The organism is Xanthomonas nasturtii, from assembly GCF_001660815.1.
Classification (GTDB): Bacteria; Pseudomonadota; Gammaproteobacteria; order Xanthomonadales; family Xanthomonadaceae; genus Xanthomonas; species Xanthomonas nasturtii.
The window spans coordinates 1-57,671 of record NZ_LYMI01000004.1 but is presented as its reverse complement, the minus strand read 5'-3'; the positions used below and the strand labels follow the sequence as shown (position 1 = coordinate 57,671).

The window sequence follows — 57,671 nt, the reverse complement described above, 5'->3', positions numbered from 1 at the left end:
ACGAACGAATCGCCGCCCTTCAGCCGTACCACGCGGCGCCCGGCGCGGGCGTGTTCGAGCATCAGTGCGTGAATCTGCTCCTGCCGGGTGCTGTGGCCTTGTGCGGACTTGCCCACTTCGATGAACCGCGCGCCGTGCCGCGCCAGGCGCAGGATCTGCGGGCTGACCAGGCGGTCGTGCAATACCACCTCGGCCTGACGCAGTGCCCGCAGCGCGTGCCGGGTGAGCAGGCCGGGATCGCCGGGGCCGGCGCCGACCAGACTCACACTGCCAGGCGCCAGCGCGCCGATTGCGCTGCGTGGCGCGGTGGAGCGCACAGGAATCGTGGTGGAAGCGGCAGGCGCCGCATCATGTGTGAGCAGCCGGTGGGCGCTCGCTGCATGGCGCAAGGCATCGTTGAGGGTTGCCGAGTCGCTGGCGGCGATGGCGAGCCACACCGGCTGATCGGGCAAGGCCAGCCATGCCGGGTCGAACCGCCCGGTCAACCAGCGCAGTTGCCCGGCCTGCGCCCAGCGCAGCAACTGCGGAGTCAACTCGGGCGCGCCAATCAGCGGCAGTGCGCCGGCCTGCAGCAGCTGGGCGGTGGCGCGTTCGGCATCGGCACCGCCGCCGACCACCAGGACGGCACGGCCATGCAGGTCGGCAAGGAGCGGGAACGCAGAGGTCACGGATCGGGGAGCATCAGGGGGCAGGGCCAGACCGTAACGCCGGCTTATAGCCGTCGGAAATGACTTCATACACCCTAAAAATAGCGTTCGGTTATAAGCTGGCCTACAGAACTCATCTACAGTCGAAGCCCTTGTAGCGCCTCGCGCTTTTTTGGATATAAGCCCATGACGCTGACCCAACTTCGCTATCTGGTGGCGATCGCCGATGCCGAGCTGAACATCACGCTGGCGGCGGCGCGCGTGCACGCAACCCAGCCCGGTCTGTCCAAGCAGCTCAAGCAGCTGGAGGACGAACTGGGCTTTCTGTTGTTCGTGCGCAAGGGGCGCAGCCTGGATGCGGTGACGCCGGCCGGGGTGGAGGTGATCGAGCGCGCGCGCGCGGTGCTGTCGGAGGCCAACAACATCCGTACGTATGCGGCCAACCAGCGCCGCGAAAGCCAGGGCCAGCTGACCCTGACCACCACCCACACCCAGGCGCGCTTCGTGTTGCCGCCAGCGGTAGCGCAGATCAAGCACGCCTACCCGCAGGTGAGCGTGCATCTGCAGCAGGCGGCCGAAAGCGCGGCGCTGGATCTGCTCAGCCAGGGCGATGCGGATATTGCGGTGGTCAGTACCGCCGGTGGCGAGCCGAGTGCCGGCATTGCGGTGCCGCTGTACCGCTGGCGGCGGCTGGTGGTGGTGCCGCGCGGGCATGCGCTGGACAACCCGCGCACGGCGCCGGACATGCAGGCGTTGTCCGAGCATCCGCTGATCAGTTACGAGTCGTCCACGCGGCCGGGCTCGTCGCTGCAGCGGGCGTTTGCGCAGGTGGGGCTGGAGCCGAGCATCGCGTTGACTGCGTTGGATGCCGACCTGATCAAGACCTATGTGCGCGCCGGGCTGGGTGTGGGCCTGGTGGCGGAAATGGCAGTCAACGCCTTCGATGAAGATCTGCGCGCCTGGCCGGCGCCTGCGCCAATTGCCGAGTGCATCGCCTGGGCGGTGCTGCCGCGCGACCGCGTGCTGCGCGACTACGCACTGGACCTGGTGCACGTGCTGGCGCCGCAGATCGACAAGCGCGATCTGCGCCGCGTGCTGGACGGCAATCAGGCGCCCAACTGGCCGCTGCCGCCGACCTGGGAATCGCTGACCCAGACGATCACGAGTTGAGCGGCGTGCGATGACCGAGCCACTGCGTCCCGCATTGAGCAGACTGTGGTCGTCCGAGCCGGACGGCGGCATGTCGCTGCAACTGTCTGCCAGCATCGAGGGACACGAGCACGCGCTGCTGACCGTGTTGGCCGACCCGCATGACGAGGCGTTATGGGTGGCGTTGCAGGTAGGCGACACGCATGTGCAGATTCCGCTGGAGATCCTGCGCAAGGCGCTGGACGTTGCCGCCGAGGATGTGCATTCGGCACAGTGGTTCGCACGCCAGGATGCAGATGCGTCCGAGTTGTGAGCGCGCACTTTAAATTTGCTGACAACCGTAGCGGGCAGTCGGTAGCTGGCTATCCAACTGTCTGCTGCGCTGATTCGTTCTTCAATGAAGCCACCAGTCAACTATCTGGTGCGGTGTCCTCACCGATAGCGGGACCGTTGGCGGCATGGATGCCGCCAACGAGCCCCCATGGACGGGTTAACGGCGTGTCCCGCGAGCGGTGAGGGCACCGCGCACTCGAGTTCTTCGCGTTTGCTGCAGGGCCCTTGCCAGCCCACCATCGCAGGACACGCCGTGAATCCGTCCCTGGAGGCGCTGGCGCGGCATCCATGCCGCTCAACGTCCCGCGACGGTGAGCGTGCAATGACCAGTCGCGATGGTCGGTGCGCACGGCTTCCAATAAAAAGCGGGCAAACACTCTGACGCGATGATTTCGTTCTTCAACGAAGTCACCAACCAACTGTCTAGCGCGGTGTCCTTACCGATTGCGGGACCGTTGGCGGCATGGATGCCGCCATCGAGCCCCCATGGATGGGTTAACGGCGTGTCCCGCGAGCGGTGAGGGCACCGCGCCCTCGACCAACTCAGCGTGTTCTGACTGTATCCACCAGGCGCGACCGACAAAACCACGCGCTCACTTTTCAAGCGAGCGCTAGATACGTCTTGTCAGCTGCTTTAAAACTTTTCCGGTCGTGTTCGCTGTGACGCATGTGCTGCACTGCAGCGCAGCGATCCCGAGAAAATCCCAACAGGATCAATGCGATGCGCTCGCGCTTGGCTGTGCCGCAGTGCGTGGTGTCGGTGATTTTCCCTACCCCTGTCAGGGACGCGCAGTTGGCGTCGGCACGGCGCATCAAGTTGCGCGCTGCGTTGTCGAAAACCCCTATAGCAATCATGAAGCGACACTCTCGGACGTCTAGGGGTGGACGGCGCAGAGCCGGCGATGCAGGTGATCGCATCGCCGGTGTGTTTCGCGGTGTCGTCGAAGGGTTGCTAGCGCTGTCGCATCACTGTTGCGCGAGGCTGCGCACAGAGCGGCTGGCGCACCCGGGTCCCTGGGGAGAGGCCTGGCGTGTTTGGCGGCGGATCCGGGTCGGGAGCCCGGGTCCGCTTTTTTTTGGGTTGTGCTCTGCGCGGCGACGCATCTTTTGAAAGCCAGCCCCTGGCCTGCAGCCGCAGATTGCCGGAACACCGTGCGCACTACAGACCGTCAGGCCAACGGAATCCGCACCGAGAAACAGGTGCCGCCTTCCGGGCGTGGGCGCACGTCCACTTCGCATCCCAATGTCTCGGCCGTGCGGTGCACGATCCACAACCCGATGCCCAGACCGTCGCTGCGCGGGTCGGCCTGACGGAATGCCTGAAACACCTGCTCGGGTTGTTCCAGATTCAGGCCGATGCCGCTGTCGATGATTTCCACCACCGCAAAACCGGGGCGACGGCGGACGCCGACCAGCACGCGGCCGCGTTCGGTGTACTTGATGGCATTGCCGACCAGGTTGCCGATCAAGGTCGTCAGCAAGGTGGGGTGGCTGCGCACACGCAGCGAGGTAGGCACATGGCGCAACGCCAGGCACTTGTCGATGGCCTGCTGCCGCCACACGCCGAGCACCGAGTGCAGCACGTCTTCCAGCTGCAGCGGCTGCAGGTCCGGCATGGCAGCCTTGCTCGCGGCCGCCAGCGTGGCCAGCTCATCCAGGCTGCGACCGACCAGGCTGATCGCATCGCGCGCAGTCACCAGGGTCGGGATGGAATCGACATTGGCGTGCCGGCGCATCTTGTCGATAGCGTAGGCGGCGGTGCGCAGTGGGGTCTTGAGATCGTGCCCGGCGATGGCCATCAGGCGGCTGCGATAACGGTCGGACTCTTCGGCGAGCAACAGCGCGCGGCGCAGTTCCAGCTGCGCCATGGTCTGGCGTGCCAGCGCACGCAATGCTTCGACCTGCTCGTCGGTCAGCTGACGCGGTTGCCGGTCGAGGACGCAGACCGTGCCCAGCGGCAGCCCATCGGGCGTCTTCAACAAGGCGCCCGCGTAGAAGTACAGCGGCGCTTCGCCGGTGACCAGCGGGTTGCGTGCAAAGCGGATATCTTCGCGCGTGTCTGGCACCACCAGCACGTCGTTGTCCAGCAGCGCATGCGCGCACATCGACTTGAACAGCGGGGTTTCGCGCTCGCCCATCCCAAGCTCGCTCTTGAACCACTGGCGGTCGGCATCGACCAGGCTGATCAGCGCGATCGGGGTCTGGCAGATGATCGAAGCGAGCCGGGTGATGTCTTCGAACGCAGCTTCACGCGGCGTGTCGAGCACGCCGTAGCTGCGTAGCGCCTGAAGACGCAGCCCTTCGCTGGACGGCTTGGGTGCGCAGGGAAGTGGTTCGGCCGCTGGATCGGACAGGACGGTGCTCATGCGCGCAGGGGAAAGAGTGGTAAGCAGCAAGCATAGGGCATGCCAGAGCCCGACACGTGTCTGCTGTCACGGACGCGCGGCGAAAGTGTGATTGCCGACCTGGACGAAGGCTTGCAGGTGATGCTGGTGTGATGGCGGTGGGCATGGCAGCGCGGAGTCGAATCGCGCGGCACTGCTGCCGTCGGGGTCTGGTACGTGTCCAGACAAGTAGTGACGGCTGCCGCACGGTCAACCAGGTGCGACATCTGGTCGCGCGCCGGGGCGGGGGCATCGCTCCCGGTCACGTGGCGGCTTACACTTCACGGCATGCTACGCTCGTTCCGCCACTATCCATTTTTGCCCCTGCTTGCCTGTCTTGCGGTGGTGCTGATGTTGGTGGCTCCGCTGATCAGCCGCTGGAGCCAGACGCACTCGACCGAGCCGATGTGCACGAGCGTCCCGGCACTGTCTGCGGATAGCTCGCTGCAGGCCGGTCATCAACTCCAGCCGCCAGGCGCGGCGGCGCATCGACACCATGGCGACCCGTTAGCGTCTCAGCAGGCCGGCACCCACGACGCGGCGACGCATGGTGAGGCCTGCGACTACTGCGTACTGGCCGCGCGTTTGCTGCCATTGCTGGTCGTGGCGTTGCTGTGCCTGCTGCAGCTGCGGGCAACGCCTGCTCCGGCGCACATGCAGGCCGGTGCAGGCTCGTCCCTGCGGTGGTCTGCGCTCGGTGCACGCGGGCCGCCGCGGCACGCATAAGGGTTGCCCCTGTGCGGGCGTCCATGCAGGTGTATTTGGTGCGCGCCAGGGTTTCGGCGTCACTGCCGGGCACTGCGGACGACTCGCTTCCGATCAAGAGCGGCTAACAAACGTAGCGAGCAGTCGTCGGGTGGGTGCGGACGGCGCGTTCAGAACAGAGGTGTACGCGTGGTACGTGCCGATTCCGAGCACCGGCCGCGCCCGCCTGGCGGCTGCGCAGCAGCGTTGTTAGTCGCATCTAAGTGATGCCGATGCGCGCCATGGATGTGGCAGCGCACGGCTGTATGGCCGTGCTGCCACGGCAAAGGGTTAGTCATGCGTCTGCGGATGTTGAAAACGATGTGGTATGCGCCGTCGTTGGCGCTGGTGTGGGGGCCTGCATGCACGGTGCAGGCGCAGGATGCGGCATTGACGCTGGGCAAGGTGCAGGTGAGCGAACACGCGCAGCGCAGCCCGAGCACCGCGCGCGTGCTGAGCTCGGTGGATGTGATCGGCGGCGAGCTGCTGCACGATCAGCATGTGGACTACAGCTGGGAACTGCTGATGCGCGCGCCCGGTGTCCAGGTCACCCAGTTCCGCATGGGCACCGATGCCGGGCGTTTTTCGTTCCGGGGATTCAATGGCGAGGGGCGGATCAATGCGGTCAAGCTGCTGATCGACGGTATCCCCAGCAACGACAACGCCGGCGGTATGCCGTATCTGGATGCGGTGTTTCCGCAGGACATCAGCGCCATCGAGATCGTGCGCGGCACCAACGACGCGCGCTACGGGTTGAACGCGATTGCCGGCAGCGTGGATGTGCTGACCCGCACCGGCGGCAACGACGGCCGCTTGAGCGTGACGGCCGGCAGCTTCGGTGCGCGCGAGGTGCAACTGGGTAAAGGATTCGAACACGGCGCCTGGAGCCAGAACTATGTGCTGGCCTGGCGCGACTCCGATGGGTATCGGGACCATGCCGATGCGCGCAAACGCAGTGTGGCCGGCAAGTGGTTCTACACCGACCCGGATGGCGCCTTCCGTGCCGGGCTCACCACGCGCTACTACGACAACCACGCGCTGGAGTCGGGGTATCTGGATGCGGCCAGCGCGCGTGCGGCGCCGCGCAGTTCGCCGGCCTACGCACAGGACGATCGCAGCGAGCGCCGTGTGCGCCAGACGGCGTTGCATGCCGATGGCACGCTGGGCGCCGATGCGCAATGGAGCGCCAAGGCCTACCAGAACGACTACCGCAATCAGCGCTGGGTACGGTTTTCCGCCGCTGGTCTGCAGCAGGAACGCGATACCGATGAAACCCATCGCGGCGTGCTGCTACGCGGAAATTGGCAGCCGGGCTGGGGCGTGTGGAACGCGGCGCTGGAAGCTGGGGTGGATGCGCAGTGGCAGGACAACCAGTCGCAGCGCTACCGGACTGTGGCACGCGTGCGCGGCGCGCAACTGCGCAACTGGAATTACGACCTGCGCACCCGCGGTGCCTATGTGCAGGCCGTGCTGAACCCGGTCGACCGTTTGCAATTGGTGCCGGGATATCGCATCGATCGGGTCGATGGCACGTTGCACGACATGCTTACCGGTATCTCCGCGCCGACCTACGACTACGGCACCATCAAGCAGCCCAAGTTCAGCGCCAGCTATCGTGTGGGCGAGCAGAGCAGCGTGTACGCCAACTGGGGACGTACCTTCCAGATCGGCAGCGGCGATGGTGCGTACCGTCGCCAGCCAGGCAACCTTGGGCCATCGACCAACGATGGCTGGGAAGCCGGTTTCAAATTCGCGCCGTCGGCGATTCTGGATGGGCGCCTGGCGTACTGGGAGCAACGCGCGTCCGGTGAGGTTGCGACCATTCTGGGTGTGAACGGGGTGGCGGGTGTCGGCGATGTGGCCAATGTCGGCCGGACGCTGCGGCGCGGCTGGGATGCACAACTGAACCTGCAGCCTGCCGAGCATTGGCGTGCGTGGATGTCGTATTCGCGGCAAAAAGCCAGCATCGCCACGCCCGACCCCAGCGCGCCGGCAACGCGCGGCAAGGAGATCGAAAACGTGCCGAACTGGCTGGCCACCGCCGGACTGGAGTGGCAGGTGAGTGCAGCGGTGCAGCTCAGCGCCTGGGGCAATGCACAGGGCGATTATTACCTGGAGCGCAGCAATACCCTGGGCCGCACCGGCGGCTATGCCTTGCTCAATTTTGGCGCGCGCTGGAACGTGGATGCGCGCAACGCGATCAACCTGCAGCTGCGCAATGTGACTGATCGTGCGTATGTGTATGCCTGGTACGACAGCGGCAGCTCGGGCTACTCGCCGGGCGATGGGCGTGCGTTGTCGCTGTCATGGGACTGGAGTTTCTGATGCAGGCAAGCAGTGCCCGGGGCGGTGTACGCAAGGCACGCCAGGACAGCCGTTGGCGCTTCTATCGCGCGGCGTGGCGCTGGCATTTTTATGCCGGGCTGCTGGTGCTGCCTTTCATCATCTGGCTGGCGGTGACCGGGGCTGCGTTCTTGTATCAGGACGCGATCGATCGCAGTGTGCACCATGATCTGAAGGTGGTTGCGGTGGGGGCTGCGCGCATGCCTGCACAGCAATTGGTTGCTGCTGCACAAGGTCGCTACGGCGGTAGCTTGTTCGTATACACCACGCCAAAACGCGCCAATGCCAGTGCCGAAGTTGGGCTGGTGGATATGCGTGGCGTGCGGCGGGTGGTGTATGTCGATCCATATCGTGCACATGTGTTGGGCGCCTTGCCGGAGCACGGTACGCTGAGTTGGACGATCCGCCGGCTGCACAGCCTGGCGTTGGTCGGGCCGTTTGCGAGTGGGTTGATCGAAATGGCCGCTGGCTGGGCGATCGTGCTGGTGCTCACCGGTGTGTATCTGTGGTGGCCGCGGGGGCGACATGGCGGCGTGGTCAGTGTGCGTGGCAAACCGAAGCAGCGGTTGTTCTGGCGTGACCTGCATGCGGTGACCGGTGCAGGGGTCGGTGCGATCCTGTTGTTTCTGGCGCTGACCGGCATGCCGTGGTCGTGGCTGTGGGGCGCGCAGGTCAATCGCTGGGCCAACGGGCATGATTTCGGCTATCCCGCCGGGCTGCGCGTGCAGCAGCCGATGTCGCAGCAGCGGCTCACCGACAGTGGTGACACTGCGTGGTCGTTGCGGCAGGCGCGTTTGCCGGAATCGGTGTTGCCTGAGCAAGGATCCGCCGGACTGGGCAAGGGGGTGCAACACGCGCACTCGACTGATGGCGAGCACGCAGCTCACGGCGGCGCGGGCAGTGTTGCCACGCCCGGGCACGGGGCGATCGGGCTGGATGCGGCGATGGCGCGCTTTGACGCACGCGGCATCGTGCCGGGTTACAGCGTGGCGCTACCACGGGGTGCCACTGGCGTGTACACCGCCTCGGTGTATCCGGCCGATCTGCAGCGGCAGCGGGTGATCCATCTGGATCAGTACAGCGGTGCGGTACTGCTGGACATGCGTTATCGCGACTACGGGCCGTTGGCCAAGCTGCTGGAGTGGGGCATCAATGTGCACCTGGGGCAGCAGTACGGCACTGCCAACCAGCTCATCCTGCTGGCTGCCTGCATCGCGATCGTGTTGTTATGCGTCAGCGCGGCGGTGATGTGGTGGAAGCGTCGCCCGAGCGGTGGGCTGGGCGTGCCGCCGTTGCCGGCCGATCCACGCACGCTGCGCGGCTTGATGGTGCTGCTGGTGCTGTGCGGGCTGATCTTCCCGTTGGTCGGGCTGTCGTTACTACTGATGTGGCTGTTCGATCGTTACTGGATGCAGCGTGTTCACACACGTTTTCCGGCGCCATGAGGAGTGCCGCGTCACTGTCTTCGTGCTGTTGATTCGCTCGGGCAGGAACGCACTCGCGTGAGGTGTCCACCGGGAAGCGTCGAGGCGTCTTCGCGCCTGCAACCTGCAGAACGAAGGTCGCAGTGCGCGGTGCTCAGATGTCTTCGTGGATGCCGCACTCGCGCTTCAGGCCGAAGAAGCGGGTGTCTTCTTCGCGCATGCCCGGTTCCCAGCGACGCGTGGTGTGGAAGTCGCCGATGGACACGTAACCCTGTTCCCACAAGGGGTGATATGGCAGGTCGTGCGCCTGCAGGTATTGCCACACGTCGCGGTCGGTCCAGTCGGCGATCGGGCTGACCTTGTAGCGCTCGCCGCGCTTCTGCACGATCGGCGTCTGCGCGCGGCCGCCGGACTGGCTACGGCGCAGGCCGGTGAACCAGGTGCCCACGTTGAGTTCGTCCAGGGCGCGGCGCATCGGTTCGACCTTGCGCAGGTTGTTGTATTGCTCGATGCCCACCATGCCTTGTTCCCACAAGCGGCCGTGGCGCGCTTCCATCCAGGCGCGGCTGACCAGCGGGCGATATACCTTGAGATTGAGTTTGAGCCGCTCGGTCAAGGCATCGGCGAAGCGATAGGTTTCCGGGAACAGGTAGCCGGTATCGATCAGGATGACGGGAATGTCAGGGCGCTGCTGGCTGAGCAGATGCAGCGTGACCGCCGACTGCGCGCCGAAGCTGGACGACAGCGCCGCCTCCTGCGGGCCGTGTTGCAGCGCCCAGGCCACGCGCTCGTCGGCGCGCAGGCCTTCCAGTTGCACGTTGAGCGTGTCCAGATCGTCCAACGCCGTAGATGTATTCGATGCGGCAGGCAGCGCGGTCATGCGAGCAATTCCAGGTCGAGGCGACGGTGCGTGGGGTAGGGCGGCAGGGCGATCAGGCCGGCGCGATGCAGGAAATCGCCGAAGCCTTCGTCGTTGGCCTGGTCGCGTTCGGCGGCGTAGCGCGCCAGCAGTGGGTCCAGTGCGGCCAGGATCTGCGCTTGGGCGATGTTTTCGCGGTACAGCGTGTTGAGGCGCTGGCCGCGGCGGTCGCCACCCAGCATCAGGTTGTAGCGGCCGGGGGCCTTGCCCACCAGCGCAATCTCGGCCAGATACGGCCGCGAGCAGCCGTTGGGGCAACCGGATAGGCGCAGCACGATCGGCGTTTCGGCCAACCCATGTCGTTGCAGCAGCGGCAGCAGCGCCGCGCTGAAATCGGGCAGATAGCGCTCGGCCTCGGCCATCGCCAGGCCGCAGGTGGGTAGCGCCACGCAGGCCATTGCGCCGCGCGCCAGCGCACTGGCGGCGTGGTTGCCTGCATCCAGCGCGTACTGCGCCACCAACGCGTCGACACGTGCGCGCTCGGTGGCCGGCACGCCGGCGATCACCAGATTCTGGTTGGGCGTCATGCGGAATTCGCCAACGTTCAATTGCGCAATCGCCCGCAGCCCGCTCAGATGCGCTGCCGTTTCGGTATCGGCGATGCGCCCGGCCGGCAGCGACAGGGTCAGGTGCCACAGCCCGTCTTCGCCTTCGACCCAGCCGTAGCGATCGCCGTTGTGTTCGAAGGCGAACCGCTGCGCCGGCTGCAGCGCAAAGCCGGCGCGCCGCGTGATTTCGGCCACGATGGTGTCCAGGCCATGATCGTCGATGGTGTACTTGAAGCGCGCACGCTTGCGCACTGCACGGTTGCCGAGGTCCCGTTGTGTGGTGACCACTGCGGTTGCGATATCGAGCAATTGATCGCGGGTCACAAAGCCAATCACGTTGGCCACGCGGGGCCAGGTCTCGGCGTCGCCGTGCGAGGCGCCCATGCCGCCGCCGATGCTCACGTTATAGCCCAGCAACTGCCCATCGCGCAGGATGGCGATAAAGCCCAGGTCGTTGGCGAACACGTCCACATCGTTGAGCGGCGGCGCGGCGAAACCGATCTTGAATTTGCGCGGCAGATAGCGGTCGCCATAGATCGGCTCGTCCTCGCTGCCGGAGCCGGAGACACGCTCTTCGTCCAGCCAGATTTCGTAATACGCCCGTGTATTGGGCAATAGATGCTCGGACACGCGCGCCGCGTCGGCGTATAGCGTGGCATGCGCCTGCGACAACAACGGGTTCGCCGCCACCTGCACGTTGCGGTTGACATCGCCGCAGGCCGCCAGCGTATCGATCAAGGTGGCATTGATCGCCTGCATGGTCGCCTTGAGTTCGCGCTTGATCACGCCATGGAACTGGAATGCCTGACGCGTGGTGATGCGCAGCGAATGATTGGCATACCGGGTGGCGATGCCATCCAGTGCCAGCCACTGCGTCGGCGAAATCACACCGCCCGGCGTGCGCGTGCGGATCATGAACTGATACGCCGGCTCGAGCTTCTGCCGCCGGCGCTCCTCGCGAATGTCGCGGTCGTCCTGCTGGTAGCTGCCGTGGTACTTGATCAGGGTCTGATCGTCCTCACGCAATGCACCGGTCACCGCATCGGCCAGGCTCTGTTCCAGCGAGCCACGCAGGCGGCGACTTTCGGATTTGATGTCTTCGACGGAGTGGGTCATGGGAGGTGGCTGGAGATGAAGGGGCTGTTGGGGCGGGACCCGGGACCGGGGACCGGGGACCCGTAAAAGCGGGAACTGCCGCACCGGCTCCGGCTCTTGCTTTTCCCGGGTCCCCGGTCCCGGGTCCCGGGTCCCGACACCTCAATAAACATCCCGCGCATACCGCCCCTCCACTTGCAGCTGGGTGAGATACGCGCTGGCGGCTTCGGTATCGATGGCGCCGTGGGTGGCGACGATGTCCACCAGCGCTGAGTGAACGTCCTTGCCCATGCCGGTGGCGCCGCACACGTACACATGCGCGCCGCCTTGCAGCCAGGCATAGACCTCGGCGCCGCGCGTGCGCAGGCGATGCTGGACATAGAGTTTTTCGGCCTGGTCGCGTGAGAACGCCAGGTCCAGCGCGTGCAGTTCACCGCGTTGCAGGGCCTGCTGCCATTCGGCCTGATACAGGAAATCGGTATTGAAATGCTGGGCACCGAAGAACAGCCAGTTGCGGCCCCTGGCGCCGGTTTCGGCACGTTCCTGCACGAAGCCGCGGAACGGCGCCGCGCCGGTGCCGGGACCGATCATCAGGATGTCGCGGTCGGTATCGGCAGGCACGCGGAAGCGTGCATTCGGTTCGATGTAGACCGGGGCGGTGTCGCCTTCGGCCAGCCCGGCCAGGAAGCCGCTGGCCGCGCCCTGGTGGGCGTGGCCGTGTGCGAAATAGGTGAGCTCGTCCACCACTAGATGCATTTCCTCGCCGACGCGCTTGCGGCTTGAGGCGATGGAGTACAGCCGTGGGGTGAGCGGACGCAGCGCGGCCAGCAGACCGGCGTGGTCCCAATCCGCCGGCCAGCGGCGCAGCACGTCGATCACTTGATGATCGGCGAGCAACGACGCCAGGCCGGCAGTCTGGGTGGGGGCGAGCAACGCTTGCAGGTCCTGTGCGTCTGCGCGTTCGGCATGGGCGGCAAGAAACGGCCGCGAGAGTTTGGTGAGTTCGCGGCGGGTGGCGAGCCATGCGCTCAACGCCAGCGTCTCTTCGCCGACGGTGACGGCGGCATCGCCGTCCAGCTGCAGCGTCTGCAGCAGTGCCTCCACCAGTGCAGGCGGGTTGCGATGCCGGATGCCCAGCGCATCGCCCGGCTCATAGCTCAGGCCACTGCCTTCCAGCGAAAATTCCAGATGCCGCACGCGCTTGCCCGGTAACGCATAGACCCGGAAGCCCGGCCCCTTGAAATCGCGCCCGCTGATGATCTGGTTGGACAACAGCTCGGCGGCGAATGGCTGTTGATGCGACCACGCCGGCGTGGCCGGGCTGTTGCGCAGGGGGGTGACCGTGGCCGAATGCGGGCCGCTCCTGAGTTGCTCGCGGGCATGCTTGAGCGCCTGTGTGCGCCAGGGCACGGCAATGCTGTCGATGTCCAGATCGGCTTCGCCGCGCGGCTGCACGCGGCTGCCGCCGAGTTCGGCCAGGCGCTCGTCGATGCGCCGGGCCATGCCGCAGAAATCTGCGTAGCTGGAATCGCCCAGCCCCAGCACCGCGTACTTGAGCTCGGGCAGCTTGGGGGCGCGACGGCCGGCCAGGAACTCCACCAGGCCGATCGCATCGTCCGGCGGGTCGCCTTCGCCCTGGGTGCTGATCACCACGTACAGCAGCCGCTCGCTGGCCAACTCGCGGGTGGGGTAGGCGTCGGCCCGCAGCAGGCGCACGCTCAGGCCCGCGGCTTCGGCATCGGCGGCCAGGTGCTCGGCCTCGCGGCGGGCATTGCCGGTCTGGCTGCCGTACAGCACGGTCAGGCGTTGGCCTTCCTGGGCGATGGCCTGCGCTTGCCCGCCCGGCAACACTGCCAGCGAGCGCGGCGGATGGCCCTGCGCCAGCCCGGTGGTGTAGCCGGACAGCCACCACAGCGCCGCGGCATCCAGGCCGTCGACCAACCGGTCCAGCAGCGCCTTGCGCTCGTCGGGCAAGGGGCTGGGCGGTAGCGCGGAACTGGCGGCGGTCATTCGGATCCGGGGCTTTGATGAGAGGGACGATGTTAGGGAGGCGTTGCAGCGACCAGAAAGGAGCAGCCGTTATCGCGTTATGCCGGCTGCTTATTTCGGGCAGGCATACCGGCGGCACACACTGCAGCGCCTTGCCCTACCATCGGTTGGTCTGCCCGCCGATGCCCACGACATCCCGATGACCCTGCCGCCGCTGTCCCATCTCGACCGGCTCGAAGCCGAAAGCATCCACATCCTGCGCGAAGTCGCCGCCGAGTTCCGGGCTCCGGTGATGCTGTACTCGGTGGGCAAGGACAGCTCGGTGCTGCTGCATCTGCTGCTCAAGGCATTTGCGCCGTCGCCGCCGCCGATCCCGCTGCTGCACGTGGACACGCGCTGGAAGTTCGGCGAGATGATCGCCTTCCGCGACCGTCGCGCCGCCGAAACCGGCGTGGACCTGCGCGTGCACATCAACCCCGACGGCATCGCGCAGGACATCGGGCCGATCAGCCATGGCGCTGCCGTGCATACCGACATCATGAAAACCCAGGGCCTGAAGCAGGCGCTGGAGCAGGGCGGCTTCGATGCGGCGATTGGCGGGGCGCGCCGCGATGAAGAAAAGTCGCGTGCCAAGGAGCGCGTGTTTTCGTTCCGCAACGCGCGCCATCGCTGGGACCCGAAGAACCAGCGCCCGGAGCTGTGGAATCTCTACAACGCGCGCACCAAACCGGGCGAAAGCGTGCGTGTGTTTCCGCTCTCCAACTGGACCGAGCTGGACATCTGGCTGTACATCTACCGCGAACGGATACCGGTGGTGCCGTTGTACTTCGCCGCGCCGCGCCCGGTGGTGGAGCGCGATGGCGCCTGGATCATGGTCGACGACGCGCGCCTGCCGCTGCACGCTGGCGAAACCCCGCAACTGCGCTCGGTGCGCTTTCGCACGCTGGGCTGCTACCCGTTGACCGGTGCGATCGAATCGACTGCAGATACGCTGGAAGCGGTGATTGCCGAAATGCTGGTCAGCACCAGCTCCGAACGCCAGGGCCGCATGATCGACCACGCACCGGGCGCATCGATGGAACAGAAAAAGCTTGAGGGGTATTTTTGATGGGCAGTGAGGCGTGGGAGCAGGCCGGGACCGGGGACCGGGGACCGGGGACCCGGGAAAAGCGCGATGCCGACGTAGGTGTCGCTTCTGCTGCTGATTTTTCCGGGTCCCCGGTCCCTGGTCCCCGGTCCCAACAAAGCGGCAGCATCGCGGCCTACCTCCAGCAACACGAATCCAAACCGCTGCTGCGCTTCATCACCTGCGGCAGCGTGGACGATGGCAAGAGCACGTTGATCGGGCGGTTGCTGTACGACAGCAAGCGCTTGTTCGACGATCAGCTTGCCGCGCTGGAACGCGACAGCCGGCGGCATGGCACGCAGGGCGAGGGCATCGATTACGCCTTGCTGATGGACGGGCTGGCGGCCGAGCGCGAGCAGGGCATCACCATCGATGTGGCGTATCGCTATTTCGATACCGACCGGCGCAAGTTCATCGTGGCCGATTGCCCCGGGCATGAGCAGTACACGCGCAACATGGCCACCGGCGCATCCACCGCCGATGTGGCGGTGGTGCTGGTGGACGCGCGCAAGGGCCTGCTGGCGCAGACCCGCAGGCACAGCTACATCGTGTCCTTGCTGGGCATCCGGCATGTGGTACTGGCGGTCAACAAGATGGACCTGGTGGGCTACGACGCGCAGGTGTTCGCGGACATTGCCGAAGGCTATCGGGTGCTGGCCGCGCAGCTGGGCATTGCCGATGTGCAGTGCATCCCGCTATCGGCGCTGGCTGGCGAAAATCTGTCCAGCGCCTCGACGCAGATGCCGTGGTACCAGGGCCCGCATCTGTTGCAGCATCTGGAAACCGTGCAGCTGGAACCACCGGAAGCCGGTAGCGGCCTGCGGCTGCCGGTGCAGTGGGTCAATCGCGCCAATTCGCAGTTTCGCGGCTATGCGGGCACGATTGCTGCCGGCCAGGTGCATGTGGGCGATACGGTGGTGGTGCCGTCCGGGCGCCGCACGCAGGTGGCGAGCGTGCTCGATGCCAACGGGGAGGTGGACAGCGCACGCGCCGGGCAGGCGGTGACGTTGACCTTGCGCGATGAGATCGACATCAGCCGTGGCGACATCATCGCCGCCATCGACGACCCGCCTGAAGTGGCCGACCAGTTTGCCGCGCATCTGCTGTGGATGGACGATGCTGCGCTGCTGCCCGGGCGCCCGTACTGGCTCAAGATCGGCACCCGCACGGTCACCGTGAGCATCAGCGAGATCAAGCACAAGGTCGATGTGAACACGCAGGAGCGGCTGGCCGCCAAGCGGCTGGAGCTCAACGAGGTGGGCTACTGCAATCTTGCGCTGGACGAGCCCATCGCGTTCTCGCCGTACGCGTGCAACCGCGTGCTGGGCGGCTTCATCCTGATCGACCGGCAGAGCAATGCCACGGTGGCCGCCGGCACGCTGGAGTTCGCGCTACGCCGCGCCGGCAACGTGCACTGGCAACATCTGGATGTGGACCGCAGCGCACGTGCGCGCATCAAGGGGCAGACCCCGCGCGTGCTGTGGTTCACCGGCTTGTCGGGCGCGGGCAAATCCACTGTCGCCAATCTGGTCGACAAGCGCCTGCACGCCCTGGGCTATCACACCTTCATCCTGGATGGCGATAACGTGCGCCACGGGCTCAACCGCGATCTGGGCTTTACCGACGAAGACCGCGTGGAGAACATCCGCCGGGTGGCCGAAGTGGCGCGGCTGATGGCCGACGCCGGGCTGATCGTGCTGGTGAGTTTCATCTCGCCATTCCGCGCCGAGCGGCAACTGGCGCGCGAGCGCTTCGATCAGGGCGAGTTCGTCGAGGTGTTCGTGGACGTGCCGCTGGCCGTTGCCGAGGCGCGCGACGTGAAGGGGCTGTACCGCAAGGCCCGCGCCGGGCAGATTCCCAATTTCACCGGGATCGACTCGCCATACGAGGCGCCCGAAACGCCGGAGATCCATCTTCACGCCGATGGTGAGAATGTAGAGGCGCTGGCGCGCCACGTGCTCGAGTTTTTGGGGCTGGAACGCTGAGAGCAACTGACAAACGACTGCGCGGCCGTCAGGCAGGCGGCCGATGTTCGGAAGCGGCGTGTATGTGCACACGCCAGTCCGTGCGCCGGCCACAGCAGGCTAACGACTGCGCGCGACCTTTGTCAGTTGCCCTGAAGAGCGTCGCTACGACATTGCAGGCGGTCGTCAGACGAGCGTGGCAGGTGTGCACAACGGCGGTGTATGAATCCATACATGCAGCCGCTGTGCACCGGCCGCGCCGCGCTGGCAGGTGCGCAGCGAGGTCATGGTCGCGCTGGCCAGCGCATCGCGCCGAAGACGGCAAGGGTCTTTGGTCATGGTGCAAAGCGCGCCCTTTCTGTCAACGCATGGCGGCCAGGTCGGTAAACTTTCGACGTACCCCGCCAGGATGTTCTGATGCTTGTTCTGCCCAGCGCGCGCAGCTGCGCCGCGCTCTTGTTGGTCGCCGTCCTGGCCGGTTGCAGCCGTCAGGCCAGCACGCCAGCCGCTGCCAAACCCATTCCGGTCTCTGTGCAGGCGGTGGCCACCCAACCCTGGAACTCGACCGTGCAGTCGATCGCCACCGTGCGTGCGCGCGAATCGGTGGCGCTCACCGCTGCGGTGAGCGATGTGGTGGAGCAGGTGTATTTCGACAGCGGCGACCAGGTCAAGGCCGGGCAATTGCTGCTGCGTCTGCGCGGCAATTCGCAACAGGCGGCCTTGACCGCCGCCCAGGCCACCTTTGAAGAAACCGACCAGCTGTATCGCCGCCAGTTGAGCCTGGTTGGTCAGCAGCTGGTGGCCAAATCCACGGTGGATACGCAGCGCGCGCTGCGCGATGCGGCGCAGGCGCGGGTGCAGCAGATGCGCGCGGAAATCACCGACCGCGAAGTGCGCGCGCCATTCGCCGGCGTGCTCGGCATCCGCCAGATCAGCCCCGGCTCGTTGATCACCTCGAGCACCGTGATCGCCACGCTGGACGATGTGGCGCGTATGTACGTGGACTTTCAGGTGCCGGAATCGCAGTTCGGCCTGGTCCAGGTTGGCAACGCAGTCAGCGGCAGCGCGGCGGCGTATCCGGGTGCGCAGTTCAAGGGCGAGGTGTCCACCATCGACTCACGCATCGACGAGACCACCCGCTCGGTGACGGTGCGCGCGGATTTCCCCAATGACGATCGCCGGCTGCGCCCGGGCATGCTGCTGGATGTGCGGCTGTTCCAGCCGGCACGGCAGGCGGTGGTGATCCCGGAAATTGCGGTGGTGCAGGTGGGGCGCGAGTCGTACGTGTTCCGGGTCAAGCCCGACAGCAGCGTGGAGCGTGCCGATGTGCGGCTGGGCGAGCGCCGCGAGGGCAAGGTGGAAATTCTCGAAGGCGTCAAGGCCGGTGAGCGCATCGTGGTGGATGGCACCGGCAAGCTGCGCCCGGGCTTGAAGGTGATCGACCAGGCCGCACCCGTGTCGGCGCGCCCGCAGGCCGCCGCACAATGAAACTCTCCGACCTGTCCATTACCCGCCCGGTGATGGCGGTAGTGATGAGCCTGTTGCTGATCGTGCTGGGGGTGATGTCGTTCACCCGCCTCACCCTGCGCGAGTTGCCGGCGATCGACCCGCCCATCGTCTCGGTGGATGTGGAATACACCGGTGCTTCGGCCGCGGTGGTGGAAAGCCGCATCACCCAGGTGCTGGAAGACGCACTGGCCGGCATCGAGGGCATCGAGACCATCGAGGCGCGCAGCCGCAATGGCTCCTCCGACATCAGCATCGAGTTCGTGCCGTCGCGCGATGTGGAAGCGGCCGCCAACGACGTGCGCGATGCGGTGAGCCGCGTCTCCGACCGCATGCCCGACCAGGCGCGTCCGCCGGAAATTTCCAAGGTCGAGGCCGACGCCGACCCCATCCTGTGGCTCAACATGAGTTCCAGCACGATGGACACACTGCAGCTGTCCGACTACGCCGAGCGCTACGTGGTGGATCGTTTTTCCAGCCTGGATGGCGTGGCGCAGGTGCGTATCGGCGGACGCCAGCGCTATGCGATGCGCATCTGGCTGGACCGCGACCAACTGGCTGCACGCGATCTCACCGTGGCCGATGTGGAAGCGGCGCTGCAAAACGAAAATGTGGAGTTGCCGGCCGGCAGCATCGAATCGGCGCAACGCGATTTCACCTTGCGCGTGGAGCGCAGTTACCTCAAGCCCGAAGACTTCGCCAAATTGCCGTTGAACAAGGGCGAGGGTGGCTACGTGGTGCGGCTGGGCGACGTGGCCAGGGTGGAACTGAGTTCGGCCGAGCGGCGCGCGTATTTCCAGAGCAACGGCGTGCCCAACGTTGGCCTGGGCATCGTGCGCAACTCCACCGCCAACGCGCTGGACGTGGCACGCGAAGCGCGCGCGCAGGCCGAAGAAGTGCAGAAGTCGCTGCCGCGGGGCACCAACATCTTCGTCGCCTTCGACACCACCACCTTCATCGACGCGGCGGTGGAGCGCGTGTATCACACGCTGGTGGAAGCGGTGGTGCTGGTGCTGGTGGTGATCTGGGTGTTTCTGGGCAGCGCGCGCGCGGCATTGATTCCCGCGGTGACCGTGCCGGTGTGTCTGATCGCCGCGTTCATTGCGCTGTACGCCTTCGATTTTTCGATCAACCTGCTCACCCTGCTGGCGTTGGTGCTGTGTATCGGCTTGGTGGTGGACGACGCCATCGTGGTGGTGGAAAACATCCAGCGCCGCATCGACCTGGGCGAGCCGCCGCTGGTGGCGGCCAAGCGCGGTACCGGGCAGGTGGCGTTTGCGGTGATTGCGACCACGGCCGTGCTGGTGGCGGTGTTTTTGCCGGTCGGTTTCCTGGAAGGCAATACCGGGCGGCTGTTCCGCGAGTTGGCGGTGGCGCTGGCGGCGGCGGTGGCGATTTCGGCCTTCGTGGCACTGACGCTGACGCCGATGATGTCGTCCAAGCTGCTGCGCTCGCACGGGCGGGCCAGACCGAATCGATTCCATCGCTGGTTCGATAGGCGCATGCAGGCGGTGTCCGGTGCGTATGGGCGCTCGCTGGAGCGGCACGTGCACCGCACCTGGATCTTCGCGCTGCTGATGCTGTTGGCGCTTGGCGCCAGCGCATGGCTGATGAGCCGCATTCCTTCCGAACTGGCGCCGGCCGAAGACCGCGGCAACTTCCAGATCATGATCGATGGCCCGGAGGGCGCCGGCTTCGATTACACGGTGGGGCAGATGCATCAGGTGGAAGACATCCTGCGCCCCTACGTGGGCCCGGACAAACCCATCGTACGCGCCAACCCGCGCGTGCCCGGCGGCTTCGGCAGCAGCGAGGAAATGCACACCGGCCGCGTCAGCGTGTTCCTGCAGGACTGGGAGCAACGCACCCGCCCGACCACCGAAGTGGCCGATGAACTGCAACAAAAGCTCAGCGTGCTCAGCGGCGTGCGTGCGCGCACGCAGGTCAGCGGCGGGCTGGTGCGCAGCCGCGGCCAGCCGTTCCAGCTGGTGCTCGGTGGCCCGGACTATGCGGAAATCGCGCAGTGGCGCGACCGCATCCTGCAGCGCATGGAATCCAACCCCGGCCTGGTCGGCCCGGATTCGGACTACAAGGAAACCCGTCCGCAGATGCGCGTCAACATCGACCGCCTGCGCGCGGCCGATCTGGGTGTGCCGGTGACGGCTATCGGTGGCGCGCTGGAGGCGCTGATGGGCTCGCGCCGCGTCACCACCTTCGTCGACAACGGCGAGGAATACGATGTGATGCTGCAGGCCGGGCGCGAGGGCCGCATGTCGCCGGAAGATCTCACCGCCATCCGCGTGCGCTCCACCCGCGGCGAGCTGATTCCGCTTTCGAATCTGGTGACCTTGAGCGAAGTGGCCGAAGCAGGCACCTTGAACCGCTTCAATCGCCTGCGTGCGATCACCATCACCGCAGGCCTGGCGCCGGGCTATCCGCTGGGCGAGGCCATCGCCTGGGCGCGGCAGGCCGCGCAGGAAGAACTGCCCGAGTATGCGCAGGTGGACTGGAAGGGCGAATCGCGCGAGTACCAACAATCCGGCAGTGCGGTCTTGCTGACCTTCGGCATGGCCTTGCTGGTGGTGTACCTGGTTTTGGCCGCGCAGTTCGAAAGTTTCGCGCATCCATTGGTGATCATGCTCACCGTGCCGCTAGCGGTGCTGGGCGCACTGGTAGGCCTGTGGCTGACCGGGGGGACGCTCAATCTGTTCAGCCAGATCGGCATCGTGATGCTGGTGGGCCTGGCAGCCAAGAACGGCATCCTGATCGTGGAATTCGCCAACCAGCTGCGCGACGAAGGGCGCAGCGTGCATGCGGCCATCGTCGAATCGGCATCGGTGCGTTTGCGCCCGATCCTGATGACCTCGATCGCCACCGTGGTCGGTGCGATTCCGCTGGTGGTGGCTGGCGGGCCCGGCTCGGCCAGCCGCGCCACCATCGGTGTGGTGGTGATCTTCGGTGTCTCGCTGTCCACCTTGTTGTCGTTGTACGTGGTGCCGGCGTTCTACAGTTTGATCGCGCCCTTTACCAAGTCGCCCGAAGCGGTGGCGCGCGAGCTGGAAACCCTGGAGGCGCAGACGCCTTCGGTGGGTGGGCATGCCTGAGTGATGCCGGCAGCGGTACGCTGCTGCCGCGCACTTTCTGCGCCACGTGCGTGAGCCGCGCTATGACGAAAGTCACATGACAGTCATGCCCGGCTATGGTCGACTTCGGTGGTTACCGTGACCGGAATTGCCCATGCGTCGTTTTGCCTGCCTGCTTGCTCCCTCTCTCCTGGCGTTGTGCTGCGGCACTGCGCTGGCGCAGTCCTCCGGCGAAGCCGTGCCTAACGGTCGCTTGCCGACCTGGGCGGTGCCGGAGCGCTACAGCCTGTCGTTCAAGATCGACCCGGAGCAGGCCGAGTTCAGCGGCCGCACCAGCATCCGCGTGCAGCTCAAGCAGGCCTCCGATCACCTCTGGCTGCATGGCAAGGAGTTGAAGGTCAGCAAGGTCACGATCACGCCAGCCCAGAGCAAGGGCAAAGCCAAGCCGCTGACCGCACGCTACGTGGAAGCCGATGCGCAGACCGGTGTGGTGCGGCTGGATTTCGGCCGCACGCTGCAGCCGCAGACGCTCACCGTCGACGTCGTCTACAGCGCGCCGCTCAACCAGCAGCTGCAGGGCCTGTACCAGGTGAAGTACCAGGGCAAGGCGTATGCGATGACGCAGATGGAGCCGATCAGTGCGCGGTACGCGTTCCCGGGCTTCGACGAGCCTGCGTTCAAGACGCCATTCGACCTGAGCCTGACCGTGCCCAGCGACGACCAGGCGTTGGCCAACACCATCGCCACCTCGACCAAGCCGGCCGGCAAGGGCTGGAAGACGGTGACCTTCGCACCGACCGTGCCGCTGCCCACCTATCTGGTTGCGTACGCCGCCGGCCCGTGGGACGTGGTGGACGTGGCGCCAATGCCGGCCACCCCGCAGCGGCCCAACCCCACGCCGTTGCGTGGCATCGCCGCCCAGGGCCAGGGCCCGCGCATTACCCCCGCGCTGGACCAGACCCCGGCCATCATCGCCGCGCTGGAGGACTATTACGCCTTCGGCTACCCGTTCGACAAACTCGATCTGGTCGCCGCGCCGGATTTCAGTGCCGGCGCGATGGAAAACCCCGGCTTTGTCACCTTCCGCGATTGGCTGCTGTTGCTGGACAAGGACTCGCCGGCGGTGAACGTGCAGCGCTCGTTCAACACCAACGCACATGAGTTGGCCCACCAGTGGACCGGTGATGCCGTGACCATGGCGTGGTGGGACGACCTGTGGTTGAACGAAGCGTTCGCCACCTGGATGCAGCAGAAGATCACCATGCGGCTGCACCCGGAATATCGCGCCAATCTGGACCGCATCACCGGCGCGCAATATGCGATGAACAACGACAGCCTGGTCAGCGCGCGCAAGATCCGCCAGCCGATCACCGGCAACGGCGATATCGAAACCGCCTTCGACGGCATCACCTATCAGAAAGGTGCGGCAGTGCTGGCGATGTTCGAAGCCTTCGTCGGCGAAGACGTCTTTCGCGAAGGCATGCGCGCCTATATCGCCAAGCACAAGTTTGCCAACGCCACCGCCGACGATCTGGTCGATGCGATCGCCGATGCCGCCGGCAAGGGCGCCGATTTCAAGGCCGCCTTCCGCAGCTTCCTCAATCAGCCGGGCGTACCGTATCTGCAGACCCAGGTGGCACGCGAAGACGGCAAGACGGTGGTCAAGCTGCAACAGCAGCGCTACCTGCCGCTGGGCTCAACCGGCTCCACCGCGCAGCAATGGGGCGTGCCGGTCTGCGTGAAGTACGGCAAGGGCAAGAACCAGGTCGGCACTGCCTGCCAGATGCTCGCAGACGGCAGTGGCAGCATCGTGCTGGAAGGCGCCGGCAAGAACACCTGGGTGTTCCCCAACGCGCGCGGCGCAGGCTATTACCGTTTCAGCCTGCCGAAGCAGCAGCTGGCGGCGCTGGGCAAGCAGATCGGCCAGCTCGACGAAAACGAACAGCTTGCCTACGCCGATGCGATCGATGCGGCTTACCGCCACGGCGATGCCGACAGCGATGCGGTGCTGGCCGCGATCAAGCAGCTGGCGCCGGCTGCGTCGGCCGAGGTGTCCACCGCGCTGGTGGACCGTTTCGTGTGGATCTGGCAATACCAGGCCAGCACCGATGCGCAGCGCGGCGCATTGCGCAAGGTGGCCGAGCAGGCCTACCTGCCGCGCCTGCGTCAATTGGGGTACACGCGGCGCAGCGGCGAATCGGTCGACGATGTCGCATTGCGCAGCGCGTTGAGCAGTCTGTTTGGCCTGCGCCTGCAGACGCCGGAGGTGCGCAAGGCCCTGCTCGCCCAGGGCGATGCCGTGCTGGCCGGCGGCAACGGCGCGCTGGACTTCTCTGCGGCCAATCCCGACCTGCTCGGCAGCGCACTGGCAGTGACCGTGCAGGAACGTGGGCAGGCCGCGGTGGATGCCTTGATCGCGGCGCTCCGCACCCAGGCCGACCCGGCGCAGCGCAACGCGATGATCGATGGGCTGGGCACGGTGCAGGACCCGGCATTGCTCAAGCAGGTGCGGGATTTCGCGCTCACCGATGCGATCAAGGTCGGCGAAATGAAGAGCCTGCTGCGGCGTGGTCATGCCGTGCAGGCATCGCATGCGTCGATGTGGCCCTGGTTCACCGCCAACTTCGACCGCATCGTGCAACGCAGCGGCTCGTTCGACGGCGGCGGGCTGCCCGCGCTGGGCGCATCCGGCGGCTGCAGCGTGGAAGAGGCCGAACGTATGGAGGCGTTCTTCAAGCCACGCCTGGGCAAGCTCAGTGGCGCCGACCGCGGAATGGCCCAGACCGGCGAAACCATCCGCCTGTGCGCCGCGCTGAAGCAGGCGCAAACCGCCAAGCGGTGAGTTGCGGCGCGCGTCTGGCATGCGCAGTATTGGCACCGCCGATACTGCGCATGCCAGGACCCGCTCGATGCATGAATTGCTGACGCTGCAGGAAGAAGGCTTCGTGCTGCGCCGCTGGCGTCAGGACGAGCTGGACGCCTTGCTGCAGCATGCCAACGACCCGCTGGTGCCGCGTGGATTGAGCGAACGATTTCCGCATCCGTATACACGTGCCGACGGTGAGGCGTTCCTGGCCGGGCGCGTGGTCGACCTGCAGCATCCGCTGCTGGCCATCGAGATCGATGGCCAGGCCTGCGGCACGATTGGGGTACGTCCAGGGCGGGGCGAGCGCCGCTTCTCGGCCGAGTTGGGCTATTGGATCGGCCGCACGCACTGGGGCCGCGGCTGGATGACACGCATCGTGGGCACCTATGTCGCCTGGGCGATGCAGGCCCTGCCGCTCTACCGCGTGCAGGCCAGTGTTCTCGATACCAATCCCGCATCGGCTACGGTGTTGTTGCGCAATGGCTTCGTCGAAGAGGTGTCAGCCGTTGCGCGCTGATGAAGCCGGACGGGCTGCACGACCTGCGTGTGTTCGCACGGGTGCGCCCGCCCGTTGATGCTTGAATGCCCGTTCGTGTTGTCTTGCCGGGCACCGTTGCACACGCGTGATGCGGTCTGCAGCGGGAAGATACCGCGTGCCCGAGAGCCGCTGACAAAACAACCGCGCTCGCCGCCAGGCGGGCGCGGGCGCGGCTGGTGCTGGTGTGGCATGTGCACTGCGTACAGTGCGGTTGCTGCGCACCGTCCACACCATCTGACGACTGCTCGCCAGGTGTGTTCTGCGCTTCGACAACGGCGCACTGAACCCGCACGCATTCCGTCGCTTCAACGCAGCCCCGCGACAGCACGGCAAGACGTCCACAACGCCCAGCCCGGCCGCCGTCTACGCCCCATCGCGCCAGTGGCTTACCATCGTCGTCATTGTTGCTGCGGCGGCGGCCCTGCCGGTGCTGCAGCACGACCAACACCACACTGCGAAAGGGGCCGAAACAACCTGTTCCGCACTGCAAGCAACAGCCACTTCTGGATACGACGATGACACAGCACGATGGACGCGGCGGACGGCCGCCACGCGATGGCGGCTCCGGCGCCTCGCACAACCCGTGGGGCCGCGCTGCGCCGCGCACACCTGCACCGCGCAGCGCCGCGCCCCGCGCGCCGGCGCAGCACACGCCTGCCACCGCGCCACCTGCCGCTGCGGCAGGCGGCAGTGCGCGCGAGGTGCGGCTGTACGGCATCAACGCAGTGCAGGCCGTGTTCAAGGCGCGCCCGCAGGCGCTACGCAAACTCTATTTGAGCGAAGCGCGCATTCCTCAGTTCAAGGCGCTGCTGGCCTGGTGCGTGACCCAGCGCATCGGCTATCGCGTGGTGGAAGACGCAGATCTGAGCAAGCTCGCCGCCAGTGCGCACCACGAAGGCGTGGTGGCCGAGGTGCTGCGCGTGGCGCCGCACCCCTTGCAGGAGTGGCTGGCCGCCTTGCCGCAGGGCCCGGTGCTGGCGCTGTGGCTGGATGGCGTGGGCAACCCGCATAACTTCGGCGCGATGCTGCGCTCGTCGGCGCACTTCGGTGTGGCCGGTCTGTTGTTGCCGGCCGGCTCCACGCTGGGCTTGTCCGGCGCGGCGGCACGCGTGGCCGAAGGGGGCGCCGAAGCGGTGCCGTTGGTGCAACTGCCCGACACCGCAACCGCAATGGCGCAATTGCGTCAGGCCGGTTTTGCGATTGCAGCCACCTTGGTCGACGGTGGCCAGGATGTGTTCGCCGCCGCGCTGCCGCAGCGGCTGGTGTACGTGATGGGCGCAGAAAGCGAAGGCATGGACCGCGACTTTGCGCGCGATTGCGACCTGCAGTTGTCGATCCGCGGCAGCGGCAAGGTGGAAAGCCTCAACGTGGCCTCGGCCACTGCCGTGTTCCAGGCCGCCTGGCACGCGCGCGTGCGCACCGGAGAACAGTGATGCTGCGTTTTTCTGCCGTGTTGCTTGTAACCAGCTGCGTGTTCAGCGTTAGCGCGTACGCCGCCACGCCTGCCGCACCGCCCGAGGTACGCACCGATCATGGCGCGTTGCGCGGCCAGTGGCAGGACGACGGCAGTGCGGTCTTCCGCGCGATTCCCTTCGCTGCGCCGCCGCTGGGCGCGCTGCGCTGGCGCCCGCCGCAGCCGATTGCGCCGTGGACGCAGGTGCGCGATGCCACCCAGGCCGCCACGCCATGCGTGCAGCCGGCGCTGGGCTGGAACGACGCCATGGCCAAGCGCGGCAGCGAAGATTGCCTCTATGTCCAAGTGCAGACACCGCAGCTGCATCCGGCCAGGCCGTTGCCGGTGTTCGTGTGGATCCACGGCGGCGCCAACGTGGCCGGTGGCGCCGATGGGCATCTGCCCACCAACCTGGTCGCGCAAGACATGCTGGTGGTGACGCTGCAATACCGGCTGGGTGCGCTGGGATTTCTGTCGCTGCCGGAACTGCGCGATGGCGACAACCAGGCTGCCGGCAACTACGCCTTGCTCGATCAGATCGCTGCCCTGCGGTGGGTGCGCGACAACATCGCGCAGTTCGGCGGCGACCCGGCGCGGGTCACCATTGCCGGGCAATCGGCCGGCGGCCAGGACGTGGGCCTGCTGATGCTCAGCCCATTGGCGCGCGGCCTGTTTTCGGCAGCGATCGAACAGAGCGGCACTGCCGGGTTCGGCTTGCCGGCACGCAGCCTGGAGGACAATCGCGCGCTGGGTGTCAGCATCGCCAAACGCGCAGGCATCGCGGATCCGGCAACACGGCTCGATCAACTGCGCGCGCTACCGGTGGAGCAGTTGCTCACGGCCGCGCAGGGCGTGGACGTGCCGGCGCTGGATGACGACGGTTACATCTGGCTGCAGGCGGTTGTCGATGGACGCGTGCTGCCGCGCGCGCCGGCCGAACTGTTGGCAAGCGGCGCGCAGGCCAAGATGCCGCTGCTGATCGGCTACGTGGTGCAGGAACTCACCTATGGTGGCGAGCAAGGCGCGCAGGCGCGTCTGCGCCGCGACTATCCCGAGCGCGCCGATGCGGTGCTGCAGGCGCAACGCACGCACGCGGCGCAGCGTGCTGCGCGGCAGGGCAATGCGGCAATGCAGCTGTCCACCGATCTCACCTTCCGCTGCCCGGCAGTGACGGTGGCCCAGCACCAGGCCGCTCTCGGCGTGCCGGTGTGGCATTACGTGTTCGACACGGCTGCACCCGGCGCGCAGGTCACGCATAGCGCCGAGTTGCCGTTCCTGTTCAAGAATCTGCCTATCGGCCAGCCGCCGGTGTCGCTGCAGCGCTATTGGGCTGCGTTCGTGCAGCGCGGTAACCCGAATGCCAAGGGCTTGCCTGCCTGGCCGGCGTTTGCGCCCGAGCATGCAGGATTGCAGTTCGATGCACGTGGCGTGCAGCCCATCAAGGATGCGCGCCCGGCCGTGTGTGCAGGGGTGGATTTGCCGTAGCCGATCGCGCGCACTGCCGCAGTGCGCGCGATCGCTTCACTTCAGCGTGCGCAGCCCGGGCCACCGAAATAGAAGCCGCCGTTCTGCATCTCCGGCGACAGGCTGGTGCGCGACACACCGCTGCCCAGTGCGTACGGATAGGTGTAACCCGCCAGTGCCAGCGTGTAGCAGGCCGGTTGCTCCACGTTGAGCGATGACAGGCGCTGTGCCGGCCGGGTCGCCATGCTGGCATCGCGGTAAAAATGGTTAGCCTGAAAGGCGGCCTGGCGGTAACCGGCAGACGCGAACCGGCCACTGCCCATCGGTGCGCTGGGGCGGCCGTCCCAGGTGGAAATTTCACCACCGGCAGAGATGAAGATGTTGGCGCTGCCTTCGGCAATGTCGCCCGCGTAGAGCTCGGCCTTGTAGTAACCGATCCATTCGCCATTCAAGCCGAACCACCAATAGCCATCGGCATTGCGCTGGAATTCCACGTGCAGCATGGCTTGTTTGCCACCCGCACTACTGAAGCCGCCAGCGGGTGTGGCACCGAGAACGTTTGCGCTGCTGGTCTGCACGAAATCGGCGCAATCCAGATTGTGGCAACCGGTTTTGACATAACCGTCCTGGGTTGAATAAATAAACAGGAACGGCGTGTTGCCCCAGCCTGCGCCCGGCTGGGTTTGCCAGCCGGCTTCCAGGGTCTGTATCTGCCCTTGCGGGGTGTAGCCCCCCAACCAGATCTGGCTGATCGACTGCGCATCGTTGGCACGCACGGCCGGGATCCAGGTGTTGAGATCGGCACCCGCGCCGGTCACCGGCGACCCGGCGGTGTCCAGATAGATGGTGGAGTAGTAGTGCACCACCGATGCGGCGCCTTGCGCGGCTGGCGCGACGGGTGCGCGTGTGGCTGCGGCGATGCGCGGCGTGGTACCGCGCAGGAAGTCCTGCAGCGTCGCATGCTTGCTCATGTCGGCCAGGCCGATGCGTGCCAGCGGCACACTGCCGGCAGCGCAGCGCTGCGACGCTGGATCGGGGGCGCCCGGCGTCTTGGCCGGGGCGATGCTGGGCGGCAGCGCGATGAGGTCGCCGTTGCGTAGACCCGGTTGCTGAGCTTGGGGAATGCAGTCGAACACCTGCGTGCCCTCGTGCAGGCTGCTGGTCACGGTCAGCCCGTTGTAGCGGTTGAACAGGTAGCGCTGCATCTCGGCGAAGGCAGTCGGGTCGGCGACCTTTGCGGTAGCGCTACGCGTGGCGTAAGTGATTTGCACCTGAGCGTCCAGAAATTGCTTGAACCCGGCAGTGACCTGCGGAAACGCGCGCGATGCGGCGGCAGTGCTGTGGTGTACGGCATCGGCGTTGGCACCTGTCACCGATGCCGTGGCAGGTATGTGCGACAACGGCGGCATCAGCGCATCGATACTGCGATCGCGGGCGGGAGAGATCGACGGTGGGACGAACGTGCTGGCAACGCCGGCAGGCGCCAATGCGCAAACGACGAGCGCAGCGATGGTGCGGTCGATGAGCATCGGCCGGGTGGGATGAAAGGTCATGCGAAATTCCCCTTGCGCCGGAACGAGACTGCCTGCACGCGGCGGACGTGCAGGGCAGTGCCGTCATTGCGCAGGCCTGGCGCTGCACGGTGGCATCCAGACCTGCGATGAGGGCGTGCGCATGCTAGCGGCTGCCACTGCGCACGCAGAAGCAAACATGCGTTGCGTGACATCACACACACGCAGAGCGCAATGCATTGCTCCGATGCCGTGTCGAAGGTCTCGCCCGTTCGTGCAGACGGCAGGTGCCGCTGCGCAAAGGTGCGTGAGGTCACGTCACTTGGGCATGGCTCTACTTACTTTTCTGCAGTCTGATTGCCGCGCCGCCGTTCGCTGCCAATGCCAATTGCAAGGTGTCGTCGCGGGTGAGCGTGCGGGTGTCGATACGCACCTCCGTCGGCGCCTGGCCATCGGCGTAGATGGTCGCCGTCCAGCTGCCCTTGCCCAGGAACGACAACGGCAATTGCATCGTGCGTGCCTGCTCGTTGGTCATCGCACCCACATACCAGTCCTTGCCGCTGCGTCGCGCCAGCGCGATGTGTTCGCCGATGGCGCCATCCAGTGCACGCGTTTCATCCCAGCTTGCAGGCACATCGCGCAAGAACTGCGCCGCCGGCACGTGTTCGTATTGCTCCGGGCTGTCGGCCACCACGGCGAACGGGCTCTCGTACACCACATACATCGCCAGCTGCTGCGCGCGCGTGGTCATCACCTGCGGGGCGATGTGCTGCATCTTGAATTCGGCAGGACGCACGTTACGGAAGCCACCTGGCGTGTAGTCCATCGGCCCGAGCAACATGCGCGTAAACGGCAGCGTGAGGTTGTGGGTGGCGGTGATGCGCGTGGTCCACTTGTTGTATTCGGCGCCGAGCACGCCCTCCTGGGTGAGGTAGTTCGGGTAGGTGCGAGTCAGGCCGGTGGGGTGATACGCACCGTGCAGATCCACCAGCAACTTGTGCGCGGCAGCCTTGCTCAGCAGGCGATGGTAGAAGTCCACCATCTGCTGATCGTCGCGGTCCATGAAATCCACCTTGATGCCCTTGATGCCGAGTTGCTGGTACCAGGCCAGCGCCTCGTCCATGTGCGCATCGAGCGCGCGCCAGTGCGCCCACAGCCACAGCCCCACATCGCGTTTGCGTGCGTAGGTCACCAGGCCTTGCAGGTCGAGTTGCTCCACCGGGCGACGGATATCCGCATCGCTGTTGTATTGCCCATCGCCGGTGCTGCCGTAATACCATCCGTCGTCGATCAGCATGTACTGCAGCTTCAACTGCTGTGCGTGATCGATGTAGCGCTGGATGGTGGCGGTATTCATGCCGGGATTGGTCACCCCGCTGGCCAGGCTGCCCGACCACCAATCCCACGCCGATTTGCCGGCGCGGACCCAACCTGCATCGAAAGCAGGTGGTGGGTTGAGGGCGGAAATCAGGTTGGATTCGATCAGGCTCGCCGGGTTGTCGGCCAGCATGATGACGCGCCAGGGCGTTGCAAAATCGCCGCCTTTGGCATCGATGCTGACCGCCAGCTTGGGGTCGTCCAGGCGCGGCGACAGTTTTGCCGACACGCCCAGCCCGCCATCGGCACGGCCGGTGAGATACAGGCCGGCGTAATCGCGCAGGTTCGCTTCGCCGATCGCAAGCGTGGTGCCATTGGCATCGGTCTGGCACACCAGCGGCAGTTCGAGCAGATTGTGCGGACGCAATCGGGATGCGGCGATCGCGTCGTATTCGCCCTCGTGGCTGGTTCCGAAACGGCCCAGATTCAATGTCCAGCAGTGGTAATCGCGTGGGAACGCGAAGCTGGTGAGCTCGTCGCGAATGCGCACCTGGCCTGCATCCGGGAGCACGTAACGCAGCGCCACGCCATCGTCATACGCACGCAGTTCGATGCTGAGCTTGCGGTGTTGCGCATCGGCCAGTTGCACGCGCAGTTCGCGGTAGTGGTCGCGTGCCTGCCGCGTTTTTCCAACCGCCAGGGTAAATCGGCTGTCATGCAATTCGGTTGTGCTGCCTTGCAGCGTCATGTCGTGGCCGAGCTTGTTGGCGGGTCCCAGGTCCAGTCCCAGCGGTGCATCGTCGAGCACCAGCGTGTTGCGATACAGCACGCGATAGCTGGGCACACCGCCCTCGCGCAGGGTGAATTCCACGTGCGTGCGTGCATCGGGCGATTGCACGCGCAAGCTTTGTGCTGCAACGGGCGCAGCCATCAAACACCACAACGCGCATGCCGCCGGTAGTGCGGACTGGATCAGGTTTCGCATGGTTCCCTCCTCCTGGAATTGCCAACCCTAACGCAGAAAGGTTGTTGTCGATATCCAGCTGGGGTAACGTTACCTCGCACCATGGCCGCTGAAACAGGGGCGGCAGCCACGGGCTGCATCACCAAGCGCGATCGACGCAGTGTCCGGATGGACGCTGGTCGGTTGCACGGACGTGGTGTGCACCGTTGCGTGGCAGTAGAGCTTGGGAGAGGCCTCTAATGCTGATGGTTCGCAAGGCGTTCCGCCGTGGAGCGCTGTGGTTGTTGTGTGGTTGCATGAGCTGGACGGCAGTGGAGGCTGCGCCCGCCGATGCGAATCCGCCGGGGCCTTACGATGTCCGCGTGCTTGCGGGCGGGATGGGGCTGGCAAAGAAACTCGCCGCAGATGCACCGCTGTTGTCCGCCAACGCGGACTGGAGCCTGTCGGCGTGGGTGCGCCCGTCGCGTGCTAGCACAGGGCCGGCCCTGATTGCCGGTGTCGGCGATCCCAAGGACGCGGGCCGCTACTTCGCGATCGATGCCGGCACGCTCGGCTTTGTGCAGGGTGCCGATAGCGTGCTGCGCAGCAAGCAGGCGCTGCATGCAGGCGAGTGGACGCAGGTGGCCGCCGTGGCCCATGGCGGTCGTCTGACGCTGTACGCCAACGGCCGCCAGGTGGCCAGCGGCGCCGCCCGGCAACGTGCAGTGGCGCCGGTGCTGATGTTCGGCCCGCGCGAGCAGCCTGCCGCTTACACGCAGCACTTCGGTGGCGAGATCGCCGGCTTCACCGCGCACGCGCAGGCACTGGAGGCGCCCGCCGTCGCGCAGCTGGCCGCACGCACGCCGGACCCGGCGCTGCAGCGCTTCGAGGATGCATCCCCGGCGTGGCAGGTACAGGTCAAGCAGATGGCCGGGCAGGTGGCGCCACAGGCGCCCGCAACGTTGCCGCGCAGTGCAGCGGCGTTTTCTGCGCCGGTAGCCAAGCCGGTGCCGAACACGCCGGCATTGCAGCCGCTGGATGCCGCTGCGTGGCGGGTGGGTGCGTGGCAGCTGGCCGCTGCGCCGGATCTCGGGTCCGCCACCGGCGCCACGTTGTCGCGTGGCGACGCGGCGGGTGGCAGCGCCTGGCGTGTGGCCACGGTGCCGGGCACGGTGCTCACCACGCTGGTCGATCGCGGCGTGTACCCGGATCCGGATATCGGCCTCAACAACATGGCCATTCCCGAATCGCTGAGCCGGCAGGACTGGTGGTACCGCAGCAGTTTCGCTCTGCCTGCCGATGCGCACGGCAAGCGGCTGGAGCTGCTGTTCAACGGCATCAACTATGCGGGCGAAATCTGGGTCAACGGCACGCAGGTCGGGCGCACGCGCGGTGCATTCGCACGCGGTCGCTTCGATGTCAGCAAGCAGCTCAAGCCCGGCCGCAATGTCGTCGCGGTGCGCGTGTCGCCACCGCCGCATCCGGGCATTGCGCATGAGCAGTCGATGACCGCCGGCGTCGGCGAAAACGGCGGCGTGCAGGCGCTGGACGGGCCCACCTTCATCGCCAGCGAGGGCTGGGACTGGATTCCGGCCGTGCGCGACCGTAACGCCGGTCTGTGGCAGGACGTGCAGCTGCATGCCACCGGGCCGGTTGCCATCGGCGATACCCAGGTGGTCACCGCGCGCCTGGCGCCGGATCACCGCCGCGCCGAGCTCGAAATCAGCATGCCGCTGCGCAACGACGGTGCTGCGCCCGTGCAGGGCACCGTGCAGTTGGCCATTGGCGATGTGCGCATCCAGCGCGAGGTCAACGTGCCGGCGGGCGGTACCACGCTCAAGCTCACCGCCGGCGACACCCCGCAGCTGATCATCGCCAACCCACGCCTGTGGTGGCCCAACGGCTACGGCGAGCCGGCGCTGTACACCCTGCAGGTGGGGGTGGAGGTTGCCGGTGCGCGTTCGGACACGCAGCAGTTGCGCTTCGGCATTCGCGAGGTCACCTACGAGTTGTCGTTGTTCGATGAGGATGGCGCGCTGCGGCGGGTGCTGGTGGATTTCAACAAGGCGCGTCTGCGTGGCGAGCGCATTGTGGATGCGCGCCACAGTGCGATCCGCCCCGTGCCCGGCGGCGATGCGCAATCGTTCTATCCCGGCGCGCAGGCATCCCCGGCAGTCACGCCGCTGAGCGATGAAGCGCTGGCGCCTTACCTGGCCATTCGCATCAATGGCGTGCGCATTGCCGTCAAGGGCGGCAACTGGGGCATGGACGACTGGCGCAAGCGTGTCTCGCGCGAGCGGCTGGAGCCGTACTTCCGCCTGCAGCGCGATGCGCATTTCAACGTGGTACGCAACTGGGTGGGGCAGAACACCGAAGCCAGCTTCTTCGAGCTGGCCGACGAATACGGCATGCTGGTCTTCAACGACTTCTGGCAATCCACCCAGAACTACAACATGGAGCCGGCCGATGCGGCGCTGTTCCTGGACAACGCCTCCGAGGTGATCAGGCGTTTCCGCAACCACCCCTCCATCGTGCTGTGGTTCGGCCGCAACGAAGGGGTGCCCGCGCCCATCCTCAACGAAGGCCTGGATGCGCTGGTCGCCGAACTGGACGGCACGCGCTGGTACACCGGCAGTTCCAACCAGGTCAACCTGCAGGGCAGCGGCCCGTACAACTACCGCGAGCCGGTGGCCTACTTCAATGCGTTGGCGCAGGGCTTTTCGGTGGAGGTGGGCACGCCGTCGTTCTCCACGCTGGAGTCATTCAAGGCTTCGATACCTGCTGCTGGCGATCAGTGGCCGATCGGCGATGCCTGGGCCTATCACGACTGGCACCAGTCCGGTAACGGCGACACCAACAGTTTCATGCGCACGCTCACCGACAAGCTGGGCGCACCCACCAGCCTGGCCGATTTCGAGCGCAAGGCGCAGCTGCTCAATTACGAAACGCATCGCGCCATCTTCGAAGGCTTCAACGCGCAGCTGTGGAGCAAGAACAGCGGGCGTCTGCTGTGGATGAGCCACCCGGCCTGGCCCAGCAACATGTGGCAGATCTACAGCCACGACTACGACACCCACGCCGCGTATTACGGCGTGCGCAATGCGGCAGAAACATTGCACGTGCAGATGAACCTGCCGGGGCACGAGGTGGTGGTGGTCAACAATGCTGCCGAGCCGGTGCGCTGGCTGCGCGTGCGTGCAGAGGTGTACGCCACCGATGGAAAACTGTTGCAGCAGCGCGAACAGGCGCTGGATGCCGCAGCGGTGGCAGTGTCGGCGCCGGTGCTGCAGTTGGCGCCGTTGTTGAAGGACACCAATGGCTTGGGCTTTGTGCGGCTGCAGTTGCTCGATCGCGACGCAGTGGTGCGTTCGCGCAACTTCTATTGGGTGGCGCGTGATGCGGCGGCGATGCGTGGGCTGGATGCGCTCACGCCAGTGCCGCTGCACCTCACCACGCAACTGCAGGAGGGCAACGAGGCCGTGCTGCGCGCTACCGTGCGCAACCCGTCGCAGCAGGTGGCCCTCAACACCAAGCTCACCCTGGTGGATGCGCAAGGCCAACGCATCCTGCCGGCGTACTACAGCGACAACTATCTGAGCCTGGTACCGGGCGAAGAACGCGTGGTGGAGATCCGCGGCCCGTCCGCTGCCACCTTGCGCAACGCCACGCTGCAACTGCGTGGCTGGAATGCCGAACCATCGACAGGCGTTGCCAACGGGCTTCCGTAGCGGCGTCTGCTTGTTGCCGCGCCGTGTCATGCACGGCGCTCGCACTGACGTACCACCTGGTGCGTCAGCCAACACCGCATTGCCGTGCCGGCAATGTCATTCGAAACGGTCGTGGATTGTCGTCATCCCTGGGAGGGGACCATGAAAAAGCTGCATTCGAACACCCGCCACACCCCATTGGCTGCCGCACTTGCGGCTGCGCTGACCCTGCTTGCCGGCGGCGCAAGCGCGCAGGACACCGCCAACACCGCAGGCGTCACCGACCTGGACAAGGTCATGGTCAAGGGCGTGCGCGGCGCGCAGGCCGAGGCCATCGAAAACAAGCGCAGCGCCGCGCAGATCATCGATTCGATCTCGGCCGAAGACATCGGCAAGTTGCCCGACGTCACCATCACCGATTCGCTGCAGCGCGTGCCCGGCGTGCAGATCCGGCGCTCGGCCGGCGAGGGCTCGCAGCTCAATATCCGCGGCATGCCGCAGGTGCAGACCACCATGAACGGCGAGCTGTATCTGAGCGCCGGTGGTGGCGATCAGTTCGGCCAACCCAACATCGGCCGCGCGCAGCCGGATTTCGTCGACATTCCGCCGACGTTGTTCAGTGGTGTGGATGTCATCAAGTCGCCCACCGCCGCCGATCTGGATGGCGGCATCAGCGGCACGGTGTCGCTGAAGACGCGGCGCCCGTTCGATCTACCCGAAGGCTGGACCTTCAGCGGCCAGGCCGAGGGCTCCTACGGCGACCGCGTGCAGGAACTCAACGAGTTGTATTCGGGGCTGGCCAGCTTCCGCACCGAGCGTTGGGGCGCCCTGCTGGCGGTGTCGTATTCGGACGCCACGTTGGAGAACAAGCACCCCAGCGTGTATTCCAACGGCGCGCAGAAATCCACCGAACAGAACGTCGGCTTTGACTTCAACGGCGACGGGCGCATCGGCAGCAATACCGATCCGTCCAACCTGCCGCGCGACTACTTCTACAACTGGGTGGCAACGGAACTGGACAACCGCAGCACCGACCGCCAGCGTACCGGCGTCAATGGCTCGTTTCAGTTCAACATCAACGACTCCTGGACGTTGCTGGCCGATGCGGCCTATACCAAGCTCGAAGATCACGACACCTCGGTGGCCGCGCAGCTGCACACCGGGTGGGCAACCAATCAATTGCAGCCCGGCTCGGTAGTCGATCCCAACGGTGTGCTGGAATACGGCCAGTTCCGCTACAACCGCTTCCAGGCACACTCGATGGCAGGGGTGGCCGATTCGGATTCGCTCAACACCAATCTGGAAGTGCGCTTCGACGACGGCGGCCCGTTCCGTGCATCGTTCCGTTGGGTGCACGGCGATGCGCAGCGCACCTACGACGAAGCGCGTGCCGATGCGGTGGTGACGCGTGGCGACCAGATCACGCGTGCTGGCGGCGTCACCCAATGGGCGAATGCCAATGGCCTGCCCACCGTGGACGCCTCGGTGGATTTCCGTGGCACCTACCCGGCGGTCAATCTCGGCACCGATGTGTCCAACCCGGACAACTGGCAGCTGATGTCCACCTGGGCACAGGGCAACAAGATCGAAGCGACGATGGACGCCTTCCGCGCCGACGGCACCTTCGAGTTCGATGAAGGCGTGGTGCGCGGCTTCCAGTTCGGCATCCGCTATGGCGAGCGCGAGGTCAAGCTGGACACCTATCGCTACCTGTCGCCGGTGTCCACCACCTGCGCCGATCCGAACCGCTCGCTGTATTACTTCAAGGATCCGTTGATCGTGGACACCTGCAGTGGTGTTTCGGAAGCGCGCCTGCTGCCGTTCAATTCGATTCCCGGCTACTGGGCGTACTTCAACGATTTCGATCCGCTCAAGGTCACCGGCCTGGGCAGCCAGGGCTTGCCGGCAATCAACCCGCAGGTCATGAAGGAACCGGTGGCATATCTCAACAGCCTGTATCCGGGCAACGTGGCCTATCAGCAGGCTGCCGATTCGTACAAGGTCACCGAAAAGAGCACTGCGGCATATTTTCTTGCGAACCTGGAAGGTGGCACCGGCACTGCAGTGCCGTGGACGGCCAATATCGGTGCGCGCATCGTGCAGACCAAACTGGCGATCGACCAGTACCTGAGCAGCGGCAATGTGTTTATCGGCAATGTGGAATGGAATGGCGTCAGTCCGGCGATCGGGACCAACCGCTTGAACCGTCAATACACCGACGTGTTGCCCACCGCCAACCTGTCGCTGGACATCACCGACGCGCAGAAATTGCGTTTTGCGTACAACAAGGCTGTCGCACGGCAGGACCTGCCCGATCTCGGACGCGGCCTGGTGAGCTTCTACGCCGTCAACGGCACGCCGCCGCGCAACCCGGCGCTGCCCTCCGATGCGGTGCTGTTCCTCAACGGCCGCTCGGGCAACCCGGATCTGGATCCGTACCGCGCCACCAACTACAACGCCTCGTGGGAATGGTATTTCTCCGATGCGTCGTTGATCAGCGTGGGCGCCTTCCTGATCGATGTGAAGTCGTTCCCGACCACGGTGACCAACATCGAACCGCAGCCCGACGCCGATGGCGTGATCCGCCTGGGCGGCCCGGTGGAGCGCATCGTCAACGGCGGCGGCGGCAAGATCAAGGGTTTCGAAATCGGATACCAACAGGCGTTCGACTTCCTGCCGGGCTGGTTGAGCGGGTTCGGCACCAACATCAACTACACCTTCTCCGACGCCGACACCGACAACACCGATATCGAAGGCAACACGTTGCCCATCGGCGACAACTCCAAGCATCAGGCCAACGCGGTGCTGTGGTATCAAAAGGAAAAGCTGCAGGCGCGCGTGGCCTACAACTGGCGCAGCAAGCGCTTCAGTCAGGTCAACAGCGGTGCATGGGGCGATGAGCTGGCGATCTGGAACGATGACGTCGGCTACCTGGACGCGTCCTTCAGTTACGACGTCAACGACCATCTGACGCTCTACGCGCAAGCCACCAACCTCACCGGCGAAAGTGAGCGGCGTTACGCACAGTGGACCAACCACTACTACGACCAGAACATCTTCGAGCGCCGTTACTACGCGGGCCTGCGTCTGCGGTTTTGATGTGATGGCCTGATGCGATGCACTGATGTGCGACACGGCGCACCCTCGCGCCGTGTCGCACGCGCGGTTGCGTTCGTCCTCTCCAAGCGGTCATTGCGCGTTCTTCCCGTCGCCGTTTGATGCGGCGTTGCAATACGTTCGACGGTCACGTCGAACACCCTCCCATTCGGCCGCATCGTCGGGAAGCGATGTGGCCGTTTTTTTGTGCGTGATGGCACATGGGTTTGCGCAGTAATGCCTGCAGTTGAAATGCTGCTGCAGTCAGTCTCTGGATCTGTGTCCAACCGCAATGTTTGACGATTGTGTAGCGCAAACAGGCGGCGTAGTCTCCGCATGGCGAGCCCGACATCCCAGCTCGCACATTCGCTCCCTGGAGATACTCCGCACACTCATGGAGGCAGTCGTTGCGACATCATTCGCAACGCTAGGTTCGCCTCCAACGATTCTGAGGTCTTAGGTGTTTCGCTTTGGTCGCTGCGCAGGCCTGTTGGTTTGCGTGTTTGCCTGCGTCTCACCCACGTACTGCCGTGCCTGTCCTCTTCGGCTTGCTGCCGATGGAGTGGCGTCGTTCGGCAACAGATATTTCCAACGGGTGCCCTGGAAAATTAAAGAGGCCAATAAGAGCGGCCAATCATAAAGGCTGCGTTTTATCTGTAGCGCATCAATCTCCTCCGAAAAAATAGGAAAAAATCATGAAATCCAGTACTGGCATCCGTCGGAATCTCAAGCGCACACTGACCGTGGCGCTATTGGCCGCCAATCCGTTCGTCATCGCGAATGTTTGCGCGCAAGTCCATGTCGATAATCCTTTCGTCGGTGCAGCCGGTTATGTCAATCCGGATTATGCAAAAAAGGTCGATGCATCGATTGCGAAAGTGAAGAGCGTACCGTTGAAAGGCAAGATGGGCGTGGTGAAGACGGTGCCTACAGCGGTCTGGCTTGACCGCATTGCAGCGATTGCCGGTGGTTCGCAGAATGCAGGGCGGCTGAGCCTGAGAGGGCATCTGGATGCCGCACTGGCGCAGAAGAAGGCCAATACGCCGATCACCGCCAGCTTTGTCATTTACGATCTGCCGGGGCGCGATTGCCATGCGCTGGCGTCCAATGGTGAGTTGCCGTTGACCCCCGCTGCCCTGGAGCGCTACAAGAAAGAATATATCGACGTCATCGCAGCCATCTTTGCGGACCCGAAATACAAGGACATCCGCATCGTCAACGTGATCGAGCCGGATAGCCTGCCGAACCTTGTCACCAATTTGAATGACATGCGCTGCGCGCTGGCCAATTCCACTGGCATTTACGAAGAAGGCATCAAGTACGCCCTCAATAAATTGCATGCCGTTCCCAATACCTACAATTATCTGGATATCGGGCATTCCGGCTGGTTGGGCTGGGACAGCAACCGCGGCCCCTCCATCGCGCTGTATACGCGTGTGGTGCAGGCAACCAATGCCGGCCTGGCCAGCGTGGACGGCTTCGTCACCAACACCGCCAATACCACGCCACTGAATGAGCCGAACCTGCCCAACCCGGAGTTGAGCATCAATGGCCAGCCGATCAAATCGGCGAAGTACTACGAATGGAATCCGTATTTCGACGAAGCCGATTTCACCCAGGCCCTGTACAGCGGCTTCGTCAATGCGGGCTGGCCGAGCAGCATCGGGTTCATTGTCGATACGGGCCGCAACGGTTGGGGTGGACCCAATCGCCCGGCCGGAGCGTCGGGCAACGACATCACCAGTTACGTCAATTCCGGCCGCATCGATCGCCGCCTGCATCGCGGCAACTGGTGCAATCAGAGTGGGGCGGGCATCGGTGCCTTGCCGGTTGCCGCGCCTGGTCCGCATCTGGACGCCTATGCCTGGGTCAAGCCGCCGGGCGAATCCGATGGCTCCAGCACCCTCATTGCCAACAATGAAGGCAAGGGCTTCGACCGCATGTGCGACCCCACCTATACAACCGCCGATGGCGTGTTGACCGGTGCACTGGCCGGCGCACCGATCTCCGGTGCGTGGTTTCATAACCAGTTCGTCGAGCTGGTGAACAACGCGTACCCGGTCATCGCAACAGCCAGCACTGCGGCGGGGGCCACTTCCGCGCCGGTCACCACGCTGAGTGCAACGCGTGGTCTCACCGCCACGGTTGGCGACAGCCGGGTCAAGCTGAGCTGGTCACCAGTGCCGGGAGCAACCAACTACACGGTGCAGCGCCGTGCCGGCGGCGCCGGTGCATTCACCACGGTGGGGACCAATGTCGCAGCAGCGTCATATGTTGATTGGTCCGTCACCAATGGCGCGAACTATGACTACGTAGTGACGGCAAACAGTATGGCCGGGAGCAGTGCGCCATCGGTTGTGGTGCGTGCCAAGCCCGTCAAGTGATGCGCTCGGATGGACACAGGCGACGCCGGTGTCCATCCATCGTGAACGTCACGCGTGGCTGCGACGACAGCGATGTCGTGGCGATCTGATGTTGTGTTGAAAAGCCTATGGCGGCCAACTGGCCGCCATGGCCGTTTGTACGGAGTGCGAAGTCATGTGCGTCAAAGCGCGCATCGCAACAATACGGTTGCCGTGGGGTGGCGAATCTGTGCGCGCACGCAATGTTCCTGGTTGCGCGCTGGGATTAGTTTGGTGTGGCGAGCGCGACCATGGCCGCTCGCGTTGTGCGTCGCCGATTGTGCAAATGCCCATCAGGGCGAACCAAACCACTCCCCAAACAGGATGTCGCTCATGAAGATGCTGTTCTCACTGAAGAATCTGTTGGCTTCCAAGAAAAGCCTGAAGTCCTACGCCTGGTACATCTGGTACTGAGCACGACCGCAAGCGCGGCCGAAACCGCATTGTGTGTCGTGTGATGTTGGTCATGCCCGCCCGCGCGAGGCAAGCGTTTTGCCGGACGCGGGCGTCAACGAGCGCAGAGCGATCCCGATGTCTCCATCCACTAGCGCCGACTTAGGCCGGGCGACTGTCTTCGCGCCGCGTTTGCTGGCGCTGCTGCAAGAGCATACGGGCAAGGACGTCTTTCGGCTGGATGTCGATACCGTTGGCGTCGCTGGCCCTTTGGTCACGCATCGTCTGCTCGCTGCACGGCCTGCCACCGAGGCCGAGCGGCCGACCTTCAAGCCGCTGCAGGGGCGCTCGATTGCTCGTACGCAGGCATCCAAGCTGATGCAGGCCATCGGACGCGATGTGCGCGAGGCACTGAAGCGGCCCATTCCGGCAGACGTGGATCTGTCCGGGCCATGGCCGCACGTGGGGCACGTGTATTTGCGCGATCTGCTGCTGGGTGGCGACCCGCTGCGTTTACGCATGTTGATGGACCGCACCCTCGAGCTGACGCCCAAGCTGACCTGGGTACTCATCGCCGCCGGTGCAACGAGACCGCTCACGTTGCAAGCCAACGCATCGGCACTGGCGACCCTGACTGCCGCCGCAGATGGCTACGATGCGCGTCGCTTTGCCATGGGCTTGTATCGACGCACTGCAGCGCCGGTGTGCTTTACCATTTCCACCCTGGTCGCCAATGCCCTTTGGCTTGGCGCGCCGTTCGACCCGGACATTTCCAGCCGCAGTATCGTCTACGAGTCGCTGCGTCTGTTGCCGCCGTCCTGGAATATTCTGCGTAACGCATCGCCGGAATATCCGCTGCTCGATACCCGCATCGGCGCGCAAGACGATGTGTTGGTGCTGCCGCTGCTGAGCCATCGCGACCCCGCGTTGTGGGAGGCGCCGGATGCATTTCGCCCAGAGCGCTGGAACCAGCTGGATCCGGATGATCAGCCTGGCTATTTCCCGTTCGGTCACGCGTCGGAGCGCTGTTGGGGCAGGCACATGGTGATGCCCCTGGCGGAGCAGTTGCTGGACATCCTGCGCAATCAGGGATTGACCGTCAGTCCGCGGCAGCGCCAGGCACACGTGCCGTTGGCGGGATTGCTCGGTGTATCTCAGGTCGATATGGTGCGTGGCTAGTGCATGCAGCTTGCTGATCTGCGTGTATGCAACGGCGAGCGCATTGCATCGGCGTGGTGAGATGAGCGAAGAAAGTTGCATCAAGATCGCAGACGCACACTGCCGCCGCAGCCAGCCTCTACCCAATCGCCGCACGCTCACGCGTCGATGCATTACTCCTCGGGCGGTGCAGCCGTGGAGCCGCGCTTGACCACGGTGTACTTCATCACCTGATGCACGCCGTGTGCTGCGTCGCCCTTGCGCCGTTGGCGAATGGCGTCTGCAAGCAACGATACCGCCGCCCGGCCCATCGCGGTGACCGGTTGATGCACCGTGGTGAGTTCCGGCCAGATGGTGGTGGCCACCGGCGTATCGTCGAAGCCAGCGATCGAGACATCTTCGGGCACGCGCAAACCCAATCCGTGCGCCACCGCCACCGCTGCGGCAGCCATGTCGTCGTTGCTGCAGAAAATGGCGGTCGGTGGTTGCGATTGGGCCAACAGGCTGCGCGCGGCGAGCAGGCCGGAGCGATAGGTGAACAATCCCTCGGCGATCAAGGCATCTGCCACGGGCAGGCCAGCGGCCTGCAGGCTGTCCAGATAGCCGTTGGCGCGCAGGGCACTTGGGGTGTGTTTGGGGTCGCCCTTGATCAGTGCGATACGGCGATGCCCGAGTTCGATCAGATGCGCGACGATGGCGCGTGCGGCCTGGTAGTCGTCGATGCGCACCGAGCTGATTTGCGCCATCGGCGCGCCACTGGCCACCGCCACCACCGGAATGCCGCGTGCGTCGAGTTCGGCAATGGTCTGGCGCGAATCGCATAACGGCGGTGGCAGGATCACGCCATCCACGCCGGCCGCAAGCAAGCGCTCGGTCGCCGCACGCTGGCTGCGGATGGCGCCGCATTTCTCCACCAGAACCTGGCTGCCATTGAGGCTGCTCTGCTCAAGCAGCCCGAGCATGAACTGATTGAGATAGGCCGCACTGGGGTTGCTGTACAGCACACCGATGCGCAACAAGCCGCTGGTGCGCAGCGAGCGCCCGGCCAGATTCGGCCGGTAGCCCAATGCCTGCACCGAGGCTTCCACGCGCACGCGCATGTCTTCGCCTACGTGCGGGTGCCGATTGATGACGCGCGAGGCCGTCATCGGCGACACCCCGGCATGTTTGGCGACGTCCAGCAACGTCGCCGCGTTGTTCGCACTGCGTTGCCGCTTGACCGCCATCGTGTGTGCTCGTCCTGGAGTGGAAACGCCAACGCAGTGCTGCGTTCCCAGATTACTCGCTAGGCGGTTGCACGCCCTTCGCACGGCTGCCGAAATCGCCATCGGCTTCTGCTGCGAGATACGCAAACACGGTGTAGGCGGCCACGTTCTGCGCCAGCGCCTTCGGGTCGATCTTGTCCAGCGTGTCGTCGGCGGTGTGGTGCAGGTCGAAGTAGTCGGTACCGTCCTGCGCCAGCCATGCCCAGGCGCCGCCCTTGGCGGAAATCGGCCCGACATCCGGACCTGGGCCACCCTTGCTCGGTTCGTAGGCGATACCTAGCGGCGCGAGCACCTCGGCAATCTGCTTGGTCGCTGCACGCGAGTCGTCCGGGGCCGCCGCGCCGGTATTGAACGCATAGATGCGCCCGGCGCCGAAATCGCTTTCTGCGCCGATCTGATGCAGCGCCATGTCCTTGGCATCCCTGCCGTGCGCGGCGGCATAGGCCTTGCCGCCGTACAGGCCTTGTTCTTCGTTGGCGAAGGCCACCACACGGATGCTGCGCTTGGGCGCTTGCTTCAGCTGGCCGATCAGATGACCGGCGGCCATGGTGATTGCCACGCCGGCGCCGTCGTCGATTGCGCCGGTGCCCAGGTCCCATGAATCCAGATGCCCGCCGATGACCACCACCTCCTTGGGCTTGCTGCGCCCGGTGATTTCGCCGATGACGTTGTATGAAGTGGCCGTGCCGTCCCAGCCGCAATCCAGCGCCAGCCGCAGGCGCGTGCCGCCCAGTGCAGCAAGGCGAGCCAGTTGGTTGGCATCGGGCACCGACAGCGCCGCCGCCGGCACCGGCGTCAGGCCCTCATCGAAACGGGTGATGCCGGTATGCGGCACGCGGTGCGAGTCGGTGCCGGCCGAGCGCATCACAAATCCAATTGCGCCCTTGCGAATCGCTTCCGATGGACCCTTGCTGCGGACTGCGCCGCCATTGCCATAATCCTTGCCGTCGAGCGCCTTGACCATCTGGTAATCGACGAACGCGATCTTGCCGGCCAGCGACCCCGCCGGCGCGGCCTGCAGCGCAGCGAGCGTCTCGAAGCGCACCACCTCGCCTTCGACGGTGCCGCCGGGGCTGCCGCCCAGCGCGGTGATGGTCAATGGCTGCGCGTGCGCGCCCACTACCGCTGCATGTTCGCTACGCCGTTCCCACTTGGGAAAGGTCACCGGCTCGGTCCACACCTTGTCGAAGCCCAGGGACTGAAACTTGGCCTTGGCCCAGGCCACTGCACGCGGATCTGCTTCGCCGCCGGCAATGCGCGGGCCCACTTCGGTGGTCAGCGATTGCACCACCGCAAAGCCGGTGTCATCGGCCAACGCCTGCTCGCGCAATTGCGCCGCGGTGCGCAATGCGCTGTCGGGAATGCTGGTCTGGGCGGCGAGCGCGGAGGAGCAGGCGAGTAGGGCAGAGATGGCAACAGCGAGGCGACGCATGCAGGGCGGCTCCAACGACAAGGGGGACCCCGAGCTTATCAGCGCGGCGTCCCCCGTCTGCGTGCGAAAGGTCATCCTTCTGCGCGAAGTTGCGCGGCGGGATGCATTCGTTGGTAGCGTCCGCTTACAGCGCGCCCGGCGGCTTGAGCGCGTCGTTCTTGAGCGAGTCGCGAATCTCGCGCAGCAACAGCACTTCTTCGCTCGGGCCCTTCGGGGCATCGGGCTTGCGGTGGGTCACGCGGTTGATCAACTTGACCACCAGGAAGATCGCAAAGGCGATGATCACGAACTGCACGACGGTATTGATGAAATCGCCATAGCCAATGGCAACTGCCGGGATTTCCTTGCCGGTGGCATCGACGCCTGCGGGCTTGAGCACCCACGCCAGACGCGAAAAATCCACATTGCCGATGGCCCAGCCGATCGGCGGCATGATGATCTTCTCCACCAATGCGGTGACGATCTTGCCGAACGCCCCACCGATGACCACACCGACCGCCAGGTCGATGACATTGCCGCGCATCGCGAATTGCTTGAATTCGCTGACCATTCCCATAAGGCACCCCAAAACTGCGGTCGCGGACCAACTGCCGCAGCCCGATCGTAGCCGGCCCGATGTCAGCCCGCGATGATGCCGTGGCGCTCGGCAACGTTTTCCAGGCGTGCACTGAACTGGTCGCCCGGCAACAACGGGCCGACACCGGCCGGCGTGCCCATGAAAATCAGATCGCCCGCGCGCAATGCATAGAGCTTGGACAGCTCATGCAGGATTTCCGGCACAGTCCAGATCATCTGATCCAGCAACGACTGCTGACGCACCTGCCCATTGACCTCCAGCGAGAGATTCAACGCCTCCAGCGCGCCGACTTCGCCGGCATGCACCAGCTCGCTGATCGGCGCGGAGTGATCGAAGCCTTTGGCGATGTCCCACGGCAGGCCCTTGGCCTTGGCAGCGGCCTGCAGATCGCGGCGGGTCAGATCCAGGCCCACGCCGTAGCCGTAAATCAACGCGTCGGCCTGTTCCACCGGCAACGCGCCGGCCGGCGCATCGCTGCCCAGCGCCACCACCAGCTCCACTTCGTGGTGCAGTTCCTTGGTGCCGGGCGGGTAGGGGATCTGGTCGCCGTGACCGACCACGATGGCGTCGGCAGGCTTCATGAAAAAGGTTGGCTGGCCACGCTCGGCCTTGGAGGCCGGTGCGGTGGCGCCCATCTCGCGCGCATGGTCGGCAAAGTTGCGCCCGACGCAGTAGATGCGGTGCACCGGAAAACTGCCGCCGCCGACCACTGGAATGCGCGGGACATCGGCAGCGGGAATCACATCGTGGGTCATGCGCGCATCCTCAAGAACGGGACGCGTGAGTCTAGCCGCTTGGCCGTGTCCGGCGGAACCTTCACTGTTGAAGCGAGCGCAGACCACAGCTCACGCAACAGGAAGGATGTGACACCCCTCAACGCACATCGGCATGTGCGAGCACATGCCGATGCAGGACAGGGGGTGCTTCACCCCCGGTGCGAGACGCAGCGGGTGTGCGGCACAAGCGAAAGACGCTCAGTGCGACAACGGCAACGCGGGCTTGCGCACCACGCGATACTCGGCTTCAACCACGCGCGCCTGCTGCGGCGTGCGGCGGTTCGATTTGCTCAACACCTTCCAGGCGATGCCGCCCAGGATCATGGCCGCGCCAACGAACACGCTGAAGAAGATCAGCACCGCCAGGATGACCAGGCCAGCCAGGCCGGCGGCAACGCGCACCAACGGGTGACGCGGTTTGCGCGGCGCAAACAGGTGGTGGAGGTTGCCGAATTGGAAGATGCGTGCAGGCATGGCGGTGGGCTGCCGGGCAGGAAACAAGCGCGCAGTATCGTTGCGGTTTCATGTCATTGAGTGAAAAGTTCGTTAAGCGGTGCTGCGTTTTGCAAGCGCGATCACATGGTGCGTGCGGGGCAAGGCCTCTGCGGCGCGGGGATGGCCGGTTGGCCGGGGGCGGCCATCTCTTCAGACGCTTGCAGCCGTCGCCCCCAGGTGGGCAGTGCTGCCCAGGCGCGCATGCCACAATTCAGGCCCATCGTTGTCCGGTCGCCTGCATGTCTTCGCCATCGCCCACCACGCTTGCCGCGTTGACGCAGATTCCCGATGCCGGATTTCTGGAGGTCGAAGCCGTGCTGGATGGCGGGATCGAATCGGTGGTGCTGTACCGCGACGGCGCGCAGGTCCGTGCCTGGTTGAACATCTGCCCGCATGCCGGTCGCCGGCTGGACTGGGCGCCGGGGCAATTTCTCAAGACCAAGGACGGGCAATTGGTCTGCGCCGCGCACGGGGCGGCATTCGAACTCGATGCCGGCGAATGCGTCAGCGGCCCGTGCCGTGGTCAATCGCTGTTTGCGGTACCGGTACGGGTCCAGGACGAGCAGGTGCTGCTGGGGTAAGCCCGACGCACACTGGCGATTTAGAGCGGCTGGCAATATCGCGCGGAATCAGCAGGTGCGTGGACGAGACGCAAAGCCGCGTGTGCGAGCGAACATGCCGCAGCTTGCACCGGCTGCCAATGCTGCGGCGAGCGCAGTCGTTTGCTAGCCGCTTTTAGCGCGCCGCCCACCAGAACATCAGGTTGATCATCGACACCATCACCACGGTGTAGATCAGCGACAGCGGTGCGCCCACGCGCCACAGCTCGCGCGGTTGATAGTTGGCAGGGCCGGCCACCATCGAGATCACCGGGTTGGAGGCGGTCATCAGATTGTTGGATGCCGACAACGCCACGATCAGCGCAAACGCCGTCGGGTTGCCGTTGGCGGCCAGCGCCAGATTCACCGCAATCGGCACCATCACGATGGTCGCACCCACGTGGCTGATCACCAGCGAGAATGCCGTGGTCAGCAACGCCAGGCTGATTTCCAGCGCCCACACCGGGATGCCTTCGGGCAGGCGGTCGATGGTGTGGCCGGCCACCCAGGCCGCAGTGCCGCTGCTGTCCATCGCCCAGCCGAGCGGGATCAGCCCGGCCATCATGAAGATGGTCTTCCAGTTGATCGAGGCGTAAGCCTCGTCCATGCGCAGCACGCCGCTGACCAGCATGCAGGCCACGCCGGTCATCAGCGTCAGTGCCACCGGCAGGCGCGAGGTCAGCGCGATCAAGATGGTGAAGGCGAAGATCGCCATCGCGATCTTGAACTTGTGCGGGCGCTGCTCGCCTTTCGGGAAGTCGGTGACCGGCACGAAATCGCGGCTTTCCGCAGCCTGCGCCAGGTCCTGCCAGATGCTGTGGAAGACCAGCATGTCGCCGGCGCGCAGCGGCACGTTGCGCACGTCCTCGCGGATCACCTGTTTGTCGCGGTTGATCGCCAGCAGGCTGATGCCGGCCTGCTTGCGCAGCCGCAGCTCGCCGGCGCTCTTGCCGATCAACCGCGAGTTGGGCGGGATCACCGCTTCGGAAATGCCTGCAAGGCTGGGGTTGAACAGGTCGCCCAGGTTACGTAGTCGCGAGGACATGCGCAGGAAGTGGTTCTGCGCAAAGTCTGTCACGTCTTGGCGCTTGCCCATCGCACCCAGCACACTGCCGACCCAGATGCGCATGTCCGCCGGCGGTGCCAGGCGGGTGTCGTTGCCGGTCTTCAAGGCCAGCAGCAGCGGGGCGTCATGGATGGCTTCGGCCTCGCCCAGGGTCATGCCGACCAAGGGGCTTTCGGCGCTGACGATGAGTTCGAACACGTCGCCGTCGATGCCGTAGGTCTTGGCGAAATAGCTTTCGGTGCGCGAGGGCGTGACGCCTTCGTTGATCAGGCGTTCTTCTTCGATCAGCTTGCGGTCGCCGTAGAAGCGGAAGTACAGCAACGCGGCGATCAGCAGCGCCACACCGATCGGCAGCGGCGCGAACATCGTCAACGGTTCGATGCTGGCCATGCCCGAGGGGAGGTTGTTGTTGGCCGACACCAGCAGGTCGTTGAGCAGGATCAGCGGCGAGTTGCCCACCATGGTGAGCGCGCCGCCCATCACGATGGCCGCGGCGATCGGCAACAACATGCGCTGCAAGGTAAGCCCGGTACGCGCAGCCAGCCGCGAGGCGACCGGCAGATACAGCGCCATTACCGACGGGTTCTGCATGAAGGACGAATTCAAGCCGGAGATGGCCAGCGTCATCATCATCAGACGCTGCTCGCTGCCGTGCGAACGCCGCAGCAGCCAGGTGGCCAACCGGTTCAATGCACCGGTGCGCTCCAGCCCCGCGCCGAGAATGGTGGTGGCGATGATGCTCATCACCGCATTACCGGAGAAACCACCGAACAGTTCTTCCGGCGCCACCAATCCGGTGACACCGAGCACCACCAGCACGATCAACGCCACCACGTCGGCGCGAATGCGCTCGAACAGGAACATCGCCATCGTGAAACCGACCAGCCCGAGGACGAGCTTCATATCGTTGGTCAGCGTCAGCGCGGTGTCCATTGGGGGCCGGGATTCGTGATTCGGGAGTGGGGTTCGTTGAGCTGCTGCGGCGTCGGGTGTGCGGGAAGGCGCTGTTACGAATCCCTAATCCCGATTCCCGAATCCCGGTCATAAACCAGATCCCACACGCCATGCCCAAGCTTCTGGCCGCGGGTTTCAAAGTGGGTCTGCGGGCGCCAGGCGGGGCGTTCGACGTGGCCGCGCGGGCCGGCGCGGTTGACCAGGCCCGGTGTGGCGTCGAGCACGTCCCACATCTGTTCGGCGTAATCGGCCCAGTCGGTGGCGGCATGCAGGCGGCCGCCGTCGCGCAGCTTGCGCACCAGCAACTGGGCGAAGGCGGGCTGGATCAGGCGACGCTTGTTATGGCGCTTCTTGTGCCACGGGTCGGGGAAATAGATGCGCACCTCGTCCAGCGCGCCATCGGCGATCTCGTGTTCGAGCACTTCCACCGCATCGTGGTGATACAGGCGCACATGCGTGCTGCCATCGTCGTCCAGCGCGTTGAGCAGGCGGCCCACCCCGGGTGCGTGCACCTCGATGCCGATGTAATCGCGGCTGGGGTCCTGCTGCGCGGCAAAGCGCAACGCCGCGCCATTGCCGAAGCCGATCTCCAGCACCTTGTGCGCGTCGCGTCCGAATGCGGCATCCAGATCGCGCGGCGTGCCGGTGTAGTCCAGCCCGAAACGCGGCCAAAGCTCGTCGAAGGCGCGCTGTTGCGCGGGGGTGAAACGGCCCTGGCGCAACACGAAGCTGCGCACCTGGCGGCGGCCTTCTTCGATGGTGAAGGGCTTGGGCGGCATCTTGGCGCCGTCACTGGTGAAAGGATCAGTCATGAATTAGGTCATCGGCAAAACGAGAGCCCCTCTCCCACCGGGAGAGGGGTTGGGGTGAGGGTACGGCGTGAGGAGGCACTCGCAGCAACGCGCGATCTAGCAACGGCAACATCCGGCACGCCACACGGCCAATCATTGCGCATCGACCGCACTGTCAACGCAGCATCTCCCCTCATCCAATCACGCCATCCACCGGACTCGACGCCGACGCATACCGCTTGCGTGGAATCCGCCCGGCCAGAAACGCCTCACGCCCGGCCTCGATCGCCTTGCGCATCGCGCTGGCCATCAGGATCGGATCGCGCGCGCCGGCAATGGCGGTGTTCATCAGTACGCCGTCGCAGCCCAGCTCCATCGCGATCGCCGCATCCGAGGCGGTGCCCACGCCGGCGTCGACAATGATCGGCACCTTGGCGTTTTCGATGATTTCCAGCAGGTTGTATTTATTCTGGATGCCCAGGCCCGAGCCGATCGGCGCCGCCAGCGGCATCACCGCCACGCAGCCGATCTCTTCCAGGCGCTTGGCCAGGATCGGATCGTCGGAGGTATAGACCATCACCTCGAAGCCGTCGGCCACCAGCTGCTCGGCGGCCTTGAGCGTCTGCACCACATCCGGGTACAGCGTGCGCTCGTCGCCCAGCACTTCCAGCTTGGTGAGGTTGTGGCCGTCCAGCAGCTCGCGCGCAAGCCGGCAGGTGCGCACCGCATCGTCGGCGGTATAGCAGCCGGCGGTGTTGGGCAGCAGGGTGTAGCGCTCCGGCGGCAGCACGTCGAGCAGGCTGGGCGCATTGGGGTCCTGGCCGATATTCACCCGGCGAATGGCAACCGTCACGATCTCGGCCGCCGCAGCCTCGGTGGCCAGGCGGGTTTCGTCCAGATCCTTGAACTTGCCGGTGCCGGTCAACAGGCGCGAACGGTAGCGTTTGCCGGCGATGACCAGCGCATCAGAGGGGGCGGGATTCGTCATGCGGCAATTATCACCGATCGGGCGCGGATGCGCCGGCCTGCGCGGCAATCAACCACCGCCCAGCGCATGCACGATTTCCACCACATCGCCCTCGCGCAACGCGTGTTCGGCATGCCGCCCGCGCGAGACGATTTGGCCGTTGACCTCCACCGCCACACGTCGCTGTGCCAGCCCTTCCTGTTCAAGCAGGGTCGCTAGCGGCAGGTTGTCGGGAAGCGTGCGCGGGGTGCCGTTGAGTTGAATGTTCATGGCATCATTGTTGCATCGCGTGCCGCCCCGGCGCGCGTTTTTGCGTTATGCGGCAATGCAGCGTGAGCGCGGGCGGCAAGGGTGAAACCATTGCCATTCGCCGGCGTACGTATTGCAAGGCCGGTCCGGTCCCATCCACTTCAAGCAGGCACTCCCATGGCTTCAACACTTCGCCCGATCCGCTCCCTGATGGCGGTCGCCATTGCTCTTGCGGCCACCCCGGCCATGGCCGAGTCGGCCTTCGACCGGACTGTATTTTTCGGTGACAGCCTCACCGATAGTGGCTATTACAACCCGCTGCTGCCGGCCGCTTCGCGCGCAGTCACCGGCAAGTTCACCACCAACCCCGGCTGGGTGTGGGCCGAATATGTCGGCGACCACTTCGGCACCAACGCCGCGCCCAACGGCAATGGCCAGGTCGGCGACAACTACGCCGCCGGCGGCGCGCGCATCCAGGCCAGCTCGGTCAGCGCACTTGGCGCCGCACCGTCGGTGACCAGCCAGATCAACACCTACCTCACCGCCAACGGCGGCCGCGCCGACCCGAACGCGCTCTACACCGTGTGGGGCGGCGCCAACGACCTGCTCGCCGCAGCCACCGTGCCGGCACAGGCGCAGGCCATCATCGGCAGCGCGGTCACCGCACAGGTGGGCGCCGTGGCGACCCTGCAGAACGCCGGCGCGCGTTACGTCATGGTGCCGACCATTCCGGACGTGGGCATCACCCCGCGCTTCCGTGCCGGCGGAGCCGCTGCGATGGCGCAGGGCACCGCCGCGGCAACCGCCTACAACACCGCACTGTTCAACGGCCTGCGTTCGGCCGGCCTGCGCGTGATTCCGGTCGATACCTTCCACATCCTGCAGGAAGTGGTCGCCGATCCGGGCACCTACGGCTTCAGCAACGTCACCAGCACCGCCTGCAACCCGGCGGTGCCGCTGCCGGCGTGCAACCCCACCAGCCTGGTCGCGGCCAACGCGCAGAACAGCTATGTGTTCGCCGACGGCATCCACCCGACCACCGCCACCCACCAGATCCTGGGCCAGTACGCCATCTCGCTGCTGGAAGCGCCGCGTCTGCAGCAGGCGCTGACGCATTCCGCGCAGGCGATCGGCCGCGCACGTGCCGACCAGGTGGCCTGGCATCTGGACGGCAAGCCGGACGCCGACGGCCTGCGCTGGTGGGGCAGTGTGCGTGGCGACATGCAGCGCTACGACCATGCCGATCTGTACGACGGCATGGCGCCGGCCGGCCTGTTCGGTGTGGATTGGAGCGCGGGTGATGTCGTGTTCGGCGGCTTTGCCGGCTTCGGCAGCATGGACGCCGACTTCGGCAACCGTAACGGCAGCTTCAAGCAGGACGACACCACCCTGGGTGGCTTCTTCGGCTGGTACACCGGCCCGGTGTGGGTCAACGCCCAGGTCAGCTACAGCTGGCTGAGCTACGACGTCGACCGCGAAGTACAGCTTGGGCCAGCCACGCGCGTGCACAGCGGCTCGCCGGACGGCAGCAACCTCACCGCCGCGGTCAACGCCGGCTACTCGCTGGGCGAAGGTAACGTCAAGTACGGCCCGGTGGTCGGCCTGACCTGGCAGAAGCTCAAGCTCGACGGCTACACCGAAAGCAACGAAAGCTCTACCGCGCTGGGCTATGCCGACCAGGACATCGACTCGCTGGTCGGCCGTATCGGCTTCCAGGTGCGCCTCGACGGTGCGGCGGTCAAGCCGTACCTGCAGGCGACCTACGACCACGAGTTCAAGGACGGTAGCGAAGCCAGCGCCTGGCTGCAGTCGATGCCGGAAGTGGGCATGTACACCGTCCCGGGCCAGAACTTCGATCGCAACTACGCCACCGTGGTGCTGGGGGCACGCACCGGCCTGTGGGGCCTGCAGAGCAACGTTGGCCTGAGTACCACCACCGCGCAGCGCAGCGCCCGCGATGCAACGCTGTTCGTGAACTTCAGCGGCAATTTCTGACCCACGCCGAATCGCTGCAGGTAGCACGTACAAGACACGAGGGCCGGGCAACCGGCCCTCGTCACGTCTGCGCATTGCGCCCGATGCCTACACCCGCCTAAACTCTCCCAGCGCCGTGCGGGCGTAGCTCAATGGTAGAGCTGTAGCTTCCCAAGCTACTGACGTGGGTTCGATTCCCATCGCCCGCTCCAGTCTTGCGAATTTCAGCGCTAAGTCGTTGGCCGCGCTGGCTAATCCTCCCGGTTGAAGACCGCTCCGAACGACCTCCCGAGGTATCGTTTGAGATATCGCTTTGCCAAAGCCCCTCTTGCTGCATCGGCCGTCAGGCATCTAGTGCGCTTTTGGGCTCCCGCTAATTTGCAAGGGCAGAGAAGGGTGTCAACGGGTGCGACTTGCGCACCGCCAAGCGCCTGGCCGATGCCCTCGACATGCCACTGGCTGCCTTCTTCGCCGAGACCGATGAGTTGGCAGATGCCATCCAAGTGCTCGCCAAGCTCTCCGTCGAAGAGTAGTGAAAGGTCGTCGCCGAATTGCAGCTCTAAGCCCAGCGTAGCAATCAGCCGAGCCCATCGTGCATCGGGCCTCGCTGGTGTCTTGGATCCGTCAGACAATTTCTATACAGATGCCAATGTGCAACCGATCTGAACGGGCGGTGTGATCCTGTAATCTTGCGAGCGGACGGTCGTTTTCAAACAAGCCAGGGATCCGAGCATGGAAGGCATGGCGTTATGAGCGGAAAGATCAAGATCGGTGTCGCCATCGGGCTATTGCTGTTTGCCTTGGTCGGAGGACTTTTTCTCTCCGGCCAGTTGATCTTGATGCTGTTGAAGGTGGCTGAGCCACTCACCTTCACCACCTACTGGTCTTACGTCAAAGCGCTCGGCCTCCCGCAGTTCGCTCCCTACGCGACCAAGATCAAGCTGGCTGGTGTCTTCGGCTTCGGCGTGCCGCTTCTGGCCTGGATCGCACTGCTGATCCCGCTGTTCAAGCCGAAGGCCGCCGCTTTGCATGGCGATGCGCGCTTTGCTTCTGGCAGTGATCTGGCTAAGAAGGACATGCTCAAACCGTCGCCAACCGGCATCGTGGTCGGCAAGCACGGTGGCAAGCTGGTGCGCTTGCCCGGTCAGCAGTTTGTGATCCTGGCCGCGCCCACGCGTTCGGGCAAGGGCGTGGGCATCGTCATTCCCAATCTGCTCGACTACCAAGGCTCGGTGGTGGTCCTGGATATCAAGCAGGAAAACTTCGAACTGACCTCGGGTTGGCGCAAGAGCCAAGGCCAGGAGGTCTTCTTGTTCAACCCCTTTGCCGAAGACGGGCGCACGCACCGCTGGAATCCGCTGAGCTACATCTCGCCCGATCCCGCCTTTCGCGTGTCGGATCTGATGAGTGTCGCGGCGATGCTCTACCCGGATGGCTCTGACGCCCAGAAGTTCTGGGTGAGCCAAGCGCGCAACGCCTTCATGGCGTTTACGCTCTATCTGTTCGATAGCTTGGACGATCAGATAAAGCGTAAGCATCCAAAAGAAATGTGGATGTTCCCAACCCTTGGGATGCTCTATCGCGTGTCGTCTGGGGACGGGAGCGACTTGAAGGGCTATCTTAAAAAGCTTTCCCAGCGCGACTTTCTGGGGCGCGACGCCAAGATGGCTTTTGACAATTTGCTCTCGCAAGCCGAAGAGACGTTCGCGTCGATCATGGGCACGTTCAAGGAGCCGCTCAACCAGTTCATCAACCCAATCCTGGATGCGGCCACCAGCGACAACGACTTCCTGCTGACTGATGTGCGCAAGAAGAAGATGAGCATCTACATCGGCATCCAGCCGAACAAGCTGGCCGAAAGCCGCTTGCTGATCAACCTGCTTTTCAGTCAGCTCATCAACCTCAACACCAAAGAGCTGCCGCAGAACAACCCGACTCTCAAACACCAGTGCTTGCTGCTGATGGACGAATTCACGTCCATCGGCCGGGTCGACATCATTGCAAGCGCGGTGAGCTACATGGCCGGCTACAACATTCGTTTGCTGCCCATCATTCAGAGCATGGCGCAGCTGGACGCGACCTATGGCAAGGATGTCTCGCGCACGATCATCACCAACCATGCCTTGCAAATTGTCTATGCCCCGCGCGAGCAGCAAGACGCCAACGACTATTCGGACATGCTCGGCTACACCACGGTGCGCAAGAAGAACAAGTCACACACCAGTGGCAAGCAAAGCAGTGTGTCCTACTCCGAGACCGAGCAACGTCGCGCATTGATGCTGCCACAGGAGTTGAAGGCGATGGGCTTTGACAAGGAGGTCTTTCTCTATGAAGGCATCCCAAGCCCGGTGCTCTGCGAGAAGATCAAGTATTACGAAGACGCCTACTTCACCAAGCGCTTGTTGCCGAAGGTGAAGATTGAAGCCTTACAGATGGTCTCCGCATGAGTGACAGCACACCTTCCAATGTGCCTCAGAATCGATTGAAGGCTGGTGGCAGTCACAGTCAACAGCTTCTGCGTGACCTGGCATTAATCAATGCGCGCACTGTGCAGCAGTTAGGGCCATTGCAACCGGGGGCGTCCGTAGCAACGCCTAAGCGCAAGCCCAATCTTCCACGTCCAATGCAACGCCTCAATCAGGAGGCTTTTATGACTCAGACCAACGATTCTTCCCCTGATTCGGTCGGCAAAAGACCGCCAGTGCCACAAGGCTTGCGCGAAAGCTTCAAGGATTACCCCGATCACATCGCGCGGTTGGAAAGTGCGCTCCAAGAGTCGGTCGATAAGCCATCGCCAATCACTCCGCCATTTGAGTTTGCGATCTGGGCGATCGAGGACTGTCTTGATACCTTTATCGACGAATCACGTGAAAGGCTCAGGGTTGCAGAACAAACGGGCGACCCAGAAGCAATCGCACTGGCGAAGGCAACGCATCTACTCATGCTTCATAGCGCCGCTAAGGGCACATGGAAGGGGCAGAACTTGATGGATTATTTTGGCTTCCCAAGTTCGAATTATCCCAATGGTCAAAGCCAGCGCACCGATCAGGATGTTCAAATGACACAAGAAAATTCTCCTTCATCTGGCTCGATTGACGAATATCCTCCCGTTCCTGAAGGGTTGCAGAAAATTTTTCAGGAATATCCTGAATATATAGATAGATTGAAATCGGCCCTCAGAGAGTCGGTGGATAGTCCGTCATTGGTCACTCCTCCCCTTGAACTTGCAATATGGAACCTAGAAGATTGCTTGGATTCCATCTTGGGTGAGGTCAATAGGGAGCTTAGGGAGGCTGAGGAGGACGGTGACCCCGTAAAATTGGAGGCGGCCGAGAAAAAGCGTAGGCAGCTTGGGCCTGCGGGGTTCAGTCACAACTGGAAAGGTAGCAACATGTTTGCCTACTTTGAAGCACGCGGAAATCGGCAGTCATGACCGGAATTCAAGACCCGCTTGATCTGGGACAGCACGAAGATATTTTCAGGAAGCAAATTCTAGCTGACCTGAATTTTGAGGGACTCTCAAGTTATGAAAGTCCTAGGGCAATCATTCTGGCGGGCCAGCCTGGAGCTGGTAAAGGCAGTTTAGCGCGAGCGGCAAGCAGCGATTTGCATGGTGATTCCATAAAGATCGATCCTGACGAGCTTCGCAGATATCATCCAAGGATAGATGAGTTTCGGCATGAAAATCCGTTCTATTGGTCAAGTCGGACTCATTCCGACGCAAGTCAATGGGCCGATGAACTGTTAGCGGAAGCTACCTCTTCAAAGAAAAATATAATTTTCGATACAACCTTGGCAAATGGGGAATGGGCATCGAAGACGCTCATTAAAGGTCTTCAAGACAATGGTTATGAAGTTGAGGTCCGCGCCGTTGCGTCACCTAAGCTAGAAAGCGAGCATGGTGTCGACAGCCGATTTACAGCGAATATCGACAGGGATGGCTATGGTCGTTATGTGCCTGAGGGCGCGCGTGATGCAATCTATAGCAGAATTCCGAGTAGTTTAGATACGATCCATGCAGTCAACAAGGTGCCGATCCGCATCTTCAATCGTGAGGGCATCGAGCTTTACGACAGCCGCACCGATGCACGCATGCCTGGTCAAGCGATGGAAGAAGCGCGCAACGCGCGGCTTAAAGATCCCGTTTTCACCGAGCATCTTCGGGAAGCCTGGCAAAAGCAAGTCGATTGGCACCGTGACTTGCCGGACCATGTCCAAGAGATCCCGAAATTTGATCCTGATGTCCAAGCAAAACTGCTTGAGGAGCATGCCAAGCTCCGGGTGAGCGATGTGGTTGCTAGTGCACTGAATCCGAGGAATCGGATGTGATGCGTCGAGTTGGATCAGCGAAGGTCCATTTCAGCGGTTTTGGGTTTTTGTTGTACTGGCGGATGTAGCGCATGAGCTTCTTATCGAGGTCTTTG

The 57,671-nt window shown here is 64.6% G+C and carries 37 protein-coding genes, 1 tRNA gene, 1 other RNA gene and 5 pseudogenes (1 of these 44 running past the window's edge); 25 read left to right on the top strand and 19 right to left on the bottom strand.

What is annotated here, in order from left to right; translation table 11 throughout:
* Window positions 1–668, bottom strand: partial view of a uroporphyrinogen-III C-methyltransferase gene (gene cobA, locus A7D16_RS02090; RefSeq protein ID WP_082925693.1) — the 5' portion only. Its footprint begins 538 nt before the window's first position; only the first 668 of its 1,206 coding nucleotides appear in the window; it begins with the start codon at window positions 666–668; its stop codon lies beyond the left edge, outside the window.
* Window positions 669–833: 165 nt separating this feature from the next.
* On the opposite strand from cobA, the gene A7D16_RS02085 reads away from it, so the two are divergent.
* Both A7D16_RS02085 and A7D16_RS02080 read left to right on the top strand, forming a co-directional pair.
* Complete coding sequence (locus tag A7D16_RS02085) at window positions 834–1,817, top strand: LysR family transcriptional regulator (protein WP_047693097.1); 984 nt, start codon at window positions 834–836, stop codon at window positions 1,815–1,817.
* A gap of 10 nt (window positions 1,818–1,827) precedes the next feature.
* Window positions 1,828–2,109, top strand: coding sequence for a hypothetical protein (locus tag A7D16_RS02080; RefSeq protein WP_064629374.1), 282 nt, complete (start codon window positions 1,828–1,830; stop codon window positions 2,107–2,109).
* Between the two features lie 620 nt (window positions 2,110–2,729).
* Here the strand turns inward: A7D16_RS02080 and A7D16_RS23590 are convergent.
* Both A7D16_RS23590 and A7D16_RS02070 read right to left on the bottom strand, forming a co-directional pair.
* Window positions 2,730–2,984 carry a hypothetical protein gene (locus tag A7D16_RS23590; protein ID WP_064629372.1) on the bottom strand — a complete coding sequence of 85 codons (255 nt, stop codon included), beginning with the start codon at window positions 2,982–2,984 and terminating at the stop codon, window positions 2,730–2,732.
* A 314-nt stretch (window positions 2,985–3,298) separates the two neighbouring features.
* The gene (locus A7D16_RS02070) at window positions 3,299–4,495 is read right to left on the bottom strand and encodes a sensor histidine kinase (protein WP_064629370.1); all 1,197 of its coding nucleotides are present in this window, start codon (window positions 4,493–4,495) and stop codon (window positions 3,299–3,301) included.
* 306 nt (window positions 4,496–4,801) lie between these two features.
* Here A7D16_RS02070 and A7D16_RS02065 point away from each other — a divergent pair, with 306 nt between their 5' ends.
* Window positions 4,802–5,239, top strand: a complete 438-nt coding sequence (locus A7D16_RS02065; protein ID WP_064629369.1) for a DUF2946 family protein — start codon at window positions 4,802–4,804, stop codon at window positions 5,237–5,239.
* Between the two features lie 101 nt (window positions 5,240–5,340).
* Here the strand turns inward: A7D16_RS02065 and A7D16_RS02060 are convergent.
* A non-coding RNA gene (locus tag A7D16_RS02060) (sX9 sRNA) lies at window positions 5,341–5,416 on the bottom strand.
* Window positions 5,417–5,578: 162 nt separating this feature from the next.
* Here A7D16_RS02060 and A7D16_RS02055 point away from each other — a divergent pair.
* Together A7D16_RS02055 and A7D16_RS02050 are read left to right on the top strand one after the other, a co-directional pair.
* Window positions 5,579–7,582, top strand: a complete 2,004-nt coding sequence (locus tag A7D16_RS02055) for a TonB-dependent receptor (RefSeq protein ID WP_064629472.1) — start codon at window positions 5,579–5,581, stop codon at window positions 7,580–7,582.
* A complete protein-coding gene (locus A7D16_RS02050; RefSeq protein WP_064629367.1) occupies window positions 7,582–9,045 on the top strand; it encodes a PepSY-associated TM helix domain-containing protein in 1,464 nt (487 codons plus the stop codon). Before A7D16_RS02055 ends, A7D16_RS02050 begins: the two co-directional genes overlap by 1 nt.
* Window positions 9,046–9,178: 133 nt before the next feature.
* Here A7D16_RS02050 and A7D16_RS02045 read toward each other — a convergent pair whose 3' ends face one another.
* From A7D16_RS02045 to A7D16_RS02035, 3 genes are all read right to left on the bottom strand, one after another.
* Window positions 9,179–9,904: a phosphoadenylyl-sulfate reductase gene (locus A7D16_RS02045; RefSeq protein WP_064629365.1), complete on the bottom strand. Its 726-nt coding sequence runs from the start codon at window positions 9,902–9,904 to the stop codon at window positions 9,179–9,181.
* On the bottom strand, window positions 9,901–11,607 hold the full coding sequence (gene cysI, locus A7D16_RS02040) for an assimilatory sulfite reductase (NADPH) hemoprotein subunit (protein WP_064629363.1): 1,707 nt from the start codon (window positions 11,605–11,607) through the stop codon (window positions 9,901–9,903). The genes A7D16_RS02045 and cysI overlap by 4 nt, the downstream gene beginning before the upstream one ends.
* A 141-nt stretch (window positions 11,608–11,748) precedes the next feature.
* A complete protein-coding gene (locus A7D16_RS02035; protein ID WP_064629361.1) occupies window positions 11,749–13,596 on the bottom strand; it encodes an assimilatory sulfite reductase (NADPH) flavoprotein subunit in 1,848 nt (615 codons plus the stop codon).
* Window positions 13,597–13,774: 178 nt separating this feature from the next.
* On the opposite strand from A7D16_RS02035, the gene cysD reads away from it, so the two are divergent.
* Complete coding sequence (gene cysD / locus A7D16_RS02030; protein WP_064629470.1) at window positions 13,775–14,683, top strand: sulfate adenylyltransferase subunit CysD; 909 nt, start codon at window positions 13,775–13,777, stop codon at window positions 14,681–14,683.
* 140 nt (window positions 14,684–14,823) lie between these two features.
* Window positions 14,824–16,686, top strand: a pseudogene (gene cysN / locus A7D16_RS02025) (sulfate adenylyltransferase subunit CysN); the annotation flags it as partial.
* A 165-nt stretch (window positions 16,687–16,851) separates the two neighbouring features.
* On the opposite strand, the gene A7D16_RS23665 reads toward cysN, so the two are convergent.
* A complete protein-coding gene (locus A7D16_RS23665) occupies window positions 16,852–17,004 on the bottom strand; it encodes a hypothetical protein (protein ID WP_162841554.1) in 153 nt (50 codons plus the stop codon).
* 78 nt (window positions 17,005–17,082) lie between these two features.
* Here A7D16_RS23665 and A7D16_RS02020 point away from each other — a divergent pair, with 78 nt between their 5' ends.
* The 6 genes and pseudogenes from A7D16_RS02020 (at window position 17,083) to A7D16_RS01995 (ending at window position 27,596) form a co-directional block, all read left to right on the top strand.
* The gene (locus A7D16_RS02020) at window positions 17,083–18,153 is read left to right on the top strand and encodes an efflux RND transporter periplasmic adaptor subunit (protein WP_064629359.1); all 1,071 of its coding nucleotides are present in this window, start codon (window positions 17,083–17,085) and stop codon (window positions 18,151–18,153) included.
* Window positions 18,150–21,275 carry an efflux RND transporter permease subunit gene (locus A7D16_RS02015; RefSeq protein WP_064629357.1) on the top strand — a complete coding sequence of 1,042 codons (3,126 nt, stop codon included), beginning with the start codon at window positions 18,150–18,152 and terminating at the stop codon, window positions 21,273–21,275. Before A7D16_RS02020 ends, A7D16_RS02015 begins: the two co-directional genes overlap by 4 nt.
* 133 nt (window positions 21,276–21,408) lie before the next feature.
* On the top strand, window positions 21,409–24,096 hold the full coding sequence (locus tag A7D16_RS02010) for a M1 family metallopeptidase (protein WP_064629355.1): 2,688 nt from the start codon (window positions 21,409–21,411) through the stop codon (window positions 24,094–24,096).
* 67 nt (window positions 24,097–24,163) lie between these two features.
* Window positions 24,164–24,702, top strand: a pseudogene (locus A7D16_RS02005) (GNAT family N-acetyltransferase).
* A 471-nt stretch (window positions 24,703–25,173) separates the two neighbouring features.
* A complete protein-coding gene (locus tag A7D16_RS02000) occupies window positions 25,174–26,091 on the top strand; it encodes a TrmH family RNA methyltransferase (RefSeq protein WP_064629353.1) in 918 nt (305 codons plus the stop codon).
* Window positions 26,091–27,596: a carboxylesterase/lipase family protein gene (locus tag A7D16_RS01995; RefSeq protein ID WP_064629351.1), complete on the top strand. Its 1,506-nt coding sequence runs from the start codon at window positions 26,091–26,093 to the stop codon at window positions 27,594–27,596. The genes A7D16_RS02000 and A7D16_RS01995 overlap by 1 nt, the downstream gene beginning before the upstream one ends.
* Window positions 27,597–27,637: 41 nt before the next feature.
* Here the strand turns inward: A7D16_RS01995 and A7D16_RS01990 are convergent, their stop codons facing one another.
* Window positions 27,638–29,128 (bottom strand): neprosin family prolyl endopeptidase, encoded by a 1,491-nt coding sequence (locus tag A7D16_RS01990; RefSeq protein WP_239686931.1) that lies wholly within the window; start codon window positions 29,126–29,128, stop codon window positions 27,638–27,640.
* Window positions 29,129–29,420: 292 nt separating this feature from the next.
* Window positions 29,421–31,388 carry a glycoside hydrolase family 97 protein gene (locus A7D16_RS01985; RefSeq protein WP_064629349.1) on the bottom strand — a complete coding sequence of 656 codons (1,968 nt, stop codon included), beginning with the start codon at window positions 31,386–31,388 and terminating at the stop codon, window positions 29,421–29,423.
* A gap of 218 nt (window positions 31,389–31,606) precedes the next feature.
* On the opposite strand from A7D16_RS01985, the gene A7D16_RS01980 reads away from it, so the two are divergent.
* The 5 genes from A7D16_RS01980 to A7D16_RS01960 all read left to right on the top strand — a co-directional run bounded on the left by A7D16_RS01980 (window position 31,607) and on the right by A7D16_RS01960 (window position 42,123).
* A complete protein-coding gene (locus tag A7D16_RS01980; protein WP_064629347.1) occupies window positions 31,607–35,074 on the top strand; it encodes a glycoside hydrolase family 2 in 3,468 nt (1,155 codons plus the stop codon).
* 141 nt (window positions 35,075–35,215) lie between these two features.
* Window positions 35,216–38,152: a TonB-dependent receptor gene (locus tag A7D16_RS01975; protein WP_064629345.1), complete on the top strand. Its 2,937-nt coding sequence runs from the start codon at window positions 35,216–35,218 to the stop codon at window positions 38,150–38,152.
* 692 nt (window positions 38,153–38,844) lie between these two features.
* On the top strand, window positions 38,845–40,533 hold the full coding sequence (locus A7D16_RS01970) for a glycoside hydrolase family 6 protein (RefSeq protein ID WP_082925691.1): 1,689 nt from the start codon (window positions 38,845–38,847) through the stop codon (window positions 40,531–40,533).
* A gap of 342 nt (window positions 40,534–40,875) precedes the next feature.
* Window positions 40,876–40,965 (top strand): tryptorubin family RiPP precursor, encoded by a 90-nt coding sequence (locus A7D16_RS23955; protein ID WP_064629343.1) that lies wholly within the window; start codon window positions 40,876–40,878, stop codon window positions 40,963–40,965.
* A 117-nt stretch (window positions 40,966–41,082) separates the two neighbouring features.
* On the top strand, window positions 41,083–42,123 hold the full coding sequence (locus A7D16_RS01960; protein ID WP_064629341.1) for a cytochrome P450: 1,041 nt from the start codon (window positions 41,083–41,085) through the stop codon (window positions 42,121–42,123).
* Between the two features lie 152 nt (window positions 42,124–42,275).
* On the opposite strand, the gene A7D16_RS01955 is transcribed toward A7D16_RS01960, so the two are convergent.
* The 5 genes from A7D16_RS01955 to A7D16_RS01935 form a co-directional block, all read right to left on the bottom strand.
* Window positions 42,276–43,328: a LacI family DNA-binding transcriptional regulator gene (locus A7D16_RS01955; protein ID WP_064629339.1), complete on the bottom strand. Its 1,053-nt coding sequence runs from the start codon at window positions 43,326–43,328 to the stop codon at window positions 42,276–42,278.
* 52 nt (window positions 43,329–43,380) lie between these two features.
* Window positions 43,381–44,799 (bottom strand): M28 family peptidase, encoded by a 1,419-nt coding sequence (locus A7D16_RS01950; protein WP_064629337.1) that lies wholly within the window; start codon window positions 44,797–44,799, stop codon window positions 43,381–43,383.
* Between the two features lie 124 nt (window positions 44,800–44,923).
* Complete coding sequence (gene mscL / locus A7D16_RS01945; protein WP_064629335.1) at window positions 44,924–45,355, bottom strand: large-conductance mechanosensitive channel protein MscL; 432 nt, start codon at window positions 45,353–45,355, stop codon at window positions 44,924–44,926.
* Window positions 45,356–45,417: 62 nt separating this feature from the next.
* On the bottom strand, window positions 45,418–46,131 hold the full coding sequence (locus tag A7D16_RS01940; RefSeq protein ID WP_064629332.1) for a fumarylacetoacetate hydrolase family protein: 714 nt from the start codon (window positions 46,129–46,131) through the stop codon (window positions 45,418–45,420).
* A 219-nt stretch (window positions 46,132–46,350) separates the two neighbouring features.
* Window positions 46,351–46,626, bottom strand: a complete 276-nt coding sequence (locus A7D16_RS01935; RefSeq protein ID WP_064629330.1) for a hypothetical protein — start codon at window positions 46,624–46,626, stop codon at window positions 46,351–46,353.
* Between the two features lie 260 nt (window positions 46,627–46,886).
* Between A7D16_RS01935 and A7D16_RS01930 the strand changes: the two genes are divergently transcribed.
* The gene (locus A7D16_RS01930; protein WP_064629329.1) at window positions 46,887–47,228 is read left to right on the top strand and encodes a Rieske (2Fe-2S) protein; all 342 of its coding nucleotides are present in this window, start codon (window positions 46,887–46,889) and stop codon (window positions 47,226–47,228) included.
* 154 nt (window positions 47,229–47,382) lie between these two features.
* Here A7D16_RS01930 and A7D16_RS01925 read toward each other — a convergent pair whose 3' ends face one another.
* From A7D16_RS01925 to thiS, 4 genes are all read right to left on the bottom strand, one after another.
* Entirely contained in the window at window positions 47,383–49,245 is a 1,863-nt protein-coding gene (locus A7D16_RS01925; RefSeq protein ID WP_064629327.1) for an SLC13 family permease, read from the bottom strand.
* A 74-nt stretch (window positions 49,246–49,319) separates the two neighbouring features.
* A complete protein-coding gene (gene trmB / locus A7D16_RS01920) occupies window positions 49,320–50,078 on the bottom strand; it encodes a tRNA (guanosine(46)-N7)-methyltransferase TrmB (protein ID WP_064629325.1) in 759 nt (252 codons plus the stop codon).
* 172 nt (window positions 50,079–50,250) lie between these two features.
* Entirely contained in the window at window positions 50,251–51,045 is a 795-nt protein-coding gene (locus A7D16_RS01915; protein ID WP_039405407.1) for a thiazole synthase, read from the bottom strand.
* A 48-nt stretch (window positions 51,046–51,093) separates the two neighbouring features.
* A complete protein-coding gene (gene thiS / locus A7D16_RS01910) occupies window positions 51,094–51,294 on the bottom strand; it encodes a sulfur carrier protein ThiS (protein ID WP_064629323.1) in 201 nt (66 codons plus the stop codon).
* A gap of 189 nt (window positions 51,295–51,483) precedes the next feature.
* On the opposite strand from thiS, the gene A7D16_RS01905 reads away from it, so the two are divergent.
* The 6 genes and pseudogenes from A7D16_RS01905 to A7D16_RS21035 form a co-directional block, all read left to right on the top strand.
* Window positions 51,484–53,268: an autotransporter domain-containing esterase gene (locus tag A7D16_RS01905; RefSeq protein ID WP_064629322.1), complete on the top strand. Its 1,785-nt coding sequence runs from the start codon at window positions 51,484–51,486 to the stop codon at window positions 53,266–53,268.
* A gap of 117 nt (window positions 53,269–53,385) precedes the next feature.
* Window positions 53,386–53,459 (top strand) — tRNA-Gly (locus tag A7D16_RS01900).
* 171 nt (window positions 53,460–53,630) lie between these two features.
* A pseudogene (locus tag A7D16_RS01895) lies at window positions 53,631–53,780 on the top strand (transcriptional regulator); the annotation flags it as partial.
* Between the two features lie 216 nt (window positions 53,781–53,996).
* On the top strand, window positions 53,997–55,694 hold the full coding sequence (locus A7D16_RS01890; protein ID WP_064629320.1) for a type IV secretory system conjugative DNA transfer family protein: 1,698 nt from the start codon (window positions 53,997–53,999) through the stop codon (window positions 55,692–55,694).
* Between the two features lie 266 nt (window positions 55,695–55,960).
* A pseudogene (locus A7D16_RS23950) lies at window positions 55,961–56,173 on the top strand (hypothetical protein); the annotation flags it as partial.
* A gap of 503 nt (window positions 56,174–56,676) precedes the next feature.
* Window positions 56,677–57,555, top strand: a pseudogene (locus A7D16_RS21035) (zeta toxin family protein); the annotation flags it as partial.
* Window positions 57,556–57,671: the final 116 nt, after the last annotated feature.

Excerpts from the sequence above, each read along its gene's own strand:
- A7D16_RS02035 (WP_064629361.1), bottom strand. The coding sequence starts at position 13,596 with ATGACCGCCGCCAGTTCCGCGCTACCGCCCAGCCCCTTGCCCGACGAG.
- A7D16_RS02070 (WP_064629370.1), bottom strand. The coding sequence starts at position 4,495 with ATGAGCACCGTCCTGTCCGATCCAGCGGCCGAACCACTTCCCTGCGCA.
- A7D16_RS01960 (WP_064629341.1), top strand. The coding sequence starts at position 41,083 with ATGTCTCCATCCACTAGCGCCGACTTAGGCCGGGCGACTGTCTTCGCG.
- A7D16_RS02015 (WP_064629357.1), top strand. The coding sequence starts at position 18,150 with ATGAAACTCTCCGACCTGTCCATTACCCGCCCGGTGATGGCGGTAGTG.
- A7D16_RS02080 (WP_064629374.1), top strand. The coding sequence starts at position 1,828 with ATGACCGAGCCACTGCGTCCCGCATTGAGCAGACTGTGGTCGTCCGAG.
- A7D16_RS01980 (WP_064629347.1), top strand. The coding sequence starts at position 31,607 with ATGCTGATGGTTCGCAAGGCGTTCCGCCGTGGAGCGCTGTGGTTGTTG.
- A7D16_RS01940 (WP_064629332.1), bottom strand. The coding sequence starts at position 46,131 with ATGACCCACGATGTGATTCCCGCTGCCGATGTCCCGCGCATTCCAGTG.
- A7D16_RS01975 (WP_064629345.1), top strand. The coding sequence starts at position 35,216 with ATGAAAAAGCTGCATTCGAACACCCGCCACACCCCATTGGCTGCCGCA.
- A7D16_RS01985 (WP_064629349.1), bottom strand. The coding sequence starts at position 31,388 with ATGCGAAACCTGATCCAGTCCGCACTACCGGCGGCATGCGCGTTGTGG.
- A7D16_RS02010 (WP_064629355.1), top strand. The coding sequence starts at position 21,409 with ATGCGTCGTTTTGCCTGCCTGCTTGCTCCCTCTCTCCTGGCGTTGTGC.
- A7D16_RS01890 (WP_064629320.1), top strand. The coding sequence starts at position 53,997 with ATGAGCGGAAAGATCAAGATCGGTGTCGCCATCGGGCTATTGCTGTTT.
- A7D16_RS01935 (WP_064629330.1), bottom strand. The coding sequence starts at position 46,626 with ATGCCTGCACGCATCTTCCAATTCGGCAACCTCCACCACCTGTTTGCG.
- cysD (WP_064629470.1), top strand. The coding sequence starts at position 13,775 with ATGACCCTGCCGCCGCTGTCCCATCTCGACCGGCTCGAAGCCGAAAGC.
- A7D16_RS01995 (WP_064629351.1), top strand. The coding sequence starts at position 26,091 with ATGCTGCGTTTTTCTGCCGTGTTGCTTGTAACCAGCTGCGTGTTCAGC.
- A7D16_RS02000 (WP_064629353.1), top strand. The coding sequence starts at position 25,174 with ATGACACAGCACGATGGACGCGGCGGACGGCCGCCACGCGATGGCGGC.
- A7D16_RS01950 (WP_064629337.1), bottom strand. The coding sequence starts at position 44,799 with ATGCGTCGCCTCGCTGTTGCCATCTCTGCCCTACTCGCCTGCTCCTCC.
- A7D16_RS01990 (WP_239686931.1), bottom strand. The coding sequence starts at position 29,128 with ATGACCTTTCATCCCACCCGGCCGATGCTCATCGACCGCACCATCGCT.
- A7D16_RS01925 (WP_064629327.1), bottom strand. The coding sequence starts at position 49,245 with ATGGACACCGCGCTGACGCTGACCAACGATATGAAGCTCGTCCTCGGG.
- cysI (WP_064629363.1), bottom strand. The coding sequence starts at position 11,607 with ATGACCCACTCCGTCGAAGACATCAAATCCGAAAGTCGCCGCCTGCGT.
- A7D16_RS02050 (WP_064629367.1), top strand. The coding sequence starts at position 7,582 with ATGCAGGCAAGCAGTGCCCGGGGCGGTGTACGCAAGGCACGCCAGGAC.
- A7D16_RS23665 (WP_162841554.1), bottom strand. The coding sequence starts at position 17,004 with ATGACCAAAGACCCTTGCCGTCTTCGGCGCGATGCGCTGGCCAGCGCG.
- A7D16_RS23955 (WP_064629343.1), top strand. The coding sequence starts at position 40,876 with ATGTCGCTCATGAAGATGCTGTTCTCACTGAAGAATCTGTTGGCTTCC.
- A7D16_RS01970 (WP_082925691.1), top strand. The coding sequence starts at position 38,845 with ATGAAATCCAGTACTGGCATCCGTCGGAATCTCAAGCGCACACTGACC.
- A7D16_RS02085 (WP_047693097.1), top strand. The coding sequence starts at position 834 with ATGACGCTGACCCAACTTCGCTATCTGGTGGCGATCGCCGATGCCGAG.
- A7D16_RS02055 (WP_064629472.1), top strand. The coding sequence starts at position 5,579 with ATGTGGTATGCGCCGTCGTTGGCGCTGGTGTGGGGGCCTGCATGCACG.
- A7D16_RS02020 (WP_064629359.1), top strand. The coding sequence starts at position 17,083 with ATGCTTGTTCTGCCCAGCGCGCGCAGCTGCGCCGCGCTCTTGTTGGTC.
- A7D16_RS01955 (WP_064629339.1), bottom strand. The coding sequence starts at position 43,328 with ATGGCGGTCAAGCGGCAACGCAGTGCGAACAACGCGGCGACGTTGCTG.
- A7D16_RS02045 (WP_064629365.1), bottom strand. The coding sequence starts at position 9,904 with ATGACCGCGCTGCCTGCCGCATCGAATACATCTACGGCGTTGGACGAT.
- A7D16_RS01915 (WP_039405407.1), bottom strand. The coding sequence starts at position 51,045 with ATGACGAATCCCGCCCCCTCTGATGCGCTGGTCATCGCCGGCAAACGC.
- A7D16_RS01930 (WP_064629329.1), top strand. The coding sequence starts at position 46,887 with ATGTCTTCGCCATCGCCCACCACGCTTGCCGCGTTGACGCAGATTCCC.
- A7D16_RS23590 (WP_064629372.1), bottom strand. The coding sequence starts at position 2,984 with ATGATTGCTATAGGGGTTTTCGACAACGCAGCGCGCAACTTGATGCGC.
- thiS (WP_064629323.1), bottom strand. The coding sequence starts at position 51,294 with ATGAACATTCAACTCAACGGCACCCCGCGCACGCTTCCCGACAACCTG.
- trmB (WP_064629325.1), bottom strand. The coding sequence starts at position 50,078 with ATGACTGATCCTTTCACCAGTGACGGCGCCAAGATGCCGCCCAAGCCC.
- A7D16_RS01905 (WP_064629322.1), top strand. The coding sequence starts at position 51,484 with ATGGCGGTCGCCATTGCTCTTGCGGCCACCCCGGCCATGGCCGAGTCG.
- A7D16_RS02065 (WP_064629369.1), top strand. The coding sequence starts at position 4,802 with ATGCTACGCTCGTTCCGCCACTATCCATTTTTGCCCCTGCTTGCCTGT.
- mscL (WP_064629335.1), bottom strand. The coding sequence starts at position 45,355 with ATGGGAATGGTCAGCGAATTCAAGCAATTCGCGATGCGCGGCAATGTC.